Source organism: Nonomuraea sp. GTA35, from assembly GCF_041950525.1.
Lineage (GTDB): Bacteria > Actinomycetota > Actinomycetes > Streptosporangiales > Streptosporangiaceae > Nonomuraea.
In genome coordinates, this window is sequence record NZ_JBGNUV010000020.1 from 1 (window position 1) to 54,918 (window position 54,918).

Below are 54,918 nucleotides of genomic sequence, written 5' to 3' on the forward strand. Positions count from 1 at the left end.
TTCTCGTGGAGACCGAGCCGGGATTGTTCGCCCAGTCGCGTCCGTAGCCCGGCAACAAGCCCGTGACCAGCCCCCCTCATGCAGTGCAAGCGATCAAAGGGACATCAACTCGCGAACCGCCCTCTGAGGGCCAGAGGTTCCCGGCTGGACATCAGTGACCGACTCGTCCGCCGGAACGGTCGCAATGCCGTCGTGGTCTACCGCTGGGAGATTGCGCCGCATTGGGAGGACGAGCACCACATCGAGATTGCGATCGCGCAAGTCGATGCGGTTGGGTCGGTTCTTGTCCGCTCGGAACTGCTGTCGTGCTGGCCGTACCGATACGACGAACTCGAAGTCGAGTTGAACCGCGTCGGACTCCGGGCGGAAATGAGCACGTTCAACCCTGAGGCCGAGAACTACATGGTGGTGGCGAGCAAGGTATAGACAACGGGCTCGCAGTCCCTGGCCGGACCGCGCGGTTGCTCGCGGGAGACTTGAGCCCTCTCATCGGCAGATCCGGTAAACGGCTCGCAGCCTTGGACGGCGAATAGATGCACCACCGGTAAGACTGTCAGCGGTATGTCATCGACATTCTGACCTGCCTCAACATCGCTGATCTATGCGGTAGCTACAGATACCATGTGGTCGATGTCGAGATCTAGCGGGTCGGTCCCGACGCCGCCGTCGTAGGGACTGTGCCAGGTGCCGGATACCAGTCGGCACAGGGAATCGGTTTCGACGTTCTCCCCGTCCCGGACAAGCACCAGTTCGCGGGCGTCGCACTCACCCTGAACTCTGTCGGTGGATCTTCATCTCCTTATGGTGGTGCGGGACACGGAGTAGCGGTGAGCAACCGTTTCTTCGGTGAGCCAGAGTGAGGAACGAACCCTGGATCGTCGATCGCCCCCAAGCACGTACGGCGTCCAGCCATGCCGTGGCGATCGTAGGGCTGCATCTGTGCGGCGGTGCGGCAATCCCGGTCGGAGCGTTCGGTTGGTACGGCGGGGCTCGCGTGCGGTGCCCGGCCCGGTGTCCCGCCGCCGTCCGGGACCGGCCCCCAGGCCGCACGCCCGGACGGCGGGCGGGCGGGCGGAGGGCCGGGGTACGGCGGCGCGCCGCGCCGCCGCTTGATACCTACAAGAGCTATTCGGCAATCTTCCGGTCGAACATCCCGGCCTTCCGGGCCTCTGTGATGAGTTCGACGAGATCGGCTACAAGCTTCGGGCTCGCGGCGATGGTCGCTTGGGCGGTCATGCTGTGCGGGCTGCCGTCGAGATCGATCACCGTTGCGCCGGCTTCTCTGGCGATGATGACTCCTGCTGCGGTGTCCCACGGGTTGTTGCTGAGCATGATGGCGGCATCGATCCTGCCGTGTGCCACCCACGCGAGATCGATCGCGGCTGAGCCGAACATCCGAATGCGCTGAACACGCCCGGCAAGCTCTTCGGTCAGGGCGAACCTCGGCCGGTTACGCTCCTCGGCGTTCTCCCCCACGGCATAGTCACCGATCGCCACAATCGCACTCCGCAGGTCGCGGGCATCGCCCACCTGGATCGCGGACCCGTTGACGGCAGCGCCGGCCTCTTCGGCCGCCGCATAGCGAAGGTTGAGGAACGGCAGGTCGATCACTCCAAGCGTGGGGGCGTCCTTATCGACGAGGCCCAGGGAGACGCCGCAGAGCGGGATGCCGTGCAGGAAGTTGGCCGTCCCGTCCACAGGGTCCAGCGCCCACATCAGACCATCGCCCAAGCGACTGCCGCCTTCCTCCTCACCCAGAAAGCCGATTTCAGGCGTCTCACGGGCCAGGAATTCCCGCACGGCGTGCTCGACGGCGTAATCCACCTCCGTCGCCATGTCCCGGTCACCCTTGGCCGTGACAATCCCGGGAGCTTTGGTACGGATGATCTCGCTGGCGATCTGCACAGCTTGTTCACCGATGGGGAGCAGCGATCGGGCGTCGATGGTCATACGGGTTCGCTCCGCTCCCACATATCCCTGAACACCTGGTCGAAGAGGGGGAACAGCCCCTCTGCGGCGGTGTTGTCCGTGATCACAAAGGTAGGCGAATCGACTCCGCGCGCCTGCGGCAGGTACGGCTGGACCACGCACAACGCCCGGTCCACGATGATCACGTTGAATCGGATCGTCTCGTCGTAGACGTGGAGTTCGAGGCGCTGGGCCGACGTGGTTTCGAGCCGATCGCGCAGCCTGGTCAGCATGCTGATGTTGAGCGCCGTGAGGGTCGTCAGCGTGCTGTCGGTGTAGCCCTCTTCCGCTTCGCGGGCGCGGATCGCCTGGCCGTTCGGATCGAGGAAGAGGCAGCGAATGCGCGTGCCGGAGTCGAGCAGTCCTCGACCGGCCGACGTTTGTGCGATGGATCGGCTGGCGACTGCTCGCTTTCGTACGCTGGTTCTGGAACTACCGGCGGCACTGGCAACCGGTCATGACCGTCGCCGGGCTTGCTCGGCACATACGCGGGCGGGAGTACGTTCCGCGGCTTGTCAAGGTGACCTCTGATTCCTGGGCCGACCGGCTCACCGTCCGCATGCTCGACGGCCAGGCGGTCAAGGACTGGTCCTACCGGATCGAGAACCTGTCACACGGCTTCGGTGCGGAGACGTGCCGTGTCTCGGTGGCCAAGGCCGGTCAGCTCGTGCTGACCTTTCCACGCCATGACCCGCTGTCCGCACCGATCGCAGCGCTGCCGGTCCCGGACACGCCGACTGTCGGTCCGGTCGAGATCGGCAGGCAGGAGGATGGCTTGCCCTGGCTTCTCCGGCTCCACGGGACTCATGTCCTCGTTGCCGGGGCCACCGGGGCGGGCAAGGGCTCGATCATCTGGTCAGCGATCCGAGGGCTGATTCCTGCGATGCGTGCCGGCCTGGTCGAGGTTTGGGCCCTCGAACCGAAGTTGATGGAACTGTCGTACGGCAAGGCACTCTTCGGCGGCAGGTACGCGGCCGATCCCGCTGACTGCGCAGACCTGCTCGACGAGGCCGTGAGCGTCATGCACAAGCGGGCGGCCCGCTTCGCCGGGGTGCAGCGATCGCACACACCCACCCTCGACGACCCCTTCGTCCTGGTCGTGGTCGATGAGGTGGCTCTGGGCTGCGTCCTCGAACGGTCGATCTCTATCGCTGGCTGCTCAAGAAGCACATCACCCCGCATCTCGGCAATATCCCGATCGCCAAGACCAACACAACGACCGTTCGGCAGTGGCGGGCCGATCTGCTCGGCAACGGTGTGTCCGTGAGCATGGCGGCGAAGGCGTACCGGCTCCTGCGGGCCGTGCTGATGACCGCCGCCGACGACCGGATCATCCCGCACAACCCGTGCCGAATCAGAGGGGCCGGCGACGAGCACGCTCAAGAGCGGCCGGTGCTCACGGTGTCCCAGGTGTTCGAGCTGGCCGACCGAATCGGGCTGCGTCCGATCGGCAACGTCCGCAAGCTCAAGGACGCCGCCGATCTTGAGCACTTCCCCCTCCCTGAGCTGGAGATCCACTCCAGAGGCGATTGTTGACTCGGCACTACAGACCCTCGGGCGACGCGTGCGTGTAGCGGTTGAGCGCGGTCGAGGTCGACGAAGCGGGTATCCGGCCTGGCCTTGCCCGAATCACTGCCATACCCGCGATATACCGCCCCTCGCTAGCGTTGGCCGTGTCAACAACCCGCATGTGGCGGGCGTTTCTTGCTGCCCAACCGGCAGCATCCAAAATCGCCGCGATATCCCCAAGGAGAACGATGGATTCCCGTGCCTTCATCCGAGCCGCAGCTGTGGCGGCAGCTGTGCTCACCATGACTGTCGCCACACCGGCCGCCGCCGCTCCGGCGGCCAACGCCGCGCCCTCCTGCGTCAATGTCCAGCATGGGAGGACCTTCTACGAGGAGACCGCCTTCGGAAAGTACTATCACCACTGGGTGAAGATCACGAACAACTGCGCCAGCAAGAAGAAGCTCAAGGTGGACTGGAGGGGGGCCTTTATGCCCGACTCGAAGTGCACCACGATCAACAAGGGCAAGAGCGCAGAATTCACCAAGAACGGCAAGTGGAACGCCTACGCCGGGTGGTACGGCTGCTGAGCTGACCCGTAGGGCATTCAGCTCCTCACCGGGTTCTGGCGGAGAACGCCGGCCCAGCCCGGTAGAAGACCACAGCGAAGCTCCCAGCCGACGGCCTGCCAGCCAGCAGATCGCCGACCGGGAGCTTCGCTGTGTTCCGCGTCCTGGGCTGAAGGCGTGGCACGGCATCGCGAGCCGCTACGACAAGATGCCCGAGAGCGATCTTGCTGGCCTCCACCTGCGAGGAGCAGTGATCTGGATGCGCAGCCTCCAATGATCACGACTCAACACAGGCCCTAGCGGACCTCCTGCGGTGCTGACCCAGGCAGCACTGATGCCCCGCTTTCGATGCATGATCGTTCTTGCTAGGGCACAGAGTATGGGCAGCAGTCAAATCCCGAAAGGGCGCACAGACGATCCGCTGTCTCGCTGTCTACCTACGACGACACGACCGAGTCAGCAGCCACATGCTTGGCTTCGCGACCTGAGGACACCGCTATCCGGTGAGCCGGTGCTGAGGAACGAAGCACCGGATCGTCGATCGCCCCAGCCACTACCTGAGGCCAGCCCACGCGTGGCGATCGTAGGGCTGCATTCGTGCGGCGGCATGACGCTGGGGTCGGTGAGCTTGCTCAGTACGGCGGGCGCCACGATCGGCGTGGCGGTCCGTGCTGCTGCCGCCCGGGACCGGCCCCCAGGCCGCATGCCCGCGCGGCGGGCAAGCGACGGGCCGCTGTACGGCGGCGCGGCGCGCTTGGACGCCGTGCTCACCGGGCTCGACATCGAGATCAACGAGGCCGGAATGCGCGGCAACGTGCTGGGGCGTACAAGCTCCAAGCGGGTCCGCTCAACGAAGCGTCGCCAGGACGCGTCCGATCTGCCCAAGCGGAAGATGGCCAGCACGACTCTGGGCCGGACATTCGAGGCGGCGGACGGCAAGACCTACCGGCCTTCTCTGTTCGTCACGCTCACCCTGCCGAGCTACGGCAAGGTCATGAACGGCGCTCCCGTCGATCCGGACACGTACGACTACGTTCGGGCGGCTCGTGACGCGCTGCACTTCTCCAAGCTCGTGGACCGGTTCGTACAGAACCTTCGCCGCGTCGCTGGTTACGACGTGGAGTACTTCGCCACGGTGGAGCCTCAGAAGCGACTCGCCCCGCACCTGCACATGGCCGTCCGGGGCACTCTGCCGCGCGCCGAGATGAAGCAGATCGCGGCGGCGACCTATCACCAGGTCTGGTGGCCTCAGGCCGATGAAGCCCGTTTCGAGGGTGACCACCTGCCCCCTCTGGAACGACGGCTACGTGGACCCTGACACGGGCGAGGTCCTGCCCACCTGGGACGAAGCTCTCGACCAGCTCGGCGACGAACCCATGCACGCGATCCGCTTCGGCGATCAGGTGGATGTGAAGGGCGTGCTCGCCGGGTCGCCGGACGCCGATCAGTGCATCCGGTACCTGTCCAAGTACCTGACGAAGAGCCTCGGCGAGACCCTGGACGGTCAGGCACAGCGGGAGCACGCGGCCCGCTTCGTCGATGCCCTCCGCTACGAGCCGTGCTCACCGACCTGCCCGAACTGGCTCCGGTACGGCGTGCAGCCCAAGAACGCCAAGCCGGGGATGGTTCCCGGCCGCTGCCGGTCCAAGGCACACAAGCCCGAACACCTCGGCTACGCCGGTCGCCGGGTCCTCGTCTCCCGCAAGTGGAGCAACAAGACCCTCGCCGAACACAAGCAGGACCGCCGTACGTGGGTCCTGGAAGCGCTCGGCCAGGCCGACGAGCCCACCGACCCGCACCGCTACGTCTGGCAGCCGGTCAGGCCCGGCGATCCCGATGTCTCGCCGATCGGCGTACGGCTCCTTCGATCCATCGCCGAACGCCAGCGATGGCGTGCCCACCTGAGACGCCTCGAAGAACTTTCGGCAACTCCGCAGGCAGCCTGAGAGGAGGAGATCTTGGACCAACTGTTCACCGTCCCGGAAGCGGCCGAACTGCTCAGCACCTCGGTTCGCTTCGTCCGCCGACTGATCGCCGAACGCCGGATCGAGTTCGTCAAGGTCGGGCGGCACGTCCGCATCCGAGAGTCCGCACTGATCGCCTTCGTCGTCGCCGGGACCGTCGCGCCCATGACGACCTTCGACGCAACCGGGAGGGCCGCCTGATGGCGAACAAGGACAACCACCGTCGTTTCGGCAACATCCGCAAGCGGGAGTCCGGGCGGTACCAAATCCGCTACCCCGGACCGGACGGCCGGATGCGCACGGGCACCGAGACCTACGAACGCAAGTCCGACGCTGAGCGTGCTCTGTCGCTCATCGAGGCACAGATCATCAAGGGCGAATGGAACGATCCAGATCGTGGCAAGGTCAAGCTGCGCGACTACGCCGAAACCTGGATCGCTCAACGTCCCGGCCTGCGTCCCCGGACCGTCGATCTCTATCGCTGGCTGCTCAAGAAGCACATCACCCCACATCTCGGCAACGTCCCGATAGCTAAGATCAGCACTTTGACCGTTCGGCAGTGGCGGGCTGACCTGCTCGGCAACGGAGTATCGGTGAGCATGGCGGCCAAGACGTACCGGCTGTTGCGAGCCGTACTGATGACCGCCGCCGACGACCGCGTCATCCCACAGAATCCGTGCCGGATCCGAGGGGCCGGCGACGAGCACGCGCAAGAGCGTCCCGTGCTCACTGTCTCCCAGGCGTTCGAGCTGGCCGACCGGGTCGGGCTACGTCCGATCGGCAATGTCCGCAAGATCAAGGACGGGGCATACCGGCTGCGCTTCCAACGGCACGGCGCGATGCGTACCCATCCGGAGATCTTCCACGCGCGTGCGGCGGCTGAGCGTGCACTGTGGAAGATGGCCATGGATGGAAAGGCCGACTCCACCCAGGACCGGAGGTTCCGTGCGATGGTGCTGCTGGCCACCTTCGCGAGCCTGCGTTGGGGTGAGGTCAGCGCACTACGCCGGATGGACGTCGATCTCAAGGCGCGTACGGTCCGCGTACGGGTCGCCTTCGTCGAGCGCTCCGCAGGCGGGCTGGTGCTGGGACCTCCCAAGTCCAAGGCCGGACGCCGGACGATCGGCATCCCACAGAGCATCGTCCCCGTCCTGCAAGAGCACATGAACACCTACGTCCAGGACGAGCCGGGCGCCCTCATGTTCCCAGCGGCCAAGGGCGGCCCGATACGCCGCAGCGGCTTCAACACCCGCACACGATGGGTGGACGTCGTCTCGGAGATGGGCCTGCCGGGACTCCACTTCCACGATCTGCGGCACACGGGCAACATGCTGGCCGCCGAGTCCGGTGCGGGCCTCAAGGACCTCATGGCTCGCATAGGGCACGACAACGTACGGGCGGCCATGATCTACCAGCACGCGGTCAGAGGAGCCGACGAGGCGATCACCAACGCCATCGATCGACAACTCGAAGCACGAGACGATGACGACGACGAGGGCACGGCGGGCGCGCTGGTCCCAGCAGGGTGATCAAGAGCTAATGGCCCGTTAATGGCCCGCGAAGATCGAACAAGTCCGGAAACAATCAAGGCCCGGGTCGGGATTCATGTCCCTACCTGGGCCTCACCAGTTGGAGCGGGTGACGGGAATCGAACCCGCGCTGTCAGCTTGGGAAGCTGATGTTCTGCCATTGAACTACACCCGCGCACACCCGAAGGCTGCGCCCCCCACTGTAGCGGAAACTTGGCCCACAACAGCAATCCCAGCCCCCCACTCTTCGAACCGGACCGGTAAGTTGCTCACCGTGTTGCTATCTGACCGTGACATCCTCGCTGCGATCGAAGCCGGCCGGCTGGGCATCGACCCCTTCGACCCGGAGATGATCCAACCGTCCAGCATCGACGTACGGCTCGACCGCTTCTTCCGGGTGTTCGAGAACCACCGGTACCCGCACATCGACCCGTCCGTCGAGCAGCCGGATCTCACGCGGATGGTGGAGCCCCAGGGGGACGAGCCGTTCATCCTGCACCCGGGTGAGTTCGTGCTGGCCTCCACGTACGAGGTCGTCAGCCTGCCCGACGATCTGGCTTCGCGGCTGGAGGGCAAGAGCTCGCTGGGGCGCCTGGGGTTGTTGACGCATTCGACGGCCGGGTTCATCGATCCGGGGTTCACCGGGCATGTGACGCTGGAGTTGTCGAACGTGGCGACGTTGCCGATCAAGTTGTGGCCGGGGATGAAGATCGGGCAGCTGTGCGTGTTCAGGCTGAGCTCCCCCGCCGAGCACCCGTACGGGTCCAGCAAGTACGGGTCCCGCTACCAGGGGCAGCGTGGCCCCACCCCGTCCCGCTCGTTCCGGAACTTCCACCGGACGAAGATCTGAACAAGATGAACAACAGATGAACTTCTAGAGAACGTACGGCGGACTGCACCCGCCTCACCCCACCCGAGCGAGGCGTTATGGGCGGCCCCAAAGTAGGCGCGAGCAGCGAAAAACCGCCTAAAACTACGCGGTTCAGCGGTGTCGCACAACATACGGCGGGTAGCCAGTAGGCGAAGGGGACATGAAGTTCGCATTTCGCCTGGTAAGCCATACCCTCTTCCACGGACCATCCCCGCACATCTGGAGAACGACGTGCGTCTGCGTCTCACGCCACGTGAGGACAGCTACTACGACCTGTTCGCCGACTCGGCGAACAACCTGGTCACGGCATCCCGTCTGCTGGTAGAGATCATCAGCGACGGCTCGGACAGGGAAGCCCTGGCCGAGAAGATGCGCGCCTGCGAGCACGCCGGTGACGAACGCACCCATGCGATCATGAACCGGCTCAATGAGAGCTTCATCACTCCGTTCGACCGCGAGGACATCTACCGGCTGGCCTCGAACCTCGACGACGTGATGGACGCCATGGAGGCGGCCTCCGACCTCATCGTCCTGTACCAGCTCGACCACCTCCCCAAGGACGTCGTCCGCCAGGTGGAGGTGCTGGAGCGGGCCGCGGAGCTGACCGCCGAGGCGATGCCGCGCCTGCGGTCGATGAAGAACCTCAACGAGTACTGGATCGAGGTCAACCGCCTGGAGAACCAGGGCGACCAGGTCTACCGGAGGCTGCTGGCCAAGCTGTTCAGCGGTGAGTACGACGCCCTCACCGTCATGAAGATGAAGGAGGTCGTCGACGCCCTCGAGGAGGCGGCCGACGCCTTCGAGCACGTGGCCAACACCGTCGAGTCGATCGCGGTCAAGGAAAGCTAGGCCCAGACAGTGGACCTCACGCTCGGCCTCGTCATCGGCGTAGTCGTCATCGCCCTGGTCTTCGACTACACCAACGGCTTCCACGACGCGGCGAACGCGATCGCCACCTCGGTCTCGACCCGGGCCCTGACCCCCAGGGCCGCGCTGTTCATGGCCGCTGCCATGAACTTCATCGGCGCCCACCTGGGCACCCAGGTCGCCCAGACGGTGGGCAAGGGCATCATCGACGCTCCGAACGGCTCACACGGCCTGGTCATCGTGGCCGCCGGGCTGATCGGCGCGATCACCTGGAACCTGATCACCTGGTACTTCGGCCTGCCCTCCTCCTCCAGTCACGCGCTCATCGGCGGCCTGGTGGGCTCCGCGCTGGCCTCGGCCAGCGTGGTGCACTGGGACGGCGTCGTCGAGAAGGTCGTCATCCCGATGGTGCTGTCACCGCTGATCGGGTTCACCCTCGCCGCGGTGATCATGATCGCAATATATTGGATCTTCCGCAACAGCCAGCCGGGCCGCACCAACCGCGGCTTCCGCTACGCGCAGACCGTCTCGGCCGCCGCCATGGCGCTCGGGCACGGCCTGCAGGACGCGCAGAAGACGATGGGTGTGATCTTCCTGGCGCTCACCGTCGGCGGGTTCGCCCAGCCCACGGATCCCATCCCGCAGTGGGTCATCCTGGCCGCGGCCGGGGCGATCTCGCTCGGGACGTACGCGGGCGGCTGGCGCATCATGCGTACGCTGGGGCGGCGCATCATCGCGCTGGACCCGCCCCAGGGGTTCGCCGCGGAGTCGGCGGCGGCGACCGTCCTGTACGGGGCCGCCATCGGGTTCGGGGCGCCCATCTCCACCACGCACACGATCACCTCGGCGATCATGGGCGTGGGGGCCACCAAGCGGCTCAGCGCCGTACGGTGGGGCGTCGCGGGGAACATCATCACCGCCTGGATCCTGACCATCCCGGCCGCCGCCCTCGTGGCGGCCGTGTCCTACTTCGTCCTCCACGCCATCATCGAAAGGTGACTACGCGGGGGCGTACATCACGTCCACGTCCCACCGGTTGAACCCGAGGGACTCGTACAACCTGATCGCCGCCGTGTTGGTCTCGTCCACGTACAGCATCGCCTGGGCGAGACCACGCGAGCGCAGGTGGCTCAGGCCGGCCAGCGTGAGCGAGCGGCCCAGGCCGGTGCCCTGCTGGGAGGGGTCCACGCCGACCACGTACACCTCCCCCAGGGGCTCGTGGCCGTGCTCGGAGGAGCCGTGGATCTTCGTCCAGTGGAAGCCGGCCAGCCGGTCGCCGCGGAAGGCCAGGAAGAAGCCCTCGGCGTCGAACCAGGGCTCCTGCTCGCGCCGCAGCAGGTCGTCCATCGTCCACGCGCCCTGTTCGGGGTGGTGGGCGAAGGCGGCGGCGTTCACCTTGAGCCACGCCTCCTCGTCCTGCCCGGGCACGAACGCGCGCAGCGTCACCCCGTCCGGCAGCGTGTAGGAGGCCAGCGGGGCGAACAGGGAGCGGCGCATCTGCCACAGTGAGCGGACCCGCTCGAAGCCGAAGGACGCGGCCAGCGCCCCGGCGCCCGCGTGGTCGCCGTGTGCCCACAGCCGCACGGTGCCTCCGGTCAGCTCCAGCACGGCTCGCAGCAGCCGCGCGCCGTGCCCCTGGCGGCGATGGGACGGGTGGATGACCAGTTCCACGCTCGGCCCCTCGACCTCGTCGGTGGGGTCCACGTGCGCGTAGCCGGCCAGCGTGCCGTCGTCCGTCCACAGCAGCAACGACCGGGCGCGCGGGTCCCCTCCGTAGCGCAGATGGAGCATCACGTGCTCGTTGAGGGGGCGGACGCCGTCCGCCTCGGTGGCCTTCTCGACGACGTCCAGCACCTCGGCGACGTCACGGTCGCCGAGCCGTTCCCTGATCTCCACGCGCGCACCCACAGACCGAACTCTAGGCGTACCCATGGCGAACAGTGCCATCAGGTACTCCTGACAATCGTTACCTTTTACGACATTTGTTGCATAGCATCACGCCGTAACGTTTTCTGTCATGACGTCACGCACCCTCCTCCGGCTGATCTCGGCCGGAGCGGCGGCCGCGGCCGGGATCGCCCTCGCCGTGGCACCCGCCCTCGCCTCCACCGGCGCCCACGGCGACCGCGGCGACCACGGCAGGAAGACGGTCCCGGTCCGCCTGCTCAGCATCAACGACCTGCACGGCAACCTGGAGCCCCCGTCCGGCTCCTCCAGCCGCATCCTCGACCCCGACGGGCCTCTGGTCGACACGGACGGCACCCTGACCGGCATCGCCGGCGGCAAGTACTCGATCGCCGGTGGCGTCTCCTACCTGGCGACGCACATCAAGCGGGCGCAGAACAGGAACACGCTGCTCGTGGCGGCCGGCGACCTGATCGGCGCGTCGCCGCTGATCTCCGCCGCCTACCACGACGAGCCCACGCTGGAGGTGCTGGGCTCGCTCGGGCTGGACACCACGTCGGCGGGCAACCACGAGTTCGACGAGGGCTACGCCGAGCTGCAGCGCCTCATGAACGGCGGCTGCCACCCCGTGGACGGCTGCTCGCCCGCGGGCGAGTGGAAGGGCACCGGCTTCGACTTCCTCGCCGCCAACGTGCTGAAGGAAGGCACGGACAAGTACGCGCTGCCGCCCTACTACGTCAAGACGATCAACGGCGTGAAGGTCGGCTTCATCGGCCTGGTCACGGCGACGACTCCGACCATCGTCACCGCTGAGGGCATCAAGGGCCTGCAGTTCACCGAGGAGGTCGCCGCGGCGAACAGGGCCTCGGCCCACCTGGCGCGCAGAGGGGTCAAGGCGCAGGTCGTGCTGGTGCACGAGGGCGACTCGATCACCCCGAACCAGAGCCCCGACGCCTGCTCGGTGAACACCGCGAACGCGGGCTCGCGCATCGCCAGGGAGCTCAACCCGCAGATCGACCTGGTCATCAGCGGCCACTCGCACCAGGCGTACATCTGCAAGGCCACCGACCCCGCGGGCCAGGACCGCTACTACACGCAGGGGTCGTCGTTCGGCCGGGTGCTCACCCAGATCGACCTGCAGATCGACAAGCGCACCAACGACGTGATCCGCTCCTCGGTGAAGGCGGACAACAAGGTCGTCACGCGGACGGTCACCCCTGACCCGCAGGTCGATGCGCAGGTCCAGGCGTGGAAGACGCGCAGCGCCGAGGTCGCCGACCGCAAGCTCGGCACCATCACGGCCGACATCTCCAACGTGGTCAACAACAGCTCCGCCGCGACGACGAAGCCGGAGACGCCGCTCGGCGACCTCATCGCCGACTCCCAGCTGGAAGCCGCCAAGGCGGGCGGGGCGGAGATCGCGCTGATGAACCCCGGCGGCATCCGCACGTCGCTGACGTACGCGCAGAAGGGCTCCGAGGGCGACGGCGTCGTCACCTACGGCGAGGCGTTCGAGGTCCAGCCGTTCAGCAACATCGTGCAGGTGCGGACGTACACGGGCGCGCAGCTCAAGGCCCTGCTGGAGCAGCAGGTCTGGACGCCCAACCCGGCCACGGGCGGGATCTCGCACCGCATCCTGCAGGTGTCGTCGTCGCTCACGTACACGTTCGACACGACCAAGCCGGTGGGCTCGCGCGTGTCCGACATCAAGCTGAACGGAACACCGGTCACGGACACGCAGTCCATCAAGATCGCCGCGAACAACTTCCTCATGGGCGGCGGTGACGGCTTCTCCGTGTTCACGCAGAGCAGTGACACCTGGAGCGGCCCGATCGACCTGGACGCGTTCACGGCCTACCTGAGCGCCCGCTCTCCCATCAGCCCGTCCCCCGCCGACCGGATCACTTTCATCAAGTGATCCCCCCGGGCCCGTCTCCGCCGGAGGCGGGCCCTTCCCGGCGTCTCCACGCCAGCCACTTGCGCGCGATCTCCGCCTCCAGGTCCACCCCGTGATGGCGGGCCATGAGCAGCACGTGGCACACCACGTCGGCCAGCTCCGCCCGGAAGTCGGCGTCGAGCTCCGCCCCGGTGCGTCCCTTCGTCCTGGCCCTGCCGGTGAGCATCAGGAACGCCTGCGTCAGCTCGCCGACCTCCTCCTGCAGCTTGAGCAGGAACCAGGTGTCGTCGCGGTCGATGCCCAGGTGATCGGCGTACCGCCGCGAGATGGACTCGATCTCCTCGGAGAGCTCGCGCAGGTCCATGCGGCCGAGTCTAGGCCCCTGGTCAGCCGCGGTGCAGCGGCAGGACGGCGACGAAGCGCGCGCCGGGCTCGTGCTCGACGGCCGTCAGGGTGCCGCCGTGAGCCGTGGCGATCTCCCTCGACAGCGGCAGGCCGAGGCCGCTGCCGCTCTTGTCCTTGGCCCTGGAGCTCTCCAGCCGGGTGAACCGCTCGAAGACCCGCTCCCTGTCCTCCGGCGCGATCCCGTCGCCGTCGTCGGTGACCGTCACCACCACCCGATCCTCCCGTACCGTCACCTCGACGTCGATCCTGGTGGCGGTGTGGCGGGTGGCGTTGTCGAGCAGGTTCGTCAGGAGGCGGTCGAGCTGCACGGGCGAGCCGAGGACCGGGGCGGCCTCGCAGGCGTGCAGGAAGATCGGCGCCCGGCCGCCCTCGCGGCGGCGGATCTGCTCCTCGACCACCAGGCACAGGTCCACCACCCGCCGCTGCGCGACCGCGCCCGCGTCGAGCTTGGCCAGCATCAGCAGCTCGTCGATGATGCCGGTGAGCCGGTCGGCGGCGGCCAGCGCCCGCGCGCCCGTGGCCGGCCAGTCCGTCTCGTCGGGGTAGCTGTTGGCCACCTCCAGCTGGGCGCGCAGGGCGGAGATGGGGCTGCGCAGCTCGTGCGAGGCGTCGGCGACGAAGCGGCGCTGGGTCTCGGCCGAGCGTTCCAGGCGGTCGAGCGTGTGGTTGGTGGTGGCGGCCAGGCCGGCGATCTCGTCCCCGGTGGGCGGCACGGGGACGCGCCGGCTCAGGTCCTGGCCCGTGATCTCGGCCAGCTCGGCGCGCACGCGCTCGACCGGCCGCAGCGCGTAGCTGACCGCGGCCCACGTGAGCAGCGTGATGATGACCAGGACGAGCGGCGTGCCCAGGAACACCAGCAGGTGGATCCACATGAGGGCCTGGTCGACGTCGGCGAGGGAGGAGGCGCCCTGCACGGTGACGGGCCCCTGCGGCGAGCGCACCGTGATGGCCATCAGCAGGTGGTGGCTCCTGGGCTCCTCGGGGTGGCGCGCCAGGTCCAGCTCCATGGTCTCGACCGTCTCCGGCCTGGCGGGCCTGAACGCGGTGACCCGCGCGTCCTGCGGGAAGGAGGTGCTGCTCGCGAGCACCTCGCCGGTCCCGGAGAGCACGCGGAGGAGCTGGACGCGGGCCGGCGTCTTCAGCTCCCTGGGCAGGGTTCCCGTACGTGCCTCGCTCGCCACCCGGCGCACGGCCAGCTCCACCCTGGCGTGGACGGTCCCGTGCAGGTTGTCCGGCACCGTGGCCAGGGTGAGGGCCGACGCGCCGATGAAGACGGCGGCGGCCACCATGGTGGCGGCCGTGGTCATCCTCGCGCGGATCGAGCGCGGGACGAGCCTCCGGAACGAGCGCGTAAGGAGCCGGCTTGCCAATCCCACATCCGCCTTCCTGCGATCACTGTCTGTGACATTTACCCGTGGATGGCGTACGCAACATGATCGACGGATACTCTCCGTACATATTTCGCTCCCCGCGATTCCGCTGAGGGCGTGCGTGCCTTCCGGCCGGATGGTTCTGCGGGCAGGGTGGGTGCCATGAGGGTTCTGGTGCTGGGCGGTACGGGGTTCGTGGGGCGGGTCGTCATCGACGAGGCGCTGGCGATGGGCTGGGAGGTGACGGCGTTCAACCGGGGCAGCGGACAGCCGCCCGCGGGGGTGACGGCGTTACGCGGTGACCGTACGGCGCCCGGCGGGCTGGCGGCGCTGGAGCGCGGCGAGTGGGACGTCGTGGTCGACACGTGGTCGTGGGCGCCCTCGGCCGTCAGGGACTCAGCCGCGCTGCTGGCCGGGCGGGCCGGCTCCTACGTGTACGTCTCCAGCAGGTCGGCCTACGCCGAGCCGGTGCCGTTCGGTGCCGACGAGAGCGCGCCCCTGGTGGCGGCCTCGGCCGACGACGGCGAGGGCCCGTACGCGCGCAACAAGGCGGGCGGCGAGCTGGGGGCCGTGGCCGCGTTCGGCGACCGGGCGCTGCTGGCCAGGGCAGGGCTGATCATCGGGCCGCACGAGAACGTCGGGCGGCTGCCGTGGTGGCTGACCAGAATCGCGCGCGGCGGCCCCGTGGTCGCGCCCGCCCCGGCGGATCGCGGCCTGCAGTACATCGACGCCCGCGACCTGGCCGTGTGGTGCCTGGAGGCGGGGGCTCGGGGCGTCGGCGGGGCGTTCAACGTGGTGGGCCCGCCCGGGGCCACCACGATGGGGGAGCTGCTGGAGGCGTGCGTGAAGGCGACCGGCTCCGGGGCCGAGCTGCGCTGGATCGAGGAGGAGCGGCTGCTCGCGGCCGGGGTCGAGCCGTGGATCGGGCTGCCGTTCTGGCTGGTGGGCGAGGACTACGACTTCATGCACGGAGGTGACGTGGGCAAGGCGGTGGCGGCGGGGCTGCGCGTCCGCCCGGTGGCGGAGACGGTGGCCGACACGTGGGCCTGGCTGCGCGGCCTCGGCGGGAAGGCGCCCCTGCGGGCCGACCGGCCGCTCAAGGGCCTCGATCCGGCGCTGGAGGCGCAGCTCCTGGCGTCATGACGCGGCGTTGACGCGCGGCGTTCCTGGCCGCGTGGGCAGCGCGGGGTCGCCGGTGTCATGACGCGGCGTGGGCAGCGCGGGGTTCCAGGCCGCATGGGCAGCGCGGGGTTCCTGGCGTCATGACGCGGCTTCGTCGTGGCCGCTGCGTACGCGATCGTGGCGGTCGCGTACGAGGTCGCGGTGGGTGCGGACGAGGTCGTACAGGGCGGCCGCAAGGGCGACGCAGATTGACGACACGACCACGACCAGCCCGTGCCGGAAGGCCGTCGTCCACCCCTCGCCCAGCGACCCGAAGAACGTCGTCCCGACCGCCGCGATCCCGATGGCCGACCCGAGGCGCTGCCCCGTCTGCAGCACCCCGGCGGCGCTCCCACCGCCGGAGGGCGGCACCTCCGACAGGGTGATGGCCTGGTTGGGCGAGATGACCAGCCCGCTGCCCACGCCCGCGACCAGCAGCGGCAGCGCGGTCGCCAGGCCCGCGCCCGCGCCGGGCACCAGCGCGGTGGCGCCCATGGTGGCCAGGAGCCCGGCGATCACCATGGCCAGCCCGATGGCGACCAGCCGCCGTCCCATCCGGGACACCAGGTGCCCTCCGACCATGGCGGCCGAGGCCGAGCCGAGCGCGAACGGCGTGATCGCCAGCCCGGCCAGCAGCGGGCTGTAGCCGTGGCCGCTCTGCAGGTACAGCGTGAAGATGAAGAAGATGCCGGTGAAGCCGGCGAAGTAGAACAGCGCGATGGCCGAGCCCAGGCTGTACGAGCGCTTGCGGAAGAGCTCCAAATTCACCAGCGGCTCGCGCCGGTACAGCCGCTCCCACGTCACGAACCCGGCCAGCACCACCAGCGCGGCCGGCACGAGCAGCCACTTGGCCGGCCCCTCCCACTGGTGCCGCTGGATGAACGGCAGCAGCAGCCCTGCCACGCCGATCCCGAGCAGCAGCACGCCCACCGGGTCCATGCTCTCCGGCCGCGTGTGCACGAGTTGCGGGCGCGGCAGCAGCCGCCAGGCCAGCGGGAGCAGCACGAGCCCGATCGGCAGGTTCACCAGGAACACCCACCGCCAGCCGTGGTCGGCCCCGAACACGGTCACCAGCGCGCCGCCGATCAGCGGCCCCGCGGCCGTGGACACGCCGATGGTGGCGCCGAGCGCGCCGAAGGCGCGGCCCCGCTCGTACCCGTGGAACATCTGCTGGATCAGCCCCGAGACCTGCGGGTTCAGCATCCCGGCCGCCATGCCCTGCACCAGGCGAGCCGCGATCAGCACGTTCATGCTCCAGGCGAAGCCGCAGAACGCGCTGGAGAGCGTGAAGAGGAGCACGGCCCACAGGAAGATCGTCCTGCGGCTCCGGGCGTCACCGAGCCTGCCGGCGGGGACCAGGAGCAGGCCGAACGTGAGCGCGTAGCCGGACAGGATCCACTGCAGGCCGTCCTCGGAGGCGTGGAGCCCCTCGCGGATGGAGGGCAGGGCGACGTTGACGATGCTCACGTCGAGCCCGGTCATGAACGCGGAGACCAGGCACACGGCCAGCGCGCGCCGCCGCGCATCGGTCCCGGACTCCCCCATCACCTCGCACATGCTGCCCCTGGGCCCCCGAAATATCGCCCATCAGGCGTTTCTTTGCTCGTCACCGGAGAAAGGTTCGTTTCTTCGCCAAGGATGGGTAACGTCCGATCATGGGAACGATGGCGGTCGAGCAGAACGGCATCAACGCGGTCCCCGAGGGGGAGCGGCGCGGCAGGCCGAGGGACCTGTTCTGGCCCTGGGCGGGCGCCAACCTGTCGCTGTTCGGGGTGGCCTTCGGCGTGTACGTCGTCGGGCTCGGGCTGGGCGTGGTGCCCGCGATCATCACCGGCGCTGTCGGGTACGCGCTGTCGTTCCTGCTGGTCGGCCTGGTCGCCGTCGCCGGGGCCAGATCCGGGGTGCCGACGATGACGCTGGGGCGGGCGCCGTTCGGCTACCAGGGCAACAAGCTGCCCACCCTCCTGTCGTACATCTCCAACGTCGGCTGGGAGATCGTGCTCGTCACGCTCGCGGCACAGAGCGGCGCGGAGATCATCAGACGGCTCGGCCCCGGTCTCCCCGCGTCCGGGCAGCTGGATGCCGGCGTGCCGCCCGCGACGGTCACGGCGATCTGCTTCGCCGTCGCGGCGGTCGTGGTCATCGCGGTCGGCGTGTACGGGCACGCGATGATCATGGTGGTGCAGCGCTACCTGACCTACGCGTTCATCGTGCTGACCGTCGTCTACCTGGTCCTCATGGTGCCCAGGCTCGGCGCGGGCTCGCTGGAGACCACGTCGGGCGCGGGCGGCTGGGTGGGCGGGGTCATCTTCGCCATGACGCTGCTGGGCCTGGGCTGGGTCAACTGCGGCGCCGACTACTCCCGTTACCTGCCCGCGAGCTCCCGGCCGCGCTCGGTGGCCCTGTGGACGACGCTCGGGGGCGCGCTGCCGCCGCTGGTGCTGCTGGTGTTCGGGGTGCTGCTGGTCGGCGGCGATCCCACGCTGGCCGAGGCGGCGGGCGCCAATCCGGTGGCGGCGCTGGCGGGGGCGTTGCCGACCTGGTTCCTGGTGCCGTACCTGCTGACCGCCGTCGGCGGCTTCCTGGCGGGCGCGATCATGGACATCTACTCGTCGGGGCTGTCGATGCTGGCGCTGGGCGTGCCCGTCAGGCGGCACTACGCGGTGCTGATCGACGGGCTGCTCATGGTGCTCGGCGGCTACTACCTGCTGTTCGTCTCCACCAGCTTCCTGGCCACGTTCCAGGCGTTCCTGGCGATCGTCGGCGTGGTGATGGCGGCCTGGGTCGCGATCTTCCTGGTGGACATGTGGCGGCTGCGGGCCGGCGGGCGGGCCTACGACGAGCGGCTGCTCCGGGCCGGCGCGCCCGCGCTCAACTGGCCGGGCCTGGTGTCGCTGGTCGTGGCGTCGGCCGTGGGGCTGGGGCTCATCACCTCTGCGGACCCGAACATCGCCAGGGTCGTCGGCTTCCTGATGAGCGACGAGCTGAAGGCCGGCACGTTCGGGACCGCGAACATCGGCGTGGTCATCGCGCTCGTGCTGGCCGGGGTGCTGTACTACCTGATCACCGCTGTCGCGCACCCCCGGCATAGGGTTACTCTTAGTGATTGATGACTGACTTGCCGTCGCGACTGCTGAGGTGGGCGGTGCACGTCACGGCCTGCGGGCTGCTGGCGATCGCCGTGGTCGGTGTGCTGCGCGAGGACCGCCCCGGTCCCGCGGCGGGGGGCGCGCTGCTCGGCCTGCTGTACGCCGCCGGGCCCGCGGTCCAGGGCAGGGCCGTGGCGGGGCGGGTGTGGCTGGGGCTGGTGACCGGCGGGTGGGCCGTGCTGGCCGTGGCGGCGCCGCCGTTCGTGTGGGTGGCCTTCCCGCTGCTGTTCGCCTACCTGCACGTGTTGCCGCTGTGGGGCGCGATGTTCGGCGTGACGGTGCTGACGTCGGCGGCGATCGTGGCGGCGGCCTGGCACGCGGGCGAGCTGACCACGCCGCTGCTGGTCGGCCCGGGGGTCGCGGCGGTCATGGTGACGCTGCTCGCGCTCGCCTGCAGGGCGCTGGGCGCGCAGGCCGATCGGGAGTGACGGGTCAGGCCGTCACGATGGCGAAGTCCGGCACCGGGCGGTCGAGCACCGACACCAGACGCTGCAGCACCGTCGTGTCCCCCTCGCGCCGCACGCCCTCCACGCCCTTGCCCGTCAGCAGGCCGACGAGCTGGGCCTTGGTGAGCCGCAGCGTGAGGTCCGCGGCGCCGTCGCGCGGGGCCGGCTGCTGGATGAAGGCGCCGTTCGACAGCGTCGTCCGGTAGCGCTCCCCCAGGTCGGTCAGGTGCCAGTCGATGGACAGCCGCTCGTGCCAGGCCCGCGGCCCGTCCACGCGGACGGCGATCGAGTCGAAGATCTGCTCCACGGTCAGGGCGGCGAAGAAGTCGGTCGAGGCGGCGTCCATGGCGGCGGGCACGATGCCGTCGGCCAGCTCCAGCGCGCCCATCAGGTAGCAGTTGCGCCAGGTGGCGTTCTCGGCGCCGTGGCCGAGCCGGGTGTAGACCTCGGCCAGCAGGTCGCGGGCCTCCTTGTTGCCCTCGTCGGCGAAGACCGCGTGGTTGAGCAGCTGGGCGGCGAAGCGCAGGTCGTTCTCGTCGATGTAGCGCCTGGCGAACGCGACCACGGCCGCCCCGCCGCCCAGGCACTCGACGTACCGGATGGCGCTCTCCCTCGGCGGGTGCTCCCACAGGTGCGCCGGGTTGCCGTCGAACCAGCCCAGGTAGCGCTGGTAGACGGCCTTGACGTTGTGGACGAGCGAGCCGGAGTAGCCGTGCGTGTGCCAGGCCTGCTCCAGCTCGGGCGGGAGCTGCACGGTCTCGGCGATCTCGGCTGCCGTCAGGCCCTTGTTGAGCAGGCGCAGGGTCTGGTCGTGCAGGTAGGCGTACAGGTCGCGCTGCTGGCTGAGGAAGCGCTCCACGCGCTCGGCGCCCCAGGTGGGCCAGTGGTGGGAGGCGAACGCGACGTCGGCGCGGCCGGCGAACAGGGCGATGGCCTCGGTCAGGTACCTCGCCCAGGCGCGTACGTCGCGGACGGCGGCGCCGCGCAGCGGCAGGAGGCTGTGCTGGTTGTGGGTGGCGTTCTCGGCCAGGCAGAGGGCGCGGCGGCCGGGGAGCAGGAAGTTCATCTCGGCGGGGGCCTCGGCGCCCGGGGTGAGCTGGAAGACCATCCTGACCCCGTCGATCGTCTCCTCCTGGCCCGTGCGGGCGATCTCGTCCGTGGGCGGGATGAGCGACATGGTGCCCGTCGAGGCGGTCATGCCGAGCCCGGCGCCGATCTGGCCGCGCGGGGAGCGGGGCAGGGCGCGGCCGTACATGTAGACGGCGCGGCGGGTCATGGCGGGGCCGGCGTAGAAGTTCTCGGCGACCGCGTGCCGCATGAAGCCGGCGGGGGCCAGGATGGGCACGCCGCCGCCGGTGACGCCGCGTACGCCGCCGAAGTGGTCGGCGTGCGCGTGGGTGTAGATCACGCCGGTGACGGGACGGTCGCCGCGGTGGGCGCGGTACAGCTTGAGCGCGGCGGCGGCGCACTCGGTGGAGATGAGCGGGTCGACGACGATGACGCCGCGCTCGCCCTCGACGAGGGTCATGTTCGACAGGTCCAGGCCCCGGACCTGGTAGACACCGTCCGTGACCTCGTACAGGCCCTGTCTGGAGCAGAGCTGGCCCTGCCTCCAGAGGCTGGGATGGGCGGTGTCGGGGCAGTCCTCCTGGAGGAAGTCGTAGGCGTCGTTGTCCCAGACGACCCTGCCGTCAACCGTTCTGATCACTGCCGGGCTGAGCTTGGCGAGGAAGCCGCGGTCCGCGTCCTCGAAGTCGCCCCTGTCGTGGAAGGGAAGGTCTGCCATGCTCAGCCGCATGCCCTCCTTTTCGGGCAAATAGCTCAATAAAGGCCCTAAATAGGATGAATCTCCGACAAGTCCATGTGGTTGGCTTGGTTCTGAGCTGATCGTCGCAGGGGGATCCATGGAAGCGTGCGTGTTCGACCTCGATGGCGTGCTGGTGGACAGCGAGCCGGTCTGGGAGGAGGTGCGCCGGGCGTTCGTCGCCGACCACGGCGGCGCCTGGCAGCCGGACACGCAGTCCAGGCTCATGGGCATGAGCACCGGCGAGTGGGCCGTGTACCTGCACGAGCTCGGCGTCGGGCTGCCGCCGGACGAGATCGCCCGCGGGGTCGTCGAGCAGATGGCCGGGCGGTACCGGGACGAGGTGCCGCTGATGCCCGGGGCCGTCGAGGTGGTGCGGCGGCTGGCGGGCCGGCTCACGCTGGGGCTGGCCAGCTCGTCCCCGCGCCGGCTGATCGACGTGGTGCTGGCCGCGGCCGGGCTGGACGAGTGCTTCGCGGCCACCGTCTCCACCGAGGAGGTGCCGCGCGGCAAGCCGGCGCCCGACGGGTACCTGGAGGCGGCTCGGCGGATCGGGGTGGACCCGCGCGGCTGCGTGGCGGTCGAGGACTCCAGCAACGGGCTGCGTTCGGCGCACGCGGCCGGGATGCGGGTGATCGCCGTACCGCACCCCCGCTACCCGCCCGCGCCCGACGCGCTCGACCTGGCCTGGCGCGTCCTGCCCGACCTGGACGCGCTGACCTCCGAGCTGGTCGTCTGAGACCCGCCGGCCGCCGCGCCGGACCCGGGAGGGGCACCCCACCGCCGCGCCGGGCCTGGGAGAGGCGCCGGTTCCGGGCCGGTCGCGCGAGACGCGCTGGTCCCGGGGCTGGTCTCGTGGAACGTCGGCGCCTCTGGCTACCATGTGGGAATCGTGCGAGACATCACGGTTTTCAGCGGCAGCGCCCACCCCGACCTGGCCGAGGAGATCTGCGCCCACCTGGGCACACCCCTGCACCCCGTACAGATCAACCGCTTCGCCAATGACGTGCTCGAAGTGCAGCTCCAGGCCAACTGCCGCGAGCGCGACGTGTACCTCATCCAGCCACTCGTGCCGCCCGTGCAGGAGCACCTGGTCGAGCTGCTGCTCATGCTCGACGCCGCCCGCGGGGCCTCCGCCGCCAGGACCACCGTGGTGATGCCTCACTACGCCTACGCCAGAAGCGACAAGAAGGACGCCCCGCGCATCTCGATCGGCGCGCGGCTGGTGGCCGACCTGCTGGTGGCCGCGGGCGCCAGCCGGGTGCTGGCGATGACGCTGCACTCGCCGCAGGTGCACGGCTTCTTCAGCGTCCCCGTCGACCACCTGCACGCGCTGCGCGAGCTGGCCGCGCACTTCCGTCAGTACGACCTGTCCAACACGGTCGTCGTCTCCCCCGACCTCGGCAACGCCAAGGAGGCCGCCCACTTCGCCCGCCTGCTGGGCACCGGGGTCGCGATGGGCGCCAAGCAGCGCTTCAGCGACGACCGCGTCGTGATCAGCTCGGTGATCGGCGACGTGGCAGGCAAGGACGTCATCATCCTGGACGACGAGATCGCCAAGGGCAGCACCGTCATCGAGCTGCTCGACCGGCTGCGCGAGCGCGACGTGCGCTCCGTACGGGTGGCGTGCACGCACGGCCTGTTCTCCGGCGGCGCCATCGAGCGGCTCAGCGCGCTGCCCGAGGTCCAGGAGATCGTCTGCACCAACACCGTCCCGCCACCGGCCAAGCCCGGCGACAAGCTCACCGTGTTGTCGATCGCGTCCGCGCTGGCCGAGGCCATGCGCCGGATCCACTACGGCGAGTCGGTGAGCGCCCTGTTCAGTACATCCTGAGGAGCTGCCCGGTCACCCGCCGCCCCTGGTGCGAGGCCAGGAACGTGATCACCTCGGCCACGTCCTCCGGCTGCGCGATCTCCTTGAGCACCGCGCTCTCGGTGACCGCCCTGGCCACCTCGTCGTTGATCCAGCCGGTGTCGGTGACGGGCGGGTAGACCATGTTGGCCGTGATGCCGTAGGGGCCCAGCTCGTGCGCGGCCGACATGGTGTAGTTCTCCTGGGCCGCCTTCGCCGCGCCGTACGAGACCTCCGTCGGGAAGCCGTTGGGCCCGCCGGAGGTCAGGCCGATGATGCGGCCCCAGGTCGCGCCGCGCGCCACGTGCCGCCGGGCGAACTCCGAGATCAGCAGCGCGGCCGCCCGCGCGTCCACCGCGAACTGCCTGTCGTGCGTCTCCACGTCCACCATCCGCAGCGAGCGGCCGAAGGCGTCGTGCCCGGCGGGCGCGAAGGTGTTGCCCAGCCCGGCGCTGGCATTGTTGACCAGGATCTCCACCGGACCGAACGCCTTCTCGGCCAGGTCGAACAGCAGCTTGGGCGCCTCGGGGTCCGCCAGGTCGGCCTCGGCGGCCTCCGCGGTGCCGCCCGCCTCGCGGATGCGGCGGACGACGTCGTCCGCGGTGTCGGCCCTGACCCGGTCGTAGGTGTCCGGATAGGCAGGTTCGTTCAAGGGCGCGAGGCGCTTGTACGTCAGGAAGACCGCCACCCCCTCGGCCGCCAGCGCGGTCGCCGTCGCCGCACCGATGCCGTGATTGGCACCTGTGATCAGCGCAACCTTTCCTGTCAGCCGTGTATCGATCATAGTTGCCATCATGCACGCAGCCACCGAACGACTGCTAAGGCATTTTCTCGACAGCATCGAGCCGGCCGTCCCCCTGGTCGCGCTCTGGGCGCACGGCTCGCTCGCGGCGGGCGACTACCAGGAGGGACGCAGCGACCTCGACCTGATCGCGGTGCTCGACTCGCCGGCCACGATGGGCGACTGGCGGCGGATCAAGGCCGTGCACCGCAGGCTCCGCCTGCCGCTGGCGGAGCGGCTGCACTGCTCGTACATGTCCAGGCAGGAGCTGGACGACCTGGCGACCGAGCACATCACGTGGGCGCACAGCCAGATCTACCGGCGGCCCGTCAGCGCGGTCACCCGGCGCGAGCTGCACGACGGGGCCAGGGTGCTGTACGGGCCGCCGCCCGCCGGCCTGCTGCCGCCGGTGTCGGAGGAGGAGCTGACCCGGTACGTCCGTACGGACCTGCGCGACTTCTGGCTGGTCAAGGCGCAGGAACGGCGGCGCTGGCTGCAGGACGTCTGGGTGGACCTGGGCATGGTGACGGTCGCCAGGGCCACCGTCACGTTGCGGGAGGGACGGCTGATCAGCAAGCTGGAGGCGCTGGACGTGCTGGCCGAGCTGGGGGCGCCGGAGACGGTGGTGGCCGACATCCGCGCCCGCCGCTACGGCACGCCGGCGCCGGTGCTGAGCCGGTTCAGGCGGGCGCGGCTGGCTCGGGCGTTCGTCAAGTCGGCGATCAGGCGGGCACTCGGCTGAGATGAATCCCATCTCACCAGGAAGAACCGCGCTGCGCCGGTGGTTTGTTACGTGCGTAGTGGTAGCGCCAATCACCACCTGAAACCTGGGAAGGGCGGCACATGGGGGAGAGCAGGCGGTCCTATCTGGAGGCCGCGGCGTCGGCGGTGTCGCTCCTGCGCGATCCGGCCGTGGCGGCATCGTGGGACAAGCCGAGCGCGCTGATGGAGTTCAGCGTCGCGGGGCTGGCCGGGCACCTGGCCCACCAGCTCGTCAGGGTCGGCGACGTGCTGGCGCCGAACGGGCAGGCCGGGGAGCCCATCACGCTCATCGAGCACTACTCGCGCTCGCCGTGGGTGCAGGCCGGCCTCGACCACGAGAGCAACCTCAGCGTCCGGCGCGGCGGCGAGGCGGCCGCGGCGGCCGGCCCCGCGGTGCTGGTCGAGCGGGCGCAGGCGCTGTACGAGATGCAGAGCGCGGCGCTGGCCGCCGAACCGGCCGACCGGGTCGTGCACCTGCCGTGGTCCGGCTGGTCGCTGCGGCTGGACGACTTCCTGCTCACCCGGCTCGTGGAGCTGGTCGTGCACTCCGACGACCTGGCCGCCAGCGTGGGGGTGGAGACTCCCGAGCTGCCCTCCTCGGTGATCGATCCGGTGGTGGAGCTGCTGGCCCGGCTGGCCGTGCACCGCCACGGGCCGACGGCGGTCATCCGCACGCTGAGCAGGGCCGAGCGGGCCCCGGCCACGATCAGCGCGTTCTGATCCCACCCGCCGGGCAGGGACCGGCCATGACCGGCGGCCGCCGTCCCTCGGTTCAGTTCACGATCATGCGCAGGGCCGCGACCACCTCGCGGCCCGACAGCGCGCTGTCGGGGTCGAGCAGCCACTGCGACAGGAAGCCGGTCAGCATGGCCTGGTAGACCGTGCCCGTGAGCCGCTCGCGTTCGGGATCGGTGCCCAGCGTGACCCCCTCGAACAGCTCGGCGAGCCCCAGCCGCGCCTCCCCGATGGCCCGCGCGAGCTGCTCCCGCACCTCCGGTGCGGCGTGGTCGATGTGCCCGAGCAGCTCGAACTGCGTCACCCAGAGCGGGCGCAGCTTCCCGAACGACTCCACCACCCGGTCCCACGCCGCCTCGAACCGCTCCAGCGGCGTGGCGTCCGGCCGCACGTCGGCCGACAGGGTCGCCGCCAGCTCCTCGCCCCACTCCTTCATCACCTCGAACAGCGCCTCGTTCATCAGCGCTTCCTTCGACCTGAAGTGGTAACCGATGCCAGCCAGGCTCACGCCGGACGCGGTCGCGATGTCGCGCGCGGTCGTGCGCGAGTAGCCCTTCTCGATCAGGCATCGCTTCGCCCCCGCCAGCAGATCTTCCCTGTTTCCCATGCCCAGAGACTAACACATCCGTACTAGACAAGCGTCTGAGACGTCTGTACCGTCTCGCTCATGACGAACATCCTCATCTCGGGCGCGAGCATCGCGGGCACGGCGACGGCGTACTGGCTGCGGCGGCACGGCTACACCGTGACCGTGGTCGAGCGAGCCCCCGCCATCCGCACGGGCGGCTACAAGGTGGACGTGCGCGGTGCCGCGCTCGAGGTGGTCGAGCGCATGGGCCTGCTGGACGCCGTCCGCGCCAGGGGCACGGACATGCGCGTCGCCACCTACTACGACGCCGCCGGCCGCCCGCTGGCCGCCATGGACGCCGACCTGTTCGGCGGCCGTACGGGCGACGACGCCGAGATCATGCGCGGCGACCTCAACGAGCTGCTGTACGACCTGACCCGCCACGAGGTCGAGTACGTCTTCGGCGACTCGATCACCGGCATCGCCGAGGACGGCACCGTGACGTTCGAACGCGCCCAGCCGCGCACGTTCGACCTGGTCGTCGGGGCCGACGGTGTCCACTCCAACGTCCGGCGGCTCGCCTTCGGCGCGGAACAGACCTGCACCCGCGACCTCGGCCACTACATCTCCATCTGCACCGTGCCGAACACGCTCGGCCTGGACCGCGAGGAGGCCGTGCACGCGGCCGTCGGCAGGACCGCGAACGTCTACAGCACCCGGCAGGACACGGCGGCCAAGGCCCTGTTCATGTGGTCGTCGCCGCCGCTGGACCACGACCACCGCGACGTCGCCGGGCAGAAGCTGCTGCTCGCGCGGGCCATGGACGGGGTCGGCTGGCAGGTGCCCGCGCTGCTGGAGGCCGTGCGCGACGCCGAGGACTTCTACTTCGACTCGGTCGCCCAGATCCACCTGGACCGCTGGTCGAAGGGGCGGGTCGTGCTGGTGGGCGACGCGGGATACTGCGCCTCCCCCGCCTCCGGGCAGGGCACCAGCCTGGCGCTCGTGGGCGCGTACGTGCTGGCGGGCGAGCTGGCCACGGGCGGCGGGACGGAGGGTTACGAGCGGGAGCTGCGGCCCTTCGTGGCGGCCAACCAGGCGCTGGGGCCCGCCAACGTCAAGGGCATGGTCATCGGGTCGCGGGCGGCGCTGTGGTTCCAGCTCAGGATGATGCGGCTGCTCCCGCGCCTGCCCGGCAGGAACCGGATGATCGAGCGGATCACCGGCCCCATCCTCCGCGCCGCGAACGCCGTCACGCTCAAGGATTATGCACGGTGACCTCCGGATGGTCCTTGACCGCAGTGTGCTTGCCCAGCAGGTGCCGGTCGAGGAAGCCCGCCAGGTGGGCGCGGGTGATCTCCAGCGCCCGAGCGCCGTCGAGCTCCTGCGCGGGCAGTCCCAGTTGCGGTCTGAGCACCGCGTAGTCGACGAACGCCGAGTGGTCGGTGCCCTTCACCGTGATCCAGCGCTTCCAGCCGGTCAGGTTCGGCCACGCCTGCCTCCAGGAGTCGTCGGTGCCGCCGGGCGTGTGCGACTTCGGCGCTCCGATCAGCATGAACGGCCGCTTGAGCGGCTCTTCCACCCGGTACGTGCCGTCCAGGTTCACCCCGGCCTTGATCCGGCCGTCCGCGAGCATGGTCCGGGCCGCCGCGTAACCGCCGATCGAGTGCCCGACCATGGCGATCCGTGACCGGTCGATCTTCTTGCCCCAGCCGCCCCCGGTCAGCTCGTCGAGCACGAACCGCACGTCCTTCGCCCTGCCCGTGGCCACCTTCGCGTGGTCCTGGCCCTTCACGCAGGCCAGGCAGGTGGTGGTGCGGCCGTCGGGGAAGGTGGTGGCGACCGACTCGTACGTGTGCTCCACGGCCGCGACCAGGTATCCCCTGCTCGCGAAGTCCTCGGCCAGCGAGGTCAGGGTGGCGCGCGGGAAGCTGAACCCGGGCGACATGACGACCAGCGGCCGCCTGCCTCCCGCGGCGGGGGCGTTCAGGCGGGCGTGCGTCCTGACCTTGGTGAGGGCGTCAGGATCGACCTGGAAGCCCTTGAGCACCGCCGCCGACTCCTGCGCGGTCAGGTACGGCGCCGGCCGCCCGGTCGCCTTCTTCGCCGGATACCAGAGCGAGACCAGCAGCTCCCGCCGGTCCGCCTCCGGGTTCCAGGGGTCGGGGCGGCTCCTGTCGACCAGGTGCAGGGTGGTCGTGCCGACGGGCTTCGACCCGGTCGGCTTCGGCAAGGCAAGGCCCGCCCGGGCCTCGGCTCCGGCAGGCACGGCCGCGTGCGCGGCCTGGGCGGGGATGGCGGACAGGACGAGGAACGACAGGGCTGCCGCGGCAGCGGTGTTTCGCATGGCGACCACGCTGCCGGAAGGGCGGGCGGAAGCGTCCTCCCCGATCGTCTGTCCACACCCACTACTTTCGTCGTAAGGCCATCCCCCGGCGCGCCCCTACGCTGTGACCATGCGGTTCGTACTGCTCGGCGCGGGGCTCTTCGCGTTGTCCCTGTTCGTGATGAGCGGGCAGATGGGGGTGCCGTCCGGCCTCCCGCTGCCCGTTCAGGTCGCGATCGCCGGGGCGGCGGGCGTGGCTGCCTGGCACGCGCGGCGGTCCTGGTGGCCGCTGGCCGCCGTCGGCGCCGTCACCTACGCCTGGCTCGTGGTGTGGCCGCCGCTGCTGGTCGCCTCCTACTTCGCGGGCCGCACGCTCAGCAGGAGCCGCGGCATCGCCGCCTACGTCGGCGCCTGCCTGGTCGTCTGCGGCGTCTCGGCGGTGGTCGGCGAGGCGCGCGACGGGCTGCAGGAGATGCTGACCGCCAGTCTGGGCAACGCGCTGTTCATGGCGCTGGGCATGATCGGGCTGCCGCTGGCCGTGGGGCTGTGGACGCGTGCCAGGGCCGAGGTGCTGGAGGCGGCCAGGGAGCGCGCGCAGCGGCTCGAACGCGAGCAGGTCATGCGGGCCGAGCAGGCCAGGGCGCAGGAGCGCGCCAGGATCGCCAGGGAGATGCACGACGTCGTGGCCCACCGGGTCTCGCTGATCGTGCTGCACGCGGGGGCGCTGGAGGTGCGGGCCACCGACGAGGAGACGGCCGAGACCGCCGCCATGATCGGCGGGATCGGCAGGGAAGCCCTGGCCAACCTGCGCGACGTGCTCGGGGTGCTGCGCGCGCCCCGCACCGGGGCCGTCGACGCCGGCTCCCGCTCGCGGCCCGCCCCCGGCGGCCACCGGCCGGGGTCCGTCCTGGGCGATCTCGACGCCGGCTACCGGCCGCAGCCGACGCTCGGCGACCTCGACCGGTTGCTCGACCAGTCCCGCGCCCTGGGCATCGCGGTGACCCGGCGCGACGAGGGCGAGCCCCGGCCGGTGGAGGAGACGGTGGAGCGGACGGCGTACCGGGTGATCCAGGAGGCCCTCACCAACGTGCACAAGCACGCGGGCGGCGTGCCCACGGACGTGCTGCTCCGGTTCGGCGACGGCGAGCTGGAGGTGGAGGTGCGCAACCAGGCGCCGCACGCGCCGCCCGAGGAGCTGCCGGGCGCCGGCTGGGGCCTGGTGGGGCTGCGCGAGCGGGTGGAGCTCCTCGGCGGCTCGCTGCGCACCAGCGCCGAGGAGAGCGGCGGCTTCCTCGTCAGCGCCAGGATCCCGGCATGAGCGGGCTCCTCGCCAGCGGCAGCGCCGTGAGCGGCGGGAACGCGGTATGAGCGGACCTTGCGTGGGTGGCAGGGCCGTGAGCGACGGGGGCTCTGCGTGATCAGGGTGCTCGTGGTGGACGACGAGGCGCTCGTACGGTCGGGGCTGCGGTTGATCCTGGAGGCGGCGGGCGACATCTCGGTGATCGGTGAGGCGCGTGACGGCGCCGAGGCGGTCTCGGCGGTGGGGCGGTTGCGGCCCGAGGTGGTGCTGATGGACGTGCGGATGCCCGTCATGGACGGCCTGAGCGCCGCCGCGCGCATCCTCCTGGATCCCCAGGCGCCCAAGGTGGTCATGCTGACCACGTTCGACGTGGACGAGTACGTGCACGCGGCGCTGCGCCTGGGCGCCGTGGGCTTCCTGCTCAAGGACACCCCGCCGAGAGAGCTGGCCGCCGCCGTGCGCACGGTCGCCGACGGTCAGGCGATGCTCTCCCCGTCCGTCACCAAGCGGGTGATCGCGCAGTACGCCGACCGCGCCCCCTCGCGCGCCGAGGCCGCCCGCAGGCAGCTCGACGGGCTCACCGGCCGGGAGGGGGACGTGATCAAGGCGCTGGCCCGCGGCCTGTCCAACGCCGAGATCGGCCGCGAGCTGCGCCTGACGGAGGCCACGGTGAAGGCGCACGTCAGCCGGGTGCTGGCCAAGCTGGGCCTGGCCAACCGGGTCCAGGCCGCGATCCTGGTCCACGACGCCGACCTGCGCTGACCGCCTCCGCGCGCCGGCGGCCCACCTGACAGAGCGACCCGCCCGGCAAGGCGGCCCGCCCGGCGAGGCGGGTCACCTGGCGAGGCGGATCACCGGGTCACTGGCCGGTCGTCTCCGCGTAATAGCAGGCCGCCTGCGCCTCGGGCACGGCAGGAAGGACGTCCAGCAGCTCCGTACGGCACCGCCCGTCCACCCCAGCCTCGGCGGCCTTGCCGGAGGCGAGCACCTGGCAGCGGGCGTGGAAGCGGCATCCGCCGGGGATCCTGGTCGGGTCCGGCGGCTCGCCGGTCAGCACCACCCGCTCCGGCGACTCGGGCAGCACCGACATCAGCGCCTGCGTGTACGGATGCCGGGGCGCGGTCAGCACCTGCTCCACGGGCCCCGACTCGACGATCCTGCCCAGGTACATCACGGCCACCCGGTCGGCGATGTTCCAGGCCAGGCCGAGGTCGTGGGTGACGACCAGCGCCGACAGGCCCAGCTCGGCGCGCAGCCGCAGCAGCAGGGCCAGGATCTCGCCGCGCACGGAGGCGTCCAGCGAGGCCACCGGCTCGTCGGCGATCAGCACCTTCGGGTTCAGCGCCAGCGCGCCGGCGATCACCACGCGCTGCCGCTGCCCGCCCGACAGCTCGTGCGGGTAGCGCAGGAAGAACCGGTCGGGCGGCCGCAGCCCCGCGTGTGACAGGGCCGTGGCCACGACGTCCTGCTCGTCCCGCAGGCCGTGGATGCGCGGGCCCTCGGCGACGGCCTCGTACACCGTGTGCCTGGGGTTGAGCGAGCCGGTCGGGTCCTGAAGGACGAGCTGCACCTGCCTGCGGTAGGCCTTGAGCGCCTTGGAGGTGTAGTTCAGCGGGTGGCCGTCGTAGCGGACCTCGCCGGAGGTGGGGCGTTCGAGGCCGAGGAGGGTGCGGGCGAGCGTGGTCTTGCCGCAGCCGGACTCGCCGACCAGGGCGACGATCTCGCCCGCGCCGATGGCCAGGTTCACGCCGTCCACGGCGCGGGCGCGGCGGCCTCTGGAGGAGAACTCGACGTGCAGGTCGCGAGCCTCCAGCAGGGTCGGCCGGGTGGTCGCGACCGCCTCGGCACTGGTCTGCGTCTCGGTCATACGGCCTCCTCCAGCGCCCCGGCCCGCACGAACGTCCCGGTCATACGGCCTCCTCCGTCGCTCTGACGTGCACGCAGGCCGCCGTACGCCCCGGCCCCGCCGGCCACAGCTCGACGTCCAGCGAGGCGCACTCGTCCAGCGCGACCGGGCAGCGCGGGTGGAACGAGCAGCCGCTGGGCAGGTGCATGGGGTCGGGCGGGTCGCCGCCCAGCCCCTTGGGCGCCATCCGCGAGACCGGGTCGCCCACGGTCGGGAACGCCGCGGCCAGCGCCCGGCTGTAGGGGTGCCTGGCCTCGTGGAACACCTCGCCGGACGGCCCGTGCTCGACCACGCGGCCCGCGTACATGACGGCGAGCTGGTCGCACACGTCGGCGAGCACGGACAGGTCGTGCGAGATCATGATGAGCGAGATGCCCTGCTCGGCGACCAGCTCCTTGATCAGGGTGAGCACCTGGGCCTGCACCATCACGTCGAGCGCGGTGGTCGGCTCGTCGGCGATGATCAGCCGGGGCGAGCAGGCCAGCGCCATCGCGATCATCACGCGCTGCCGCTGCCCGCCGGACAGCTCGTGCGGGAAGCTGCGGGACCGCCAGGCGGGCAGGCCGACCTGTTCGAGCAGCTCGGCGACGCGCTTGCGGGCGGCGTCCGGCTTGGCCAGGTTGTGCACGAGCAGCGGCTCGGCGATCTGCTCGCCGATCCGGCGTACGGGGTTGAGCCCGTGCTGGGCGCCCTGGAAGACGATCGAGGCCTCGGCCCAGCGGACGGCGCGCAGCCGGCCCCACTTCATGGCCAGCACGTCATCGCCGTCGAGCAGGATCCTGCCGCCGACGCGGGCGTCCCGGGGCAGGAGCCGGAGCAGCGCCATGGCCAGCGTGGACTTGCCGGACCCGGACTCGCCGGCGACTCCGAGCGCCGCTCCGGACTCCAGGGCCAGCGACACCCCGCGCACGGCGGGCACCTCGCCCGAGGCGATGCGGTAGGTCACGGACACGTCGTCGAGTTCGAGCAGACTCATGCCGCCCTCCTCAGCCTGGGGTTGAGCACGGCCTCCAGCGCCCGCCCGACCAGGGTGAACGCCATGACGACCACGAGGATGGCCAGGCCGGGGATGAGGATGTACCACCAGGCGCCGTTGGTGGCGGCGCCGAAGTCGTAGGAGGCGCGCAGCATGGTGCCCCAGGAGGTCTTGTTGGAGGTGACGCCGAGGAAGGCCAGCGTCGACTCGGTGACGATGGCGCTGGCGACCTCCAGCGTGGTGCTGGCCAGCAGCAGCGGGGCCACGTTGGGCAGCACGTGGCGGGTGGTGATGTGCCAGTGCCCGGCGCCGAGCGCCTTGGAGCGCTCGATGTACGGCCTGGCCTCGACGGCCAGCGTCTGGGCCCTGATCAGGCGCGCGGTGGACGGCCAGGACGTGACGGCGATCGCCATGATGACGGTGAACGTGCTCCCGCCCAGGATGGCGGCCAGCACCAGCGCGGTGACCAGCGAGGGCAGCACGAGGAACCAGTCGGTGATCCGCATGAGGATCCCGTTGGTCCAGCCGCGGAAGTGCCCGGCGGCGATGCCGACGACCAGGCCGATCACGATGCTGAGCACGGCGGCGAGGAAGCCGATGAGCAGTGACGTGCGCGAGCCCCACCAGACCATCAGCAGGACGGACCGCCCGGACTCGTCCGTGCCGAAGGGGAAGGCCAGGCTCGGGCCGTCGAAGTCCTCGCCGGGGGCGTCCACGACGTTGGTCACGCTCTCGTCGATGAACAGCGGCGCGACCAGCGCGAGCAGCACGGCGGCGAGCAGGACCACCAGGCCGGCGACGCCGGCGCGGTGGTGGCGGTAGTCGGCCCAGAAGCGGCTCAGGGCGAGCCGCCTGCGGGCCATGGCGACACTGGTCATGCCGATCTCACCCTCGGGTCGAGCAGATGGTAGACGACGTCGGCCAGCGTGTTCATGACGATCACCGACACGGTGATCAGCATGAACGTGCCCTGCATGAGCGTGAAGTCGGGCACCTCGATCGCCCGGTAGAAGAGCTGGCCCAGGCCCGGCCAGGTGTAGATGTACTCCACGGTGACCGCGCCGCCGACCACGAACCCGATGCGCATGAACACCAGCGTCACCGTGGGCAGCAGCGCGTTCGGCACGGCGTGGCGGCGGCGTACCTCGTCGTCACGCAGCCCCTTGGCGCGGGCCACGGTCACGTAGTCCTGGCTGACCTCCTCCAGCAGCGAGGAGCGCATGACCAGCAGGTACTGCGCGTACACCACGGCCACCAGCGTCAGGCAGGGCAGCACCATGTGGGAGGCCACGTCGAGCACGTACGCGAACCCGTCGGGCGCGTCCACGCTCTCGATGCCCCTGAACGGGAAGATGCCCGGGATGGGCCCGATGCCGACGCCGAACACCATCATCAGCAGCAGCCCGAGCCAGAACGTCGGCACCGACCACAGCAGCAGCGACGCGCCGGTGGAGAAGCGGTCGAAGCGGCTGCCGTGCCGCCAGCCGGCGCGGGTGCCCTGCCAGATGCCCAGGCTGACCGCGATGACCAGGCCCGTGCCCGTGAGCAGCAGCGTCGGGCCGATCCGCTCGCCGATCAGGTCGATGACCGGCCGCTTGTACTCGTAGGAGGTGCCGAGGTCGAGCCGGAGCGTGTCGCCCACGAAGTCGAAGAACTGGTCGATCAGCGGCTTGTCCAGCCCGAGGCGGCGCCGTTCCAGGTCGAGCTGGGTCGGCGTCATGTTGCGGCCCTGGGCCAGGTTCCGCACGGGGTCGCCGGGCAGCAGCCGGAACACGAAGAACGTGCCGACGAGCACCATGGCGATGCTGAACAGCGCCCCACCGGCCTTGGACAGCGCGTACTGCAGCGTGCCGCGGCGGACGGGGCGCTCGTCAGCGGGGCCCGCCGCCTGGACGGCGGGCTCTGCTGCGTCAAGCGGAGTCGTCATACCTGTGCTTCTGGGGTCATTCGCGCTCGTCGGCGGCGCTCTTGCGCCGCCTGGTCAGGAAGAAGGCCCCCAGTCCTACGATCACCACGGCGCCGACGATCCCGCCCCAGATGAGGCCCGTGTTGGAGCCGCCGTCGCCGCCGCCTGTAGGCGCCTGGGCCTTGACGTCCACGGTGTAGAACGGCCAGTAGCCGCTGCCGCCGTACAGCAGGCCCTTGTCCTCCGGGATCGGGGTGATGCTGGTGATGCGGTCCTTGCGGTAACCCTCGAGGTCGTTGGTGTAGTAGATCGCGATGATGGGAGCGTCGGTGTAGAGCTGCTCCTGCATCTTCTTGATGATCTCGGCCCGCTTCGGCCGGTCGAGCTCCTTCTGCTGGTCCTTGTAGAGCTGCTCGAAGGTCTCGTTGCAGTAGAAGGACTCGGTGCCGCCGCCCTCGCCGTTCGCGGCGGGCCTGCGGCTGCACAGGTGCGTGGCGAAGACCTCTTCGGGGTCGGGGTTGACCGACCAGCCGCTGATCGCGATGTCGAAGGTGGCCGCGACGCCGGTCTCCTCGGTGAACTTGCTGGAGTCCAGCTTCACCGTGGTCAGCGTGACGCCGATCTCCTTCATGAAGCCCGTCATGTACTCGGCGAGCTTGTCCTCGATCGGGGTGTCGGTGTGGATGGTGAAGCGCCACTCCAGCTTGCGCTTGCCGTCGGGCATCGTACGGATGCCGTCGGCGCCCTTCTTGTAGCCGGCGTCGTCGAGGATCTGGTTGGCCTTGGCGGGGTCGTAGGTGACCTTGGTGTCGCCGGCGGCCTCCCAGAAGAAGTCCTTGTACATCGGCGGCACGATCGAGCCGTCGGCCACCTTGGCCAGGCCGTTCTGCACCTCGTCGACCAGCTTCTGCTTGTCGATGGCGTGGTGCAGCGCCTGGCGGACCTTGACGTCCTTGAGCGCCGGGTGGCCGTCGCCGATGGGCTTGTCGTCGCTGGTGGTGGCGCCGTGGTTGATCTGCAGGTACGACGCGCGGCGGCCCTGGGTGTTCCAGGCCTCGATGTTGGGGTCGTTCTGGATGGCCTCGAACTCCTGCGGGGTCATCCGGCCGAGCAGGTCGATGTCACCGTTCTTCAGGCCCGCGATGGCGGCCTGCGGGTTGTCGTAGAAGATGACCTGCAGCTCGTTGACCTTGGGCGCGCCCCGCCAGTAGTTGGGGTTGGCCTGCAGCTTGACGTACTGGTCCTTCTTGTGCTCGATCGCGATGTACGGGCCGCTGGTCACGGCCGGGTACTTCTCGGCGTCGTAGTTCGCCATGTCGGTGACCGACTCCCAGACATGCTTGGGCATGATCGGGACCGGGTTGTCCAGCATGGACGCCTGCGGTGCCTTGAGCTTGATGACCAGGTCCTGCCCGTTGGCGGTGACGCTCTCGAAGTTCTCCACCGCCGGGCCGTTCGCGGTCTTGGCGGCCTCGTCGGTCATCATCTTGTTGAACGTCCAGGCCGCGTCCTCGGCCGTGATCGGCTTGCCGTCGGACCACTTGGCCTGGCGGATCTTGAACGTCCAGGTGAGCCCGTCCTCCGACGTGCTCCACGACTCGGCCAGGTCGGCGCTGGGCTGGAGCGTCTTGGAGTCGGGCACCGTGAGGTAGCCGTACATCCAGCGGTGGATGGACGTCGAGACCAGGCGGACGGCCAGGAAGGGGTTCATCGAGTCCATGGCCTGCGTCGCGCCGACGCGTACGATTTTCTTCCCCGCCGCCGGATCCTGGGCATGGGCCGCCGTGGCGCCCTGACCGGCCACTAATAGCGCGACGCCCAGCGCAGCCAGGCGCGCGAACCATTTCCTCATGTGTGCCTCACCTTCAGGCGGGGGGTGTTCCTGTGTAGAGAAAGGCACACCATACGGAGTCCGCATGTCAACGAGGTGCGGAAAATTGTTTCACCTTCGTTTCCTTTAGCGGTGTAAATTTTCAGCACTCTTGGCACTACCGTGAGCTGGTGCCCCGCCTGCTGACAGCCCTGGCCTGCGTCGTGATCGTCGCGTGCGGGCTCGGCGTCCGCGCGCTCTGGGACGGGCCTGTCCCGAAGTATGCCGGTGACGCGCTCTACACCGCACTCATCTACGCACTTCTCGTGCTCGCCCTTCCGAAGGTGCGCCCCTGGGTGGCCGCGGCGGTGTCGGCCGGGCTGAGCTGGGCGATCGAGTTCGCCCAGCTCGGGGAGATCCCCGCGATCCTGCGACCGGTGCTGGGCAGCACGTTCAACCCGCCCGACCTGTTCTGGTACACCGCCGGGGCCGCTGTCTGCTGGCTAGCCCACCATCGACTGGGTGCCGAGGACGCCCAGCAGGGCTAGACGTTCGGCGTCCTCTGTGCCAGGCTCGGCCGTGTAGATCATGACGCGCAGGTTGCTGCCCGCCACGCTGAGGATGTCGCAGTCCAGCGTCAGCGCCCCCACCTGCGGGTGATCGATGATCTTCCGCCCGCCTTCCTGCCGCCCGACGACCCCCGCGTCCCACAGCTCGGCGAACCGCTCGCTCCTGGCCCGCAACTCCCCGACCAGCCGCCGGAGCTGCCGGTCGGCCGGATACTGCCCGGCGGTCGCACGCAGGTCGGCCACCATCGTGGCCTCGAACCGGCGCCGCTCCTCCGGCGTATGCCTGACCCGGCCGCCCGGCCCGGCGAAGTTGCGCCACACGCCGTTGCGCTCGTTGCCACGCCACCCGGACGGGTCGCCCATCAGCGCCGCGTACATGGGGTTGGCCAGCAGCAGCGTCCAGGCCGCGTCGTAGACGCCGACCGGCGTGCCGGCCAGCCGGTCCAGCATCCGGTGCACGCTGGGCGGGATGAACGCGGGCACGGTGTCGGGGCACGGCGGCGCCAGCCCGGCCGTCCTGAACAGGTACGCCCGCTCGTCCGCCGACAGCCGCAGCGCCCGGGCCAGCGCCTCGACGACCTGCGGTGAGGGGTTGGCGGCCCGGCCCTGTTCGAGCCGGCTGACGTAGTCGGCGGAGATCCCGGCGAGCAGCGCCAGCTCCTCGCGGCGCAGCCCGGCCGCGCGCCGGTGCCCGCCGGCGGCCAGCCCCACCGCCTCCGGCCTCACCCGGTCGCGCCAGCGGCGCACTGCCTGCCCGAACTCCCTCATGCCCCCAGTCTGCCCTGCCTGCCCGGGATGTCCCTGGCACTGTCAGTCCCAGGAAAACCGGACGAATGGCTGCTCCCGGAGCTCCGCCGCACGCTGGAGACATGACCACGACACTGATCACCGGAGCGAACAAGGGGCTCGGCTTCGAGACCGCCCGCCGCCTCGTCGAGGCCGGCCACACCGTCTATCTCGGCAGCCGCGACGCCGAGCGCGGCCGGGTGGCCGCCGGCAGGCTCGGCGCGCGGCCGGTCGTCCTGGACGTCACCGACGACGCCTCCGTGGCCGCCGCCGCGCGGACCATCGAGGCGGACGGCGGGCTGGACGTGCTGATCAACAACGCCGGCGTCGAGGGGCGGACGGCGGGCGGCGGCGTGATCGGCGCCGCGGACGTGACGGCCGACGACCTGCGCGCCGTCTTCGAGACGAACGTCTTCGGCCTGGTCCGCGTCACGCACGCCTTCCTGCCCCTGCTGCTGCGCTCCGCCGCCCCCGTCGTGGTGAACCTCAGCAGCGGCCTGGCCTCGCTCGCCAGGGTCACCGCCGAGGGCACCCCGGCGTACGCGTACCCCGGGGTCGCCTACCCGGCCTCCAAGGCGGCGGTGAACATGATCACCGTGCAGTACGCGAAGGCGTTCCCCGCCATGCGCGTCAACGCCGTGGAGCCGGGCTTCACCAAGACGGACCTGAACCACAACACCGGCATCCAGACCGTCGAGGAGGGCGCCGAGATCATCGTCAGGATGGCCCAGGTCGCCCCCGACGGCCCCACGGGCGGCTACTTCGACGCCGGCGGGCCGCTGCCCTGGTGAGCTAGTGGCAGCCGCCGGTGCCGCAGCACGACGACCCGCCCGCCTGGGGCAGCAGCTCGACCTTGCCGCCGAGCTCGTAACCGGCCTCGGCCACCGCGGCGTCGATCAGGGCGGCATCGATCGGCGCCGCGCTGGTCACCGTCACCGCCCCGGACGCCAGATCGACCTCGACCCCGCTCACCCCGGCCACCTTGCCGACCTCCTGGGTCACGGCGCTCACGCAGTGGCCGCAGGTCATGCCCTCTACCTGGTACGTGGCAACAGTCATGGATCCGCTCCTCACTCTCGGCTCTCGCAACGCCGCCCAATATACCCCCCTAGGGTAAATGCGCATACATCCGCCGCCCACGGAAAGAGGGTGGGAAACACCGATGTCCAAGGGGGACGAGTCACATGCTGGACGGCAAGACCATCGCTTTCCTGGTCGCTCCCGAGGGAGTCGAGCAGGTGGAGCTCACGGAACCGTGGAAGGCGGTCAAGCAGGCCGGTGGCACGCCCCGGCTCGTCTCGACCGCCTCCGGCAAGGTCCAGGGGTTCAACCACCTGGACAAGGCGGACACCTTCGCCGTGGACGCCACGGTGGACGACGTGGACGCGGCCGACTTCGACGGCCTCGTCCTGCCAGGCGGCGTCGCGAACCCCGACTTCCTGCGTACGGTGCCCCAGGCCGTACGGTTCGTCCGGGCCTTCTTCGACTCGGGCAAACCGGTGGCCGCCATCTGCCACGCGCCGTGGACGCTGATCGAGGCGGACGTCGTCCGCGGCCGGACCCTGACGTCCTGGCCCAGCCTGCAGACCGACCTGCGCAACGCCGGGGCGACCTGGGTGGACAAGGAGGTCATGGTCTGCCCGGAAGGCCCGAACACGCTGGTCACCAGCCGCAAGCCGGACGACCTCAAGGCGTTCTGCCAGGCGGCCACGGACGTCTTCTCCTGACCCCTGCCGGTGGTCCCCCGCCTGGCGGGGGACCACCGTCCCGCCTGACGAGATCGAAACCCTCCTGTAACGCCTTGTCCCCTGGAAAGAAATGGTCTAGACGTAGACCAAAAGGAGCGTCCTCCGCGCCCCCCAGGGAGACCTCAATGACCACTGAAGAGGATTCCAGGCGACTGGCCGAGCTCGGCTACAAGCAGGAGCTGGCACGCACCTGGAGCGGTTTCTCGAACTTCGCCATCTCCTTCTCGATCATCTCCATCCTCGCCGGCTGCTTCACGACCTTCGGACAGGCGTGGAACAACGGCGGCCCCATCGCCATCTCGTGGGGCTGGCCGCTGATCTCCCTGTTCATCCTGATCATCGGTTTCTGCATGTCGGAGCTGGTCTCGGCGTACCCGACGGCGGGCGGCATCTACTGGTGGGCCGCCAAGCTGGGCAAGCCGATCCACGGCTGGTTCACCGGCTGGCTCAACCTCATCGGCCTCATCGCCGTCACCGCGTCGGTCGACTACGGCTGCGCCACGTTCCTCAACATCACCCTGAACCGCCTGACCGGGGGCGCCTGGGAGGGCACCCTGCCACAGGCGTTCCTCCTCTTCGTGATCGTCCTCGCGCTGCACGCCCTGATCAACATCTACAGCCACAGGCTGATCTCGCTGCTGCAGAACGTCTCCGTCTGGTGGCACGTGGCCGGCGCCGCGATCATCGTCGCCATCCTGATCTTCGCCCCGGAGAGCCACCAGTCGGCCGACTTCGTCTTCTTCGGCACCAACAACAACTCGGGCTTCGGTGACGGCTCGGAGGGGCTGCCCTTCTGGCTGTACGTGCTGCCGCTCGGCTTCCTGCTCACCCAGTACACGATCACCGGCTTCGACGCCTGCGCGCACGTGTCGGAGGAGACCCAGGGCGCGGCCAGGAGCGCGGCCCGCGGCCTGTGGCAGTCGATCTTCTACTCGGCCATCGGCGGCTGGATCCTGCTGCTGTCGTTCCTGTTCGCCGCCACGAACGTGGACGAGCTCAACAAGCAGGCCGGCTTCGTCGGCGCCATCTTCGAGACGGCGCTGTCCTCCCCGCTCGCCACGGCCATCTTCGCGATCTCCACGATCGGCCAGTTCTTCTGCGGGATGAGCTGCGTGACCTCGATGTCCCGGATGACGTACGCGTTCTCGCGCGACGGCGCCGTCCCCGGCTGGCGCCTGTGGTCGAAGGTGGACCGCAACCGCACCCCGGTCAACGCGATCATCGCCGGCTGCGTCGCCGCCGCCCTGATCACCCTGCCCGCCCTCTACGCCCCTCCCGGCCTGACCACGCCGGTCGCCTTCTACGCCGTCGTCTCGATCGCCGTCATCGGGCTCTACCTGGCCTTCCTCATCCCGATCTGGCTGCGCCTGCGCATGGGCGACGCCTTCCAGCCCGGCCCGTGGACGCTCGGCAAGAAGTACAAGGCGCTGTGCTGGATCGCCTGCGTCGAGATCGTGATCGTCTCGATCTACTTCATCATGCCGTTCTCGCCGGCCGGCGTGCCCGGCAACGCCGACTTCACCTGGACGTCGGTCAACTACGCGCCGATCGCCGTCGGGGTGGTGCTGATCGGGATCGCGCTGTGGTGGGCCCTGTCGGCCCGCCACTGGTTCACGGGACCCCGCCGTACGGTCGACGAGGTCCCCACCACGTGAAAGGAGCCGATGGGTACGGCGCGAGGCCGTACCCATCGGGTCTACCAGGAGAGCCTGTCCGTCGGCCAGGCCGGCGTCGTGCTCCTGAGCTTGAGCGTCTCCTCAGGCGTGCCCACGGCGCAGCGGGTGCCGTGCGCGGGCACCTTCAGCGAGATCAGGTACTCGTCGAAGATGTCCGTCTGGCACTTGTCCTTGCCGTAGATGCGGTGACCCCAGCCCTCGTACGTGAGCAGCACCGCCTTGGAGCCGAGCTGGCGGGCGGCGTTGGCCGACCAGATCCACGGCGTGGCCGGGTCGTGCAGCGAGTTGCCGAGCAGCAGCGGGGCGTCGCCCGTGTACTTGAGCTCGTGCGGCGGGTTGGTGGTCGGGTAGTTCATGCAGATCGGCAGGTCGTCGATCGGGTACGGGTGGTACCGCGTGTCCGGCGCCAGCTTGTTGGACACCTTCATGAGCGCCGCGTACTCGGTGTAGTTGCGCACCCGGAGGTTGTAGTCCTGGCAGAGGATCGCGGTCGGCAGGTACGCCACGTCGCCCTCCACGGGGCCGCGACCGGGCAGCGGGGGCACCCAGCCCGGCTCGGGGCCGCCGTTCAGCCAGTTGATCGTCTGGCTCAGCGTCTGCCAGTCGGGCCCCTCGTTGCCCAGCGCGGCGTTGTAGATGACCTGCAGCTCGGTCATCTTCGTGCCGGTGCTCGGGTAGACGAGCTCGCCGCGCCGCGCCTTCTCCAGCAGGCCCTTCCAGATGGCCCGGACGTCCTGGCCGTGCAGGACGCAGCTCGGGTCCTGGTCGCACCAGCCGACGAACTGGTCGAAGGCGTCCTCGACGGCGAGCGCCTCGGTGGACAGGAAGCCGGCGACGCCGAGGCTGTGGTCCATGTTGCTGTCGAGGCCGAGTGCCCGGACGCGGCCCGGGAACAGCTCGGCGTACATCTGGCCGATCAGCGTGCCGTACGAGATGCCGTAGTAGGTCAGCTTCTCCTCGCCGAGGGCGGCGCGGAGGGCGTCCATGTCACGGGCCACGTCCTTGGAGTCGACGTGGTCGTACAGCGGGCCGGTGCGCTCGCGGCAGTCGGCGTGCAGCTTCTTGGTGAAGGCGTCCCAGGCGTCGAAGTCGGCCTGGCTCTTCATGACGGTGTGCGGCATCTGGTTGTACACCGACGCCGAGCAGATCACCGGGTTGCTGCGCCCCACGCCCCGGGGGTCGAACCCGACGATGTCGAACCGCTTCTGCAGCTCCTCGGTGAACCAGGTGGCGCCGTACGCGGCCTCCACCCCCGAGCCGCCGGGCCCGCCAGGGTTGATCACGAGCGAGCCGATGCGGGCGGCCGGGTCGGTGGCCTTGCGCCGGGCGACGGCGATGTCCACGGTCGGCCCGTCGGGCTTGGACCAGTCGATCGGGACGGTCAGCTTGCCGCACTCGGCGGCGGGCTCCTCCTCGCAGGGCGCCCAGGTGATCGTGGGCGCCGTCTGCGTCGTCTTCGCCGTCTCCGCGCTGGCCGGCGAGACGGACGACAGTGTCGCCATCGCCATTAAAGCGGCAGCGAGCAGGGAAAACCTTCTTCGCACAATGCTCCAATCTTCAGTCGATCCCCCCGTCGGGGCGTGCGACCAAGATTGGATCATTGCCTATGTGCAGGTATGGACGGGGAGGAATAACAAGAATTCCTCCTTGAGAATGACCTCCGCCTGTCAGGCCGCCTCGAACGCCTCGGCCACGACCGCGCGCACCTCGTCCATGGCGGCGGTGCCCAGCTCGCGCTTGAGCGAGGTCATGTCGACGTCGGGCATCCCGCAGGCCACGGCCCAGTTCCACGGCGTCAGATCGCCGTCGACGTTGAGCGCGAAGCCGTGGCTGGTGACGCCCCGGCTCTGCCGCATCCCGATCGAGATGATCTTCCGTCCGGTCTCGACCGTCCAGACCCCGGTCAGCAGCTCGGAGCCCGGCGGCGTGTCACGCCGCTCGGCCGGCAGCCCCAGCTTGCCCAGCGCCTCGACCAGCCTCAGCTCCACCTCGCGCACGTAGTCGACGATGCCCTCGCCCTGGTCCAGCTTGACGACGAGGTAACCGACGAGCTGCCCGGGCCCGTGGTAGGTGAGCTGTCCGCCGCGCCCGGTCTCGACGACGGGGATGCCGCGCGTGGGGTCGGGCAGGTGGGACATCGGGGTGCGGCGCCCGATGGTGTAGACGGACGGGTGGCTCAGCAGCCAGAGCGTGTCCGGCCGCTCGTCCCGTTGGCGCTGCCCGACGAGGTCGGTCATGCGCTCCATCGCCTGGTCGTAATCGACGAGCTCATCCTGGATGAGCGTCAGCGGCCTTGCCCTCATGCTTCGAGGATATGCCGCTGCCCGGACGCGCCGGCACGTGCCCTTCCGGGCCGGACCGGCCGGGGGCTCGCTCCGTCTCGACCGGCGTGAAGCCACTCCGTCGTGGGGGGCGCGCCGCCGGCAGCGCCCCCTGCCGGGCCTCGGGTCAGGCCGCCGTGCGGTACCCCTTCGGCTCCTCCGGGACGAGGATCCACATCACGACGTAGACCACCCAGAGCGGCCCCGGGATGAGTGACAGCAGCAGCCAGAGGATCCGTACGAGGGTGGGCGGCAGGCCCATCTTGTCGGCGAGCCCGCCACAGACGCCTGCGATGATCCGGTGCTCACGAGAGCGGTACATGCTGTTCCTCCGTGTGGTTTTCGCGACCTATCTGGAAAACGGACAGCGTGGCCGCAAGACTCCCGTCAGGAACCCTGAGAAAACCCTGTAAGGGTCAGCCATTCATGTGCCATGCCCAGATGTCGGCTGGTCAGTCCCTGCATGGGATCCACGTGGACGAGCAGGAAGTCGGCCAGACCCTGATGGACCCTGAGGTACTCCTCGTCCTCCGCCCACACCTGGTCGTCGAACCAGACGAACGGCCGCTGCCCCGCGTACGCCGCCACGTGCGGCGTCTTGAACATCTCCCCGTGCTCGCTGGCGGGCGCGCCGGAGGCGGAGCCCATGGAGATGACCGGCAGCGACGGCAGGCCGATCCGGGGAGCGATCCAGTCGTTGGCGTGGTGTTCCCAGGTGGTGGCCCAGACCAGCTCGGAGCCGGTGGCCAGGGCGAGCTCCAGCAGGCGGCGGCCGTGGCGCGGGTTGAGGTGCACGGTGTAGACGTCGGTGCCGATGGTGCAGCGGTAGCGGCGGAAGTCGGGCGTGGGGCGGCCCATGGGGTTGAGCACGCCGTCCACGTCCAGCAGGAGCAGGGGTTTCACTTGGCCCCCGCTGCCGTCGCCGCCCGGTATTCCTGCGGGCTGACGCCGCGCACCCGCTTGAACGCCGCGCTGAGCGCGAACGGGCTGCCGTACCCGACCTTCCTGGCCACCGAGCCGATCGTGGCGTCCGGCTCGCGCAGCAGGTCGGCGGCCAGGGCCAGGCGCCAGTCGGTGAGGAAGGACATCGGCGGCTCGCCGACCAGCTCGGTGAAGCGCCTGGCCAGCGCGGCCCTGGAGACGCCCACCTCGGCGGCCAGCGCGGCCACCGTCCACGGGTGGGCCGGGTTGTTGTGCAGCATGCGCATGGCCTTGCCGACCACCGGGTCGCCCATCGCGCGGTACCAGCCGGGCGCCTCGTGCGCGGCGAAGTGGGCCCGCAGGACGGCGATGAGCAGCAGGTCCAGCAGCCGGTCGAGGACCGCCTCCTGCCCCGGCTCGTCCTTGACGATCTCCGCGCCGAGCAGCGAGATGATCGGGCCGCCCGGCTCCACGATGAGCTGGGGCAGCGCTTCGAGCAGCCGCCTGCTGACCTCTCCCTCCAGGTTGTAGGTGCCGGTGAGCAGCACGGTGCGGCCGTCGGCGCTGTTGCCCCACGTCCGCAGCCCCAGGTCGAGGCTCTGGTAGAGGATCTCGCCGTCGAGCGTGGTGCAGTGCTGGCCGGGGTGGATGACGACCTGCGGCTTGGTGCCGGGGTCGTCGGCCACCGTGTACGGCTCCGGTCCCCGCGCGATGGCCACCTGCCCGGGCTCCAGCCGTAAGGGCGCACCGCCGTCGAACATGACCCACGACTCGCCCCGCACCTGCGCGATCACCGACAGCGGGGCCTCGTCCTGGATGCGCAGCGACCAGGGCGGGTCCAGGAGCGAGCGGAGCAGGAAGGCGCCATGGGCTCTCGGGCCGTCGAGTAGCGCCGCGAGCTGGTCCATGGGCTAGACGATCGCATATGGGATTGCGCTTCTCAACCATGGAGAGTCTTATCGGTATCGGGGCTTACTAGATGCATGACGACTTTGGTACTCGGCGGCACCGGCAAGACCGGCCGCCGCATCGCTGACCGGCTCACCTCGCTCGGCCTGCCCGTACGGGTGGGCTCCCGCTCCGCCGCCCCCGCCTTCGACTGGCAGGACCGCGGCACCTGGCAGGCCGCGCTCGACGGCGTGACGGCCGTCTACGTGTCCTACTATCCCGACCTGGCCTTCCCCGGCGCGTACGACGACGTCAAGGCGTTCACCGAGCTGGCCGTCCGCAACGGCGTGCGCAAGCTGGTCCTGCTGTCCGGCAGGGGCGAGCCGGAGGCGCAGGCCAGCGAGCGCACCCTGGCGGAGTCCGGGGCCGAGTGGACGGTGCTGCGCTGCAGCTGGTTCATGCAGAACTTCAGCGAGGACTTCCTGCTCGGCTCGGTGCTCGATGGCGTGATCGCGCTGCCCGCCGCCGACGTGCCCGAGCCGTTCCTGGACGTGGAGGACATCGTGGACGTGGCCGTGGCCGCGCTCACCCAGGACGGGCACGCGGGCAAGGTGTACGAGATGACAGGGCCGAGGCTGCTGACGTTCGCGGACGTGGCCAGGGAGCTGACGGAGATCATCGGCAGGGAGATCACGTTCGTCCGGGTCACGCCGGAGGAGTACGTGACGGCGGCCGTGGAGCACGGGGTGCCGCGCGAGGCGGCGGAGGGGCTGGGCCACCTGTTCACCGACATCCTGGACGGCCGCAACGCCACCGTGACGGACGGGGTGCGGGAGGCGCTCGGCCGCCCGGCCCGCGACTTCGCGGACTACGCGCGCGCGAACGCCCACGCCTGGAAGCGCTGACGCGGCCCGGCGGCTCGCTGGGCGAACATCGTGCTAATTTCCGATGAACTGCGGGGATCGTCCACCGGCCGGGACGGACGCGGCCCTGGCCGCCTTCCGCGTACCGGCCGGCATCGCGGCGGACGAGAGCGATTGCCGGGCCCCCGATTCCGCTAACCTCACCCTCGTCACTCCCGCGTGCACGAGAGGTGGAGTCGTGATCGGCTGGCTAGAAGCGGTGATCTTGGGGTTGGTCCAGGGGCTCACGGAGTTCCTGCCGATCTCCTCCAGCGCCCACATCCGGGTGGTCTCCGCCTTCGCCGGCTGGCGCGACCCGGGGGCGGCGTTCACGGCGGTCATCCAGATCGGCACGGAGCTGGCCGTCGTGATCTACTTCCGGCAGGAGCTCTGGCAGATCATCTCGACGTGGACGCGCTCGCTGTTCGTCAAGGAGCTGCGCAGCCACTGGGCCGCCCGCATGGGCTGGTACATCATCATCGGCACCCTGCCCATCGGCGTGCTCGGCCTGGTGCTGAAGGACCAGATCGAGACGGTCTTCCGCGACCTGCGCCTGGTGGGCACCACGCTGATCGTCTTCGCGCTCATCCTGTGGTTCGCCGACCGCACCGCCCGCAACAAGCTCACGCTGGAGAAGCACCTCAGCATCACCCACGCCCTGATCTACGGCTTCGCCCAGGCGCTCGCCCTCATCCCCGGCGTGTCCCGCTCGGGCGGCACCACGACGGCCGGCCTGCTGCTCGACTACCGCCGCGAGGACGCGGCCAAGTACTCGTTCCTGCTGGCCATGCCGGCCGTCTTCGCCTCGGGCCTGCTGGAGCTGTTCGAGATCGGCGGCCAGAACGCGCCCGACTGGGGGCCCACGATCGTGGCCACGATCGTCTCGTTCATCGTGGGGTACGCGGCGGTGGCGTGGTTCCTGCGCTACATCAGCACCCACCGCTTCACGCCCTTCGTGATCTACCGGATCATCCTCGGCTTCTTCATCATCCTCGCGGTCACCGCAGGCTGGATTCCGGCGATCGGCTGACCTGGTAGTAGCCCGCCCAGGCGTCGTCGCCCATGCGCAGCACCCTCACCCCGGTCCAGCCCAGGGCGACGACGGGCGCGGTCCAGAACGGCACGGTCAGCGGCCCGTACTCGACCAGGAAGCCGCCGAGGTACCCGGCGGCCACCACCAGCGGCACCCACCACCCGACGAACCCGGCCCGCCACACCGCCACGGTCAGCAGCGGCAGCCCGACGAAGCCGAAGAACATCCACGGCATCTGGAACCCGAAGGTGACCCCGGGCAGGTTCAGCATCTCGTCGAGGATCCGCTGGGCCTCCTCGGGGCTGTTGTGCCGCCCCAGGTACCACTCGACGGGGTCGATCAGCAGCAGCCCGGAGAGCTGGAGATAGCCGATCACCGCCAGCACGCCCGACACGTGGCCGAGCCGGGTGGCCCTGCGCCTGGTCAGGTGCATCAGGCCGATGACGGCGACGGCCATCAGCATCCAGCTCCAGTGGTAGAGCACGGACTGGGTCTGGGCCAGCGCGGGGTTGTCGCCGAAGCTGACGGCCTCCCGGTCGTCGCCCCAGGTGCCGGGGTCGACGACGACGGCCACGGCCTGCAGGAGCGGGGCCACGACGAGCAGGGTGCCCGCCGTGACGCGGCGGAATGTCACGTGGTCGTTGAACATGCGGCCGACCGTAGGCGGGCGGGCCGCCGCGGGTCGTCCCCCTGCGGGCCTACCGGCCGTCCCCTACGAGGAGGAGACCCGGTGGGCGGTCACCTCGCGCCCCGCCCCGTTCAGCGCGACCTCGCCGCCCTCGCGGAAGTCCGGCTCGACCTCCCCCTTCATGCGGGCGAAGTACCGCGTCGGCCTCGCAAGAAAGGACCTCGCGCGGCTGCCGGCCGGCTCTCAGGAGAACGTGCGGGGGTAGCGGCTGGCCCAGGCGAAGACGGCCGCGAAGAGGGTCCAGGCGGTGACGTACGCGGCCGGATGCGCCCAGGCGTCCCCGACGATGTCGGCCAGCGCCGTGCGGCCCTCGAAGTAGATCGCGAGCCCCAGCACCGCGCCGGGGATCGCCCCCCACCACCGCTTCCACCACACCTCGTGCACGGCGATCTCGAACAGGACGAGGGCGATCGGCCCGAACAGCAGGAACTTCAGGTTCAGCGCCGAGGGCGCCAGCGCCCCGAGCACCATGACCCCCACCGCCACGGCGGCCGTCAGCAGCACGACGGCGCCGAAGGGGGCGGGCTCGTCGCGCGGATCGCCGCCGGGCGGCGCGGGAGCCTGCCCCGCGTCACCGGACAGGGGCTCGTCACGCGGGTCCCGTTCGTCAGACACATCCGACATTCTGGCGAACATCCCGGCGGAATGAGCCCCTACTTAGGTAGCGGGCACGCTCACCTTCGGCCGCTCCCGGTAGGTGGCCAGCGTGAACAGCAGCGCCACCAGCCCGAACCCGGTGGACACCACGACCACCCCCACCCGGCCGTACGACTCCAGCGCCGCGCCGCCGGCCAGCCCCGCAACGAACAGCCCGACGTACTGCGCCGACGACAGCAGCCCCAGCCCGATCGGCACGTTGCCCGGCACCGCCGTGACGGTCCTGAACTGCTGCGCGGGCGCCACCAGCCATCCGGTCGCGCCCCACAGGAAGGCCCAGACCAGCGCGACGGGGACGGCCACGTTCGCGACCGGGATCAGGGCCAGGAACACCACGGACGTGCCCAGCCCGGCGAGGATCATCCGGCGCGGCCCGTACGCGTCGGTGAGCCGCCCGCCGAGCGCGTTCCCCACGATGCCGCCCAGCCCCCACGCCCACAGCAGCGCGGGCAGCGGCAGATCGAACAGCGACCCGATGTAGGTGTAGGCGGTGAAGCCCGCCGCGAACATCAGCAGCTGCGTCACCATCACCGCCAGCACCCGCCGGTCCCGCAACGGCTCGAACCGCTCCCGCAACCGCCCCGACACCGGGATCCGCACCTCCGGCACCAGTACGGCGACCCCCACCAGCCCGACCAGCCCGAGCCCCGCGACCATCCAGAGGGTGGCCCGCCACCCGGCCGCCTCGCCCAGCCAGGTGCCGAGCGGCACCCCGATGGCCGACGACACGCTCAGCCCGCCCATCACCAGCGCCAACGCCCGCCCGCGCCGCTCGGGCTCGGTCAGCGCGTTCGCCACGGCCGACGACGTGGGCGTGAACATGGCCGCCCCCGCCGCCGCGACCACCCGGGTCAGCATGACCAGCGTGTACGTGGGAGCCAGCGCCGTCAGCGTGTTGCCCACCACGAACACCCCCATGGCCACCAGCAACACCGTCCTGCGCGACATCCGTGCGGTCAGCGCGGCGAGCACCGGCGACAACAGGGCGTACGCCAGCGCGAACACGGTCATGAGCTGCCCCGCGGCGGACCGGGAGACCCCCAGGTCCGCGGAGATGGGCGGCAGCAGCCCGGCGGTCACGAACATGCCCGTACCGATCGCGAAATTTCCGGCCGCCATCGGATAGAGCCGTGAACTCATGGAGCCTCCAGCCTTCAGTTGGACGCCCATCAAACTGACCTATAGTTGGATAGTTGTCAAACAATGAAACGGAGATAGGGTTTCAGCATGCGCCTGCTGCCGCATCCGTCCACGGAGAACATCCAGCTCACGGAGGTTCTGCGAGCCCTCAGCGACCCCGTACGCCTCGAGATCGTGATCCGCCTCGCCGCGGCCGGGGAGATGACGTGCACGGTCGCGGGCGACGACCTCGGCGTGCACAAGTCGACCGCCTCGCACCACTACCGCACGCTGCGCGAGGCCGGCGTCGTCCTGACCAAGCAGGAGGGCCGGCTGAAGTACATGAGCCTGCGCCGCGACGACCTGGAGAGCCGCTTCCCCGGCCTGCTCGACGCGGTCCTGACCGCCGCGCTCCCCCTGCCCGCCGGGGCCCATGCCTGACGACGCCGCCTCGCCGCCTCCCGGCGCCACCTCGGCACCGCTCGACGCCTCCTCGCCGCCTCCCGGCGCCACCTCGGCACCGCTCGACGCCTCCTCGCCGCCAGAGGTGCTGCCGATCCGGCGCGTCCTGCCCGAGCTGCTCTCCGCGCTGGACCGGCACGGCAGCGCGGTCCTGACCGCCCCGCCCGGCACCGGCAAGACCACCGTGGTCCCCCTGGCCCTGGCCGAGGCGGGCCTGCGCGTCGTGGTGGCGGAGCCGCGCCGGCTGGCCGTACGCGCGGCGGCCCGCCGCATGGGCGTCAGCTACACGATCAGGGGCGAGCGGCACGTGGGCGCCAACCCCATGGTCGAGGTCGTCACCACCGGCGTGCTGCTCCAGCGGCTCCAGCGCGACCAGGAGCTGGCCGGCGTGGACGCGATCGTGCTCGACGAGTGCCACGAGCGCCACCTCGACGCGGACACGGCGCTGGCGTTCCTCCTCGACGTACGCCAGACGCTCCGCCCCGACCTGCGCCTGCTGGCCACCTCCGCCACCGCCGACGCCCGGCCGTGGGCCGACCTGATCGGCGGCCCGATCGTCGCCGCCACCGGCGCCGCCCACCCCGTGGAGACCGTCTGGGCCCCGCCGCCGGGCCCGGTCGCCCCGCCCCACGGCCTGCGCGTCGACCCCGCGCTGCTCTCGCACGTCGCCGCGGTCGTGCGCCGGGCGCTGGCGGAGCGGGACGGCGACGTGCTCTGCTTCCTGCCGGGCGTGGGCGAGATCGCCAAGGTGGCGGGGATGCTGGCGGGCGACGTGGAGCATCTCCTTCAGGTCCACGGCCAGGCGCCGGCCCACGTCCAGGACGCCGTGCTGCGCCCCGGCCCGGCTCGCCGGGTGGTGCTGGCCACGTCGGTCGCCGAGTCGAGCCTGACCGTTCCCGGCGTGCGCGTGGTGGTGGACTCGGGCCTGGCCCGCGAGCCCCGTACGGATCACGCGCGCGGCCTGGGCTCCCTCACCACGGTCCGCGTCTCCAAGGCCTCGGCCACCCAGCGCGCCGGCCGCGCGGGCCGCGAGGCTCCCGGGACGGTCTACCGCTGCTGGCCGGCCGCCGACCACGACCGCCTGGCCGACCACGCCCGCCCGGAGATCGCGCTCGCCGACCTGACGGGCTTCGCGCTCCAGGCGGCCTGCTGGGGCGATCCTGACGCGTCGAGCCTGGCCCTGCTGGACCCGCCGCCACCCGCCGCCCTGTCCGCCGCCCTGCGCACCCTGGACGCGCTCGGCGCGCTCACCCTCCCGCGGCCCGAGGAGGAGCGTGTGCGGGTGACGGAGCGCGGGCGGCGGATGGCGCTCGCCGGCGTGCACCCGCGCCTGGCCAGGGTCCTGCTCGACCTCGGCCCCGAGGCCGCCGAGGTGGTGGCCCTGCTGTCGGAGCCGCTGCCCCGCGACGCGTCCGACGACCTGGTGGAGGTCTGGCGCGCGGCCCGCCGCGGCGGCACCGGCTTCGCCTCCCGCTGGCGCCAGGAGTCCTCCCGCCTGCGCCGCACCGCCGCGGCAGCCCGCGCCACCGCGAAAAGCCGCACCGCCGGGGACAGCCGCACCACCACCGACGCCCGAGCCACCGCTAAGGCCCACCATGGCGACGCGCTGGCCGGGACGGCGGTGGCGCTGGCGTTCCCCGAGCGGGTGGCGCGCCGGCGCGGCGGCGGCTACCTCATGGCCTCGGGCACCCAGGCCCAGCTCCCGGACGGCTCCAGGCTCCGGACCGCCGAATGGCTGGCCATCGCGATCGCCGACCGCCCCACCGGCTCGGCCTCGGCCCGCATCAGGCAGGCCGTCGTCATCGACGAGGCCACCGCGAGAGCGGCGCTGGGCACCACGACGGAGGACGAGATCACCTGGCGCGTCCCGCCGGGCGAGCGCAGGGGCGACGTCTCCGCCCGCCGGGTCGAGCGCCTCGGCGCGATCGAGCTCTCGGCCACCCCGCTCAAGGACGCCGACGTCCGCGACGCCATCCTGCACGGCCTGCGCACCGAGGAGCTCCTCACCTGGACGAAGCAGGCCAGGGACCTGCGCGACCGCCTGGCGTTCTGCCACCGCGCGATCGGCGCCCCCTGGCCCTCGATGGACGACCTCGCCGGCCTCGCCGACCAGTGGCTGGAGCCCGAGCTCAGCCGGGCCCGCCGCCGCGCCGACGTGGAGCGCATCGACGTCGCCACGGCGCTGAGACGCCTGATCCCCTGGAGCGAGCGCCTCGACGAGGTGGCTCCCGAGCGCGTCGAGGTCCCCACCGGCTCCAGCGTCCGCCTGGACTACTCGGGCGAGCAGCCGGTGCTGGCGGTCAAGCTCCAGGAGCTGTTCGGCTGGCTGGAGACCCCGCGCGTCGCCGGCGTCCCGGTCCTGGTCCACCTGCTCTCCCCCGCGGGCCGCCCGCTCGCCGTCACCGCGGACCTGGCCTCGTTCTGGCGTGAGGGTTACCGTCACGTACGCGCGGAGATGCGCGGCCGCTACCCCAAACACCCCTGGCCGGAGGACCCTCTCACGGCCCGGCCGACCCGCCGTACGAAGAGGAACACCCCATGACCGACTGGCGACGCGAGGCGGCCAGGGACAACGCGCGCTGGTGCGACCTGATGTGCCGCGCCCACGGCATCCGGGGCACGTTCACGGACCTGGCCTGGACCAGCCCCGTCAGGACCCCGCCGTACTACCCCGACGCCGTCACCCTCTCCCCCGGCGCGACGGCCGCCGACCTGGCCCCGCACCTCGACGCGGGCCCCGGCGCGTCGATCAAGGACAGCTTCGCCACCCTCGACCTGCCCGGCTTCGAGGTGCTGTTCGAGGCGCGGTGGATCCATCGTGAGGCCCCCGGGAGAGCCGGCACGAACTGGCGGGTGGTCCGCGACGCGGCCGCGCTCGCCGGGTGGGAGCGGGCGTGCGGCATGAAGGGCCTGTTCCTGCCGCCGCTCCTCGACGAGGCGACGATCGTGCACGCCCCCGACCTGAGCTCCGGCGCGGTCCTGACGGCGACCGGCCCGGCCGTGGGCGTGTCGAACGTGTTCGGCGACTGGGGCGGCGTGCTGGCGACGGCGGCCGAGCTGTTCCCCGGCCGCCCGCTGGTCGGCTACGAGAGCGACCCTGCGCCCGCCCTGCGGCACGGCTTCACCACGATCGGCCCGCTCCGCGTCTGGCTCAAGGCGTGACGTCGTCCAGCGTCGGGTTCTCCAGGACGGGGTAGCGCTCGGCCCCCACCCCCAGATCCTTGAACCCGCTCGACGTGGCGATGCACACCACGGGCCCGTCGAAGTCCCTGCGCAGCCGCCGATGCCCGGCCAGCCCCGCGGTGCCGGACAGTTCCTGCCACAACCCCGCCCGCGCCAGCTCCCGCTGCGCCCGCCGCATCTCCTCGTCGGTCACGAGCACCGCCTCACCGCCGCTGTCGCGCACGGCGACGACTCCCCGGTGCCCGCCGACCGACCCGGCCACGCCGTACGCGTCGGTGGGCCCCAGCTCGACGACGGCGGCGGGCAGGCCCGCGGCCAGCGCCTTGGCGTGCGGCCCGCCGGCGGCCGTCTCGCAGGAGAACATCCGCGGCGCCTTCTCCGTCACCCCGAGCAGCAGCAGCTCCGTGAACCCCTTCCACACCCCGTAGAGCAGCTCGGCGTAGCCGGTGGGCGTGAACACGGCCGCGGGCACCTCACCGAGCTGCAGGAACAGCTCGTACGCGATCGTCTTGTAGCCCTCGGGCCCGAACGGATGCCCGGTGTGCGTCACGGTCTGGTTGCTGACCGGGTGATACCCCAGGCGGTCGACGATCTCCCGCAGCAGCGGCCACCGCTTCTCGCCGGGCACGGAGACGACCTTGGCCCCGTACGCGCGGACGAACGCCTGCACGGCGGGCGGCGAGCCGGCCGAGGTCAGCACGATGGCGGGCAGCCCGGCACGGGCGGCGTAGGCGGCGGCGGAGGCCCCGTGGTTGCCGGAGGAGGCCACGACCACCCCCGGCGCCCCCGAGGCGACGGCCGCGCTCACGGCGACCCGGTTGAGCCGGTCCTTGTGCGACCACGTCGGGTTGCGCGACTCGTCCTTGACGTAGACGTCACCGAACGACACCAGCGGGGTGCCGCCCTCGCCCAGCGTGGGCGCGTCCAGCGGTGGCAGCAGCGGCGACCAGCGTGCCAGGTCCGGCCCCGGCGCCTGCTCGAACAGGCGCCGGTCCACCTTCGCGTAGTCGTAGACGACGTCCAGCGGATAGGCGATCTCGTCGGTGCTGGTCTTGGGGCAGCCCCGCGTCAGCGGCGGGAACAGGGGGAACTCGGCCGAGGGGTCGCCCAGGGAACGCTGGCGGAGGGCAAGCGAAGGTCCGTTCACGTGAATCGACCCTATCGACCCTCGCAACGATGAGTGAAAAGCTGCACACTCTTCTCATGTTGTGGGCAGGCAGGTCCGCCATCGAGATAGCGACGGCCGTCCGGCATGGTGAGGTCGGGGCCACGACCGTCGTCGAGGAGCACCTCCACGTCATCTCGGAGCGAGATCCCCGGGTAGGAGCGTTCCGGCGGGTCAGGGAGCAGGCCGTGCACGAGGCGCGGCTGCTGCAGAAGCGGCGCGACCTGGCCGAGCTGCCGCTGGCGGGCGTGCCGGTGGCGGTGAAGGACAACCTGGAGGTGGCGGGCGAGGCCACGCTGCACGGGTCGGCCGCCGGCCCGCACACGCCCGCGCCGGAGGATCACGCGACGGTGGCGCGGCTGCGGGCGGCGGGCGCGGTGATCGTGGGCCTCACCAACCTGCCGGAGCTGGGGCTGGTGGCGCTCGGCGACAGCGCGTACGGCATCGTCCGCAACCCCTGGAACCTGTCA

56 protein-coding genes, 1 tRNA gene and 1 pseudogene (1 of these 58 only partly in view) are annotated in these 54,918 nt (G+C 70.6%); 31 read left to right on the forward strand and 27 right to left on the reverse strand.

What is annotated here, in order from left to right; genetic code table 11:
* Positions 1-192 precede the first annotated feature (192 nt).
* Positions 193-426, forward strand: coding sequence for a hypothetical protein (locus tag ACBJ32_RS52205; protein WP_375133236.1), 234 nt, complete (start codon positions 193-195; stop codon positions 424-426).
* 699 nt (positions 427-1,125) lie between these two features.
* On the opposite strand, the gene ACBJ32_RS52210 is transcribed toward ACBJ32_RS52205, so the two are convergent.
* Positions 1,126-1,950, reverse strand: a complete 825-nt coding sequence (locus ACBJ32_RS52210; RefSeq protein WP_375133237.1) for an inositol monophosphatase family protein — start codon at positions 1,948-1,950, stop codon at positions 1,126-1,128.
* Positions 1,947-2,357, reverse strand: coding sequence for a DUF5919 domain-containing protein (locus tag ACBJ32_RS52215; RefSeq protein WP_375133369.1), 411 nt, complete (start codon positions 2,355-2,357; stop codon positions 1,947-1,949). The genes ACBJ32_RS52210 and ACBJ32_RS52215 overlap by 4 nt, the downstream gene beginning before the upstream one ends.
* Positions 2,358-2,425: 68 nt before the next feature.
* On the opposite strand from ACBJ32_RS52215, the gene ACBJ32_RS52220 reads away from it, so the two are divergent.
* From ACBJ32_RS52220 to ACBJ32_RS52245, 6 genes and pseudogenes are all read left to right on the forward strand, one after another.
* The gene (locus ACBJ32_RS52220; RefSeq protein ID WP_375133238.1) at positions 2,426-3,235 is read left to right on the forward strand and encodes an FtsK/SpoIIIE domain-containing protein; all 810 of its coding nucleotides are present in this window, start codon (positions 2,426-2,428) and stop codon (positions 3,233-3,235) included.
* Positions 3,139-3,504 carry a hypothetical protein gene (locus ACBJ32_RS52225; RefSeq protein WP_375133370.1) on the forward strand — a complete coding sequence of 122 codons (366 nt, stop codon included), beginning with the start codon at positions 3,139-3,141 and terminating at the stop codon, positions 3,502-3,504. Before ACBJ32_RS52220 ends, ACBJ32_RS52225 begins: the two co-directional genes overlap by 97 nt.
* Before the next feature lie 221 nt (positions 3,505-3,725).
* Complete coding sequence (locus tag ACBJ32_RS52230; RefSeq protein ID WP_327585926.1) at positions 3,726-4,064, forward strand: hypothetical protein; 339 nt, start codon at positions 3,726-3,728, stop codon at positions 4,062-4,064.
* A gap of 733 nt (positions 4,065-4,797) precedes the next feature.
* Positions 4,798-5,989, forward strand: a pseudogene (locus ACBJ32_RS52235) (replication initiator); the annotation flags it as partial.
* Between the two features lie 12 nt (positions 5,990-6,001).
* Entirely contained in the window at positions 6,002-6,208 is a 207-nt protein-coding gene (locus tag ACBJ32_RS52240; RefSeq protein WP_225271124.1) for a helix-turn-helix domain-containing protein, read from the forward strand.
* The gene (locus tag ACBJ32_RS52245; protein ID WP_375133239.1) at positions 6,208-7,536 is read left to right on the forward strand and encodes a tyrosine-type recombinase/integrase; all 1,329 of its coding nucleotides are present in this window, start codon (positions 6,208-6,210) and stop codon (positions 7,534-7,536) included. Before ACBJ32_RS52240 ends, ACBJ32_RS52245 begins: the two co-directional genes overlap by 1 nt.
* A 101-nt stretch (positions 7,537-7,637) precedes the next feature.
* Here the strand turns inward: ACBJ32_RS52245 and ACBJ32_RS52250 are convergent.
* Positions 7,638-7,711 (reverse strand) — tRNA-Gly (locus tag ACBJ32_RS52250).
* 99 nt (positions 7,712-7,810) lie between these two features.
* Here ACBJ32_RS52250 and dcd point away from each other — a divergent pair.
* From dcd to ACBJ32_RS52265, 3 genes are all read left to right on the forward strand, one after another.
* Positions 7,811-8,386, forward strand: a complete 576-nt coding sequence (gene dcd, locus ACBJ32_RS52255) for a dCTP deaminase (RefSeq protein WP_357890029.1) — start codon at positions 7,811-7,813, stop codon at positions 8,384-8,386.
* Positions 8,387-8,638: 252 nt separating this feature from the next.
* Entirely contained in the window at positions 8,639-9,256 is a 618-nt protein-coding gene (locus tag ACBJ32_RS52260) for a DUF47 domain-containing protein (RefSeq protein ID WP_043625094.1), read from the forward strand.
* Positions 9,257-9,265: 9 nt separating this feature from the next.
* Positions 9,266-10,273, forward strand: a complete 1,008-nt coding sequence (locus ACBJ32_RS52265) for an inorganic phosphate transporter (protein ID WP_357890026.1) — start codon at positions 9,266-9,268, stop codon at positions 10,271-10,273.
* Here ACBJ32_RS52265 and mshD read toward each other — a convergent pair whose 3' ends face one another.
* Entirely contained in the window at positions 10,274-11,182 is a 909-nt protein-coding gene (mshD, locus tag ACBJ32_RS52270) for a mycothiol synthase (RefSeq protein ID WP_375133240.1), read from the reverse strand. It lies immediately after the preceding gene.
* A 109-nt stretch (positions 11,183-11,291) separates the two neighbouring features.
* Between mshD and ACBJ32_RS52275 the strand changes: the two genes are divergently transcribed.
* Positions 11,292-13,097, forward strand: coding sequence for a bifunctional metallophosphatase/5'-nucleotidase (locus ACBJ32_RS52275; protein WP_375133241.1), 1,806 nt, complete (start codon positions 11,292-11,294; stop codon positions 13,095-13,097).
* Here the strand turns inward: ACBJ32_RS52275 and ACBJ32_RS52280 are convergent.
* Entirely contained in the window at positions 13,090-13,440 is a 351-nt protein-coding gene (locus tag ACBJ32_RS52280) for a pyrophosphatase (protein WP_357890019.1), read from the reverse strand. The two genes, ACBJ32_RS52275 and ACBJ32_RS52280, sit on opposite strands and share 8 nt — an antisense overlap.
* A gap of 22 nt (positions 13,441-13,462) precedes the next feature.
* On the reverse strand, positions 13,463-14,788 hold the full coding sequence (locus ACBJ32_RS52285; protein WP_375133242.1) for a sensor histidine kinase: 1,326 nt from the start codon (positions 14,786-14,788) through the stop codon (positions 13,463-13,465).
* A gap of 225 nt (positions 14,789-15,013) precedes the next feature.
* Here ACBJ32_RS52285 and ACBJ32_RS52290 point away from each other — a divergent pair, with 225 nt between their 5' ends.
* Complete coding sequence (locus tag ACBJ32_RS52290; RefSeq protein WP_375133243.1) at positions 15,014-15,994, forward strand: NAD-dependent epimerase/dehydratase family protein; 981 nt, start codon at positions 15,014-15,016, stop codon at positions 15,992-15,994.
* A gap of 117 nt (positions 15,995-16,111) precedes the next feature.
* Here ACBJ32_RS52290 and ACBJ32_RS52295 read toward each other — a convergent pair whose 3' ends face one another.
* A complete protein-coding gene (locus ACBJ32_RS52295) occupies positions 16,112-17,557 on the reverse strand; it encodes an MFS transporter (RefSeq protein ID WP_375133371.1) in 1,446 nt (481 codons plus the stop codon).
* 110 nt (positions 17,558-17,667) lie between these two features.
* On the opposite strand from ACBJ32_RS52295, the gene ACBJ32_RS52300 reads away from it, so the two are divergent.
* The gene (locus ACBJ32_RS52300; RefSeq protein ID WP_375133244.1) at positions 17,668-19,122 is read left to right on the forward strand and encodes a purine-cytosine permease family protein; all 1,455 of its coding nucleotides are present in this window, start codon (positions 17,668-17,670) and stop codon (positions 19,120-19,122) included.
* Entirely contained in the window at positions 19,122-19,589 is a 468-nt protein-coding gene (locus tag ACBJ32_RS52305) for a hypothetical protein (protein WP_375133245.1), read from the forward strand. Before ACBJ32_RS52300 ends, ACBJ32_RS52305 begins: the two co-directional genes overlap by 1 nt.
* Positions 19,590-19,593: 4 nt before the next feature.
* Here the strand turns inward: ACBJ32_RS52305 and ACBJ32_RS52310 are convergent, their stop codons facing one another.
* Complete coding sequence (locus ACBJ32_RS52310) at positions 19,594-21,393, reverse strand: alkyl/aryl-sulfatase (protein ID WP_375133246.1); 1,800 nt, start codon at positions 21,391-21,393, stop codon at positions 19,594-19,596.
* A 130-nt stretch (positions 21,394-21,523) separates the two neighbouring features.
* Here ACBJ32_RS52310 and ACBJ32_RS52315 point away from each other — a divergent pair, with 130 nt between their 5' ends.
* Both ACBJ32_RS52315 and ACBJ32_RS52320 read left to right on the forward strand, forming a co-directional pair.
* Positions 21,524-22,150, forward strand: coding sequence for an HAD family hydrolase (locus tag ACBJ32_RS52315; RefSeq protein WP_375133247.1), 627 nt, complete (start codon positions 21,524-21,526; stop codon positions 22,148-22,150).
* Positions 22,151-22,303: 153 nt separating this feature from the next.
* A complete protein-coding gene (locus ACBJ32_RS52320; RefSeq protein ID WP_357889998.1) occupies positions 22,304-23,245 on the forward strand; it encodes a ribose-phosphate pyrophosphokinase in 942 nt (313 codons plus the stop codon).
* Here ACBJ32_RS52320 and ACBJ32_RS52325 read toward each other — a convergent pair.
* Positions 23,232-24,047 carry an SDR family NAD(P)-dependent oxidoreductase gene (locus ACBJ32_RS52325; RefSeq protein ID WP_375133248.1) on the reverse strand — a complete coding sequence of 272 codons (816 nt, stop codon included), beginning with the start codon at positions 24,045-24,047 and terminating at the stop codon, positions 23,232-23,234. The two genes, ACBJ32_RS52320 and ACBJ32_RS52325, sit on opposite strands and share 14 nt — an antisense overlap.
* 10 nt (positions 24,048-24,057) lie before the next feature.
* Here ACBJ32_RS52325 and ACBJ32_RS52330 point away from each other — a divergent pair, with 10 nt between their 5' ends.
* Together ACBJ32_RS52330 and ACBJ32_RS52335 are read left to right on the forward strand one after the other, a co-directional pair.
* Positions 24,058-24,786, forward strand: coding sequence for a nucleotidyltransferase domain-containing protein (locus ACBJ32_RS52330; RefSeq protein WP_375133249.1), 729 nt, complete (start codon positions 24,058-24,060; stop codon positions 24,784-24,786).
* A 101-nt stretch (positions 24,787-24,887) separates the two neighbouring features.
* Complete coding sequence (locus tag ACBJ32_RS52335) at positions 24,888-25,526, forward strand: maleylpyruvate isomerase N-terminal domain-containing protein (RefSeq protein ID WP_375133250.1); 639 nt, start codon at positions 24,888-24,890, stop codon at positions 25,524-25,526.
* A 52-nt stretch (positions 25,527-25,578) separates the two neighbouring features.
* Here the strand turns inward: ACBJ32_RS52335 and ACBJ32_RS52340 are convergent, their stop codons facing one another.
* Entirely contained in the window at positions 25,579-26,148 is a 570-nt protein-coding gene (locus ACBJ32_RS52340) for a TetR/AcrR family transcriptional regulator (RefSeq protein WP_375133251.1), read from the reverse strand.
* A 60-nt stretch (positions 26,149-26,208) separates the two neighbouring features.
* On the opposite strand from ACBJ32_RS52340, the gene ACBJ32_RS52345 reads away from it, so the two are divergent.
* Positions 26,209-27,384: an FAD-dependent monooxygenase gene (locus ACBJ32_RS52345; RefSeq protein WP_375133252.1), complete on the forward strand. Its 1,176-nt coding sequence runs from the start codon at positions 26,209-26,211 to the stop codon at positions 27,382-27,384.
* Here the strand turns inward: ACBJ32_RS52345 and ACBJ32_RS52350 are convergent.
* Positions 27,365-28,453 (reverse strand): alpha/beta hydrolase family protein, encoded by a 1,089-nt coding sequence (locus ACBJ32_RS52350; protein WP_375133253.1) that lies wholly within the window; start codon positions 28,451-28,453, stop codon positions 27,365-27,367. The genes ACBJ32_RS52345 and ACBJ32_RS52350 overlap by 20 nt on opposite strands.
* A gap of 109 nt (positions 28,454-28,562) precedes the next feature.
* Between ACBJ32_RS52350 and ACBJ32_RS52355 the strand changes: the two genes are divergently transcribed.
* Both ACBJ32_RS52355 and ACBJ32_RS52360 read left to right on the forward strand, forming a co-directional pair.
* Positions 28,563-29,750 carry a sensor histidine kinase gene (locus tag ACBJ32_RS52355; RefSeq protein WP_375133254.1) on the forward strand — a complete coding sequence of 396 codons (1,188 nt, stop codon included), beginning with the start codon at positions 28,563-28,565 and terminating at the stop codon, positions 29,748-29,750.
* Between the two features lie 96 nt (positions 29,751-29,846).
* On the forward strand, positions 29,847-30,494 hold the full coding sequence (locus ACBJ32_RS52360; RefSeq protein WP_357889980.1) for a response regulator transcription factor: 648 nt from the start codon (positions 29,847-29,849) through the stop codon (positions 30,492-30,494).
* Positions 30,495-30,591: 97 nt separating this feature from the next.
* On the opposite strand, the gene ACBJ32_RS52365 is transcribed toward ACBJ32_RS52360, so the two are convergent.
* From ACBJ32_RS52365 to ACBJ32_RS52385, 5 genes are read right to left on the reverse strand one after another with little or no spacing between them, the layout of a single operon-like run.
* Positions 30,592-31,599 (reverse strand): ABC transporter ATP-binding protein, encoded by a 1,008-nt coding sequence (locus tag ACBJ32_RS52365; protein ID WP_375133255.1) that lies wholly within the window; start codon positions 31,597-31,599, stop codon positions 30,592-30,594.
* A gap of 40 nt (positions 31,600-31,639) precedes the next feature.
* A complete protein-coding gene (locus tag ACBJ32_RS52370) occupies positions 31,640-32,614 on the reverse strand; it encodes an ABC transporter ATP-binding protein (RefSeq protein ID WP_375133256.1) in 975 nt (324 codons plus the stop codon).
* A complete protein-coding gene (locus ACBJ32_RS52375; protein WP_375133257.1) occupies positions 32,611-33,492 on the reverse strand; it encodes an ABC transporter permease in 882 nt (293 codons plus the stop codon). Before ACBJ32_RS52375 ends, ACBJ32_RS52370 begins: the two co-directional genes overlap by 4 nt.
* On the reverse strand, positions 33,489-34,541 hold the full coding sequence (locus tag ACBJ32_RS52380; protein ID WP_375133258.1) for an ABC transporter permease: 1,053 nt from the start codon (positions 34,539-34,541) through the stop codon (positions 33,489-33,491). Before ACBJ32_RS52380 ends, ACBJ32_RS52375 begins: the two co-directional genes overlap by 4 nt.
* Positions 34,542-34,557: 16 nt before the next feature.
* Positions 34,558-36,372 (reverse strand): ABC transporter substrate-binding protein, encoded by a 1,815-nt coding sequence (locus ACBJ32_RS52385; protein ID WP_375133259.1) that lies wholly within the window; start codon positions 36,370-36,372, stop codon positions 34,558-34,560.
* Positions 36,373-36,521: 149 nt separating this feature from the next.
* On the opposite strand from ACBJ32_RS52385, the gene ACBJ32_RS52390 reads away from it, so the two are divergent.
* Positions 36,522-36,878, forward strand: coding sequence for a DUF2809 domain-containing protein (locus tag ACBJ32_RS52390; RefSeq protein ID WP_375133260.1), 357 nt, complete (start codon positions 36,522-36,524; stop codon positions 36,876-36,878).
* Here the strand turns inward: ACBJ32_RS52390 and ACBJ32_RS52395 are convergent.
* Entirely contained in the window at positions 36,834-37,667 is an 834-nt protein-coding gene (locus ACBJ32_RS52395) for a helix-turn-helix domain-containing protein (protein ID WP_375133261.1), read from the reverse strand. The genes ACBJ32_RS52390 and ACBJ32_RS52395 overlap by 45 nt on opposite strands.
* 101 nt (positions 37,668-37,768) lie before the next feature.
* Between ACBJ32_RS52395 and ACBJ32_RS52400 the strand changes: the two genes are divergently transcribed.
* The gene (locus ACBJ32_RS52400) at positions 37,769-38,476 is read left to right on the forward strand and encodes an SDR family NAD(P)-dependent oxidoreductase (protein WP_375133262.1); all 708 of its coding nucleotides are present in this window, start codon (positions 37,769-37,771) and stop codon (positions 38,474-38,476) included.
* Between the two features lies 1 nt (position 38,477).
* Here ACBJ32_RS52400 and ACBJ32_RS52405 read toward each other — a convergent pair whose 3' ends face one another.
* The gene (locus tag ACBJ32_RS52405; RefSeq protein WP_357889954.1) at positions 38,478-38,744 is read right to left on the reverse strand and encodes a copper ion binding protein; all 267 of its coding nucleotides are present in this window, start codon (positions 38,742-38,744) and stop codon (positions 38,478-38,480) included.
* Positions 38,745-38,869: 125 nt separating this feature from the next.
* Here ACBJ32_RS52405 and ACBJ32_RS52410 point away from each other — a divergent pair, with 125 nt between their 5' ends.
* Together ACBJ32_RS52410 and ACBJ32_RS52415 are read left to right on the forward strand one after the other, a co-directional pair.
* Positions 38,870-39,412 carry a type 1 glutamine amidotransferase domain-containing protein gene (locus ACBJ32_RS52410; protein WP_375133263.1) on the forward strand — a complete coding sequence of 181 codons (543 nt, stop codon included), beginning with the start codon at positions 38,870-38,872 and terminating at the stop codon, positions 39,410-39,412.
* Positions 39,413-39,558: 146 nt separating this feature from the next.
* Complete coding sequence (locus tag ACBJ32_RS52415) at positions 39,559-41,088, forward strand: amino acid permease (protein ID WP_375133264.1); 1,530 nt, start codon at positions 39,559-39,561, stop codon at positions 41,086-41,088.
* A 41-nt stretch (positions 41,089-41,129) separates the two neighbouring features.
* Here the strand turns inward: ACBJ32_RS52415 and ACBJ32_RS52420 are convergent, their stop codons facing one another.
* The 5 genes from ACBJ32_RS52420 to ACBJ32_RS52440 form a co-directional block, all read right to left on the reverse strand.
* Positions 41,130-42,611: an alpha/beta fold hydrolase gene (locus ACBJ32_RS52420; RefSeq protein ID WP_375133265.1), complete on the reverse strand. Its 1,482-nt coding sequence runs from the start codon at positions 42,609-42,611 to the stop codon at positions 41,130-41,132.
* A 165-nt stretch (positions 42,612-42,776) separates the two neighbouring features.
* The gene (lipB, locus tag ACBJ32_RS52425) at positions 42,777-43,412 is read right to left on the reverse strand and encodes a lipoyl(octanoyl) transferase LipB (protein WP_375133266.1); all 636 of its coding nucleotides are present in this window, start codon (positions 43,410-43,412) and stop codon (positions 42,777-42,779) included.
* A 145-nt stretch (positions 43,413-43,557) separates the two neighbouring features.
* A complete protein-coding gene (locus tag ACBJ32_RS52430) occupies positions 43,558-43,752 on the reverse strand; it encodes a PspC domain-containing protein (RefSeq protein ID WP_253753378.1) in 195 nt (64 codons plus the stop codon).
* Between the two features lie 65 nt (positions 43,753-43,817).
* The gene (locus ACBJ32_RS52435) at positions 43,818-44,333 is read right to left on the reverse strand and encodes an HAD domain-containing protein (protein WP_375133267.1); all 516 of its coding nucleotides are present in this window, start codon (positions 44,331-44,333) and stop codon (positions 43,818-43,820) included.
* Entirely contained in the window at positions 44,330-45,259 is a 930-nt protein-coding gene (locus ACBJ32_RS52440; protein ID WP_375133268.1) for an AraC family transcriptional regulator, read from the reverse strand. The genes ACBJ32_RS52435 and ACBJ32_RS52440 overlap by 4 nt, the downstream gene beginning before the upstream one ends.
* 75 nt (positions 45,260-45,334) lie before the next feature.
* On the opposite strand from ACBJ32_RS52440, the gene ACBJ32_RS52445 reads away from it, so the two are divergent.
* Both ACBJ32_RS52445 and ACBJ32_RS52450 read left to right on the forward strand, forming a co-directional pair.
* Positions 45,335-46,144, forward strand: a complete 810-nt coding sequence (locus ACBJ32_RS52445; protein ID WP_375133269.1) for an NmrA family transcriptional regulator — start codon at positions 45,335-45,337, stop codon at positions 46,142-46,144.
* 196 nt (positions 46,145-46,340) lie between these two features.
* A complete protein-coding gene (locus tag ACBJ32_RS52450; protein WP_375133270.1) occupies positions 46,341-47,171 on the forward strand; it encodes an undecaprenyl-diphosphate phosphatase in 831 nt (276 codons plus the stop codon).
* On the opposite strand, the gene ACBJ32_RS52455 is transcribed toward ACBJ32_RS52450, so the two are convergent.
* The 3 genes from ACBJ32_RS52455 to ACBJ32_RS52465 form a co-directional block, all read right to left on the reverse strand.
* Positions 47,140-47,823 (reverse strand): hypothetical protein, encoded by a 684-nt coding sequence (locus ACBJ32_RS52455; RefSeq protein ID WP_375133271.1) that lies wholly within the window; start codon positions 47,821-47,823, stop codon positions 47,140-47,142. The two genes, ACBJ32_RS52450 and ACBJ32_RS52455, sit on opposite strands and share 32 nt — an antisense overlap.
* Before the next feature lie 222 nt (positions 47,824-48,045).
* The gene (locus ACBJ32_RS52460; protein WP_375133272.1) at positions 48,046-48,477 is read right to left on the reverse strand and encodes a hypothetical protein; all 432 of its coding nucleotides are present in this window, start codon (positions 48,475-48,477) and stop codon (positions 48,046-48,048) included.
* Positions 48,478-48,519: 42 nt separating this feature from the next.
* A complete protein-coding gene (locus ACBJ32_RS52465; RefSeq protein WP_375133273.1) occupies positions 48,520-49,659 on the reverse strand; it encodes an MFS transporter in 1,140 nt (379 codons plus the stop codon).
* Positions 49,660-49,746: 87 nt separating this feature from the next.
* Between ACBJ32_RS52465 and ACBJ32_RS52470 the strand changes: the two genes are divergently transcribed.
* From ACBJ32_RS52470 to ACBJ32_RS52480, 3 genes are read left to right on the forward strand one after another with little or no spacing between them, the layout of a single operon-like run.
* Positions 49,747-50,079 carry a helix-turn-helix transcriptional regulator gene (locus ACBJ32_RS52470; RefSeq protein ID WP_357889911.1) on the forward strand — a complete coding sequence of 111 codons (333 nt, stop codon included), beginning with the start codon at positions 49,747-49,749 and terminating at the stop codon, positions 50,077-50,079.
* A complete protein-coding gene (gene hrpB, locus ACBJ32_RS52475; protein WP_375133274.1) occupies positions 50,072-52,642 on the forward strand; it encodes an ATP-dependent helicase HrpB in 2,571 nt (856 codons plus the stop codon). The genes ACBJ32_RS52470 and hrpB overlap by 8 nt, the downstream gene beginning before the upstream one ends.
* Positions 52,639-53,262: a hypothetical protein gene (locus tag ACBJ32_RS52480; protein WP_375133275.1), complete on the forward strand. Its 624-nt coding sequence runs from the start codon at positions 52,639-52,641 to the stop codon at positions 53,260-53,262. Before hrpB ends, ACBJ32_RS52480 begins: the two co-directional genes overlap by 4 nt.
* On the opposite strand, the gene ACBJ32_RS52485 is transcribed toward ACBJ32_RS52480, so the two are convergent.
* On the reverse strand, positions 53,252-54,430 hold the full coding sequence (locus ACBJ32_RS52485) for a pyridoxal-phosphate dependent enzyme (RefSeq protein ID WP_375133276.1): 1,179 nt from the start codon (positions 54,428-54,430) through the stop codon (positions 53,252-53,254). The two genes, ACBJ32_RS52480 and ACBJ32_RS52485, sit on opposite strands and share 11 nt — an antisense overlap.
* A gap of 29 nt (positions 54,431-54,459) precedes the next feature.
* Here ACBJ32_RS52485 and ACBJ32_RS52490 point away from each other — a divergent pair, with 29 nt between their 5' ends.
* A protein-coding gene (locus ACBJ32_RS52490; protein ID WP_375133277.1) for an amidase crosses the window boundary here: on the forward strand, positions 54,460-54,918 show its 5' portion. The gene runs 1,002 nt beyond the window's last position; the window shows 459 of its 1,461 coding nt (coding positions 1-459); the start codon lies at positions 54,460-54,462; its stop codon lies off the right edge, out of view.

Coding starts and splice junctions, on each gene's coding strand:
- ACBJ32_RS52465 (WP_375133273.1), bottom strand. CDS start 49,659: ATGAGTTCACGGCTCTATCCGATGGCGGCCGGAAATTTCGCGATCGGT.
- ACBJ32_RS52405 (WP_357889954.1), bottom strand. CDS start 38,744: ATGACTGTTGCCACGTACCAGGTAGAGGGCATGACCTGCGGCCACTGC.
- ACBJ32_RS52325 (WP_375133248.1), bottom strand. CDS start 24,047: ATGATCGATACACGGCTGACAGGAAAGGTTGCGCTGATCACAGGTGCC.
- hrpB (WP_375133274.1), top strand. CDS start 50,072: ATGCCTGACGACGCCGCCTCGCCGCCTCCCGGCGCCACCTCGGCACCG.
- ACBJ32_RS52245 (WP_375133239.1), top strand. CDS start 6,208: ATGGCGAACAAGGACAACCACCGTCGTTTCGGCAACATCCGCAAGCGG.
- ACBJ32_RS52365 (WP_375133255.1), bottom strand. CDS start 31,599: ATGACCGAGACGCAGACCAGTGCCGAGGCGGTCGCGACCACCCGGCCG.
- ACBJ32_RS52305 (WP_375133245.1), top strand. CDS start 19,122: ATGACTGACTTGCCGTCGCGACTGCTGAGGTGGGCGGTGCACGTCACG.
- ACBJ32_RS52430 (WP_253753378.1), bottom strand. CDS start 43,752: ATGTACCGCTCTCGTGAGCACCGGATCATCGCAGGCGTCTGTGGCGGG.
- ACBJ32_RS52345 (WP_375133252.1), top strand. CDS start 26,209: ATGACGAACATCCTCATCTCGGGCGCGAGCATCGCGGGCACGGCGACG.
- ACBJ32_RS52350 (WP_375133253.1), bottom strand. CDS start 28,453: ATGCGAAACACCGCTGCCGCGGCAGCCCTGTCGTTCCTCGTCCTGTCC.
- ACBJ32_RS52395 (WP_375133261.1), bottom strand. CDS start 37,667: ATGAGGGAGTTCGGGCAGGCAGTGCGCCGCTGGCGCGACCGGGTGAGG.
- ACBJ32_RS52420 (WP_375133265.1), bottom strand. CDS start 42,611: ATGGCGACACTGTCGTCCGTCTCGCCGGCCAGCGCGGAGACGGCGAAG.
- ACBJ32_RS52230 (WP_327585926.1), top strand. CDS start 3,726: ATGGATTCCCGTGCCTTCATCCGAGCCGCAGCTGTGGCGGCAGCTGTG.
- ACBJ32_RS52300 (WP_375133244.1), top strand. CDS start 17,668: ATGGGAACGATGGCGGTCGAGCAGAACGGCATCAACGCGGTCCCCGAG.
- ACBJ32_RS52480 (WP_375133275.1), top strand. CDS start 52,639: ATGACCGACTGGCGACGCGAGGCGGCCAGGGACAACGCGCGCTGGTGC.
- lipB (WP_375133266.1), bottom strand. CDS start 43,412: ATGAGGGCAAGGCCGCTGACGCTCATCCAGGATGAGCTCGTCGATTAC.
- ACBJ32_RS52445 (WP_375133269.1), top strand. CDS start 45,335: ATGACGACTTTGGTACTCGGCGGCACCGGCAAGACCGGCCGCCGCATC.
- ACBJ32_RS52440 (WP_375133268.1), bottom strand. CDS start 45,259: ATGGACCAGCTCGCGGCGCTACTCGACGGCCCGAGAGCCCATGGCGCC.
- ACBJ32_RS52470 (WP_357889911.1), top strand. CDS start 49,747: ATGCGCCTGCTGCCGCATCCGTCCACGGAGAACATCCAGCTCACGGAG.
- ACBJ32_RS52385 (WP_375133259.1), bottom strand. CDS start 36,372: ATGAGGAAATGGTTCGCGCGCCTGGCTGCGCTGGGCGTCGCGCTATTA.
- ACBJ32_RS52355 (WP_375133254.1), top strand. CDS start 28,563: ATGCGGTTCGTACTGCTCGGCGCGGGGCTCTTCGCGTTGTCCCTGTTC.
- ACBJ32_RS52285 (WP_375133242.1), bottom strand. CDS start 14,788: ATGACCACGGCCGCCACCATGGTGGCCGCCGCCGTCTTCATCGGCGCG.
- ACBJ32_RS52280 (WP_357890019.1), bottom strand. CDS start 13,440: ATGGACCTGCGCGAGCTCTCCGAGGAGATCGAGTCCATCTCGCGGCGG.
- ACBJ32_RS52310 (WP_375133246.1), bottom strand. CDS start 21,393: ATGGCAGACCTTCCCTTCCACGACAGGGGCGACTTCGAGGACGCGGAC.
- ACBJ32_RS52335 (WP_375133250.1), top strand. CDS start 24,888: ATGGGGGAGAGCAGGCGGTCCTATCTGGAGGCCGCGGCGTCGGCGGTG.
- ACBJ32_RS52415 (WP_375133264.1), top strand. CDS start 39,559: ATGACCACTGAAGAGGATTCCAGGCGACTGGCCGAGCTCGGCTACAAG.
- ACBJ32_RS52290 (WP_375133243.1), top strand. CDS start 15,014: ATGAGGGTTCTGGTGCTGGGCGGTACGGGGTTCGTGGGGCGGGTCGTC.
- ACBJ32_RS52455 (WP_375133271.1), bottom strand. CDS start 47,823: ATGTTCAACGACCACGTGACATTCCGCCGCGTCACGGCGGGCACCCTG.
- ACBJ32_RS52410 (WP_375133263.1), top strand. CDS start 38,870: ATGCTGGACGGCAAGACCATCGCTTTCCTGGTCGCTCCCGAGGGAGTC.
- ACBJ32_RS52380 (WP_375133258.1), bottom strand. CDS start 34,541: ATGACGACTCCGCTTGACGCAGCAGAGCCCGCCGTCCAGGCGGCGGGC.
- ACBJ32_RS52400 (WP_375133262.1), top strand. CDS start 37,769: ATGACCACGACACTGATCACCGGAGCGAACAAGGGGCTCGGCTTCGAG.
- ACBJ32_RS52375 (WP_375133257.1), bottom strand. CDS start 33,492: ATGACCAGTGTCGCCATGGCCCGCAGGCGGCTCGCCCTGAGCCGCTTC.
- ACBJ32_RS52275 (WP_375133241.1), top strand. CDS start 11,292: ATGACGTCACGCACCCTCCTCCGGCTGATCTCGGCCGGAGCGGCGGCC.
- ACBJ32_RS52330 (WP_375133249.1), top strand. CDS start 24,058: ATGCACGCAGCCACCGAACGACTGCTAAGGCATTTTCTCGACAGCATC.
- ACBJ32_RS52370 (WP_375133256.1), bottom strand. CDS start 32,614: ATGAGTCTGCTCGAACTCGACGACGTGTCCGTGACCTACCGCATCGCC.
- ACBJ32_RS52210 (WP_375133237.1), bottom strand. CDS start 1,950: ATGACCATCGACGCCCGATCGCTGCTCCCCATCGGTGAACAAGCTGTG.
- ACBJ32_RS52340 (WP_375133251.1), bottom strand. CDS start 26,148: ATGGGAAACAGGGAAGATCTGCTGGCGGGGGCGAAGCGATGCCTGATC.
- ACBJ32_RS52220 (WP_375133238.1), top strand. CDS start 2,426: ATGACCGTCGCCGGGCTTGCTCGGCACATACGCGGGCGGGAGTACGTT.
- ACBJ32_RS52295 (WP_375133371.1), bottom strand. CDS start 17,557: ATGGGGGAGTCCGGGACCGATGCGCGGCGGCGCGCGCTGGCCGTGTGC.